This is a genomic window from Buchananella sp. 103232 (assembly GCF_058725725.1).
The window spans coordinates 1-57,671 of sequence record NZ_JBZXJM010000003.1 but is presented as its reverse complement, the minus strand read 5'-3'; the positions used below and the strand labels follow the sequence as shown (position 1 = coordinate 57,671).

General features: G+C 65.8%; 42 protein-coding genes and 2 tRNA genes (1 of these 44 running past the window's edge). 16 read left to right on the top strand and 28 right to left on the bottom strand.

Annotated elements, in window-relative coordinates; genetic code table 11:
* Positions 1-701, bottom strand: partial view of an EamA family transporter gene (locus AC4PWQ_RS00795; protein ID WP_492089492.1) — the 5' portion only. The gene continues 220 nt to the left of window position 1, outside the view; the window shows 701 of its 921 coding nt (coding positions 1-701); its start codon is at positions 699-701; its stop codon lies off the left edge, out of view.
* Positions 702-1,057: 356 nt separating this feature from the next.
* Here AC4PWQ_RS00795 and AC4PWQ_RS00790 point away from each other — a divergent pair, with 356 nt between their 5' ends.
* The 4 genes from AC4PWQ_RS00790 (at position 1,058) to AC4PWQ_RS00775 (ending at position 9,803) form a co-directional block, all read left to right on the top strand.
* The gene (locus AC4PWQ_RS00790) at positions 1,058-1,645 is read left to right on the top strand and encodes a PIN domain-containing protein (RefSeq protein ID WP_492089491.1); all 588 of its coding nucleotides are present in this window, start codon (positions 1,058-1,060) and stop codon (positions 1,643-1,645) included.
* Positions 1,642-3,027: a hypothetical protein gene (locus AC4PWQ_RS00785; protein ID WP_492089490.1), complete on the top strand. Its 1,386-nt coding sequence runs from the start codon at positions 1,642-1,644 to the stop codon at positions 3,025-3,027. The genes AC4PWQ_RS00790 and AC4PWQ_RS00785 overlap by 4 nt, the downstream gene beginning before the upstream one ends.
* 91 nt (positions 3,028-3,118) lie before the next feature.
* Positions 3,119-4,804 carry an AAA family ATPase gene (locus AC4PWQ_RS00780; protein WP_492089489.1) on the top strand — a complete coding sequence of 562 codons (1,686 nt, stop codon included), beginning with the start codon at positions 3,119-3,121 and terminating at the stop codon, positions 4,802-4,804.
* Positions 4,805-4,928: 124 nt separating this feature from the next.
* Positions 4,929-9,803, top strand: a complete 4,875-nt coding sequence (locus AC4PWQ_RS00775; protein ID WP_492089488.1) for a tetratricopeptide repeat protein — start codon at positions 4,929-4,931, stop codon at positions 9,801-9,803.
* 107 nt (positions 9,804-9,910) lie between these two features.
* Here the strand turns inward: AC4PWQ_RS00775 and AC4PWQ_RS00770 are convergent, their stop codons facing one another.
* Positions 9,911-10,345, bottom strand: a complete 435-nt coding sequence (locus tag AC4PWQ_RS00770) for a DUF5663 domain-containing protein (RefSeq protein ID WP_492089487.1) — start codon at positions 10,343-10,345, stop codon at positions 9,911-9,913.
* 287 nt (positions 10,346-10,632) lie between these two features.
* On the opposite strand from AC4PWQ_RS00770, the gene AC4PWQ_RS00765 reads away from it, so the two are divergent.
* Entirely contained in the window at positions 10,633-12,432 is a 1,800-nt protein-coding gene (locus AC4PWQ_RS00765; RefSeq protein ID WP_492089486.1) for a tetratricopeptide repeat protein, read from the top strand.
* A gap of 33 nt (positions 12,433-12,465) precedes the next feature.
* On the opposite strand, the gene AC4PWQ_RS00760 is transcribed toward AC4PWQ_RS00765, so the two are convergent.
* The 3 genes from AC4PWQ_RS00760 to AC4PWQ_RS00750 form a co-directional block, all read right to left on the bottom strand.
* Complete coding sequence (locus AC4PWQ_RS00760) at positions 12,466-14,889, bottom strand: type IV secretory system conjugative DNA transfer family protein (RefSeq protein WP_492089485.1); 2,424 nt, start codon at positions 14,887-14,889, stop codon at positions 12,466-12,468.
* A 428-nt stretch (positions 14,890-15,317) separates the two neighbouring features.
* Positions 15,318-16,505 carry a hypothetical protein gene (locus AC4PWQ_RS00755; RefSeq protein ID WP_492089484.1) on the bottom strand — a complete coding sequence of 396 codons (1,188 nt, stop codon included), beginning with the start codon at positions 16,503-16,505 and terminating at the stop codon, positions 15,318-15,320.
* 26 nt (positions 16,506-16,531) lie between these two features.
* Positions 16,532-17,227: a hypothetical protein gene (locus AC4PWQ_RS00750; RefSeq protein ID WP_492089483.1), complete on the bottom strand. Its 696-nt coding sequence runs from the start codon at positions 17,225-17,227 to the stop codon at positions 16,532-16,534.
* Between the two features lie 149 nt (positions 17,228-17,376).
* Between AC4PWQ_RS00750 and AC4PWQ_RS00745 the strand changes: the two genes are divergently transcribed.
* Positions 17,377-18,555 (top strand): OmpA family protein, encoded by a 1,179-nt coding sequence (locus tag AC4PWQ_RS00745; RefSeq protein ID WP_492089482.1) that lies wholly within the window; start codon positions 17,377-17,379, stop codon positions 18,553-18,555.
* Positions 18,556-18,634: 79 nt separating this feature from the next.
* On the opposite strand, the gene AC4PWQ_RS00740 is transcribed toward AC4PWQ_RS00745, so the two are convergent.
* From AC4PWQ_RS00740 to dnaA, 15 genes are all read right to left on the bottom strand, one after another.
* Positions 18,635-20,482, bottom strand: coding sequence for a tetratricopeptide repeat protein (locus AC4PWQ_RS00740; protein WP_492089481.1), 1,848 nt, complete (start codon positions 20,480-20,482; stop codon positions 18,635-18,637).
* A 631-nt stretch (positions 20,483-21,113) separates the two neighbouring features.
* Positions 21,114-22,664, bottom strand: a complete 1,551-nt coding sequence (locus tag AC4PWQ_RS00735; RefSeq protein WP_492089480.1) for a hypothetical protein — start codon at positions 22,662-22,664, stop codon at positions 21,114-21,116.
* An 85-nt stretch (positions 22,665-22,749) separates the two neighbouring features.
* Positions 22,750-24,486, bottom strand: a complete 1,737-nt coding sequence (locus tag AC4PWQ_RS00730) for a tetratricopeptide repeat protein (RefSeq protein WP_492089479.1) — start codon at positions 24,484-24,486, stop codon at positions 22,750-22,752.
* A 6-nt stretch (positions 24,487-24,492) separates the two neighbouring features.
* A complete protein-coding gene (locus AC4PWQ_RS00725; RefSeq protein ID WP_492089478.1) occupies positions 24,493-26,127 on the bottom strand; it encodes a hypothetical protein in 1,635 nt (544 codons plus the stop codon).
* A 430-nt stretch (positions 26,128-26,557) separates the two neighbouring features.
* Positions 26,558-26,821 (bottom strand): hypothetical protein, encoded by a 264-nt coding sequence (locus AC4PWQ_RS00720; protein WP_492089477.1) that lies wholly within the window; start codon positions 26,819-26,821, stop codon positions 26,558-26,560.
* Between the two features lie 411 nt (positions 26,822-27,232).
* The gene (locus AC4PWQ_RS00715; protein ID WP_371151173.1) at positions 27,233-27,649 is read right to left on the bottom strand and encodes a hypothetical protein; all 417 of its coding nucleotides are present in this window, start codon (positions 27,647-27,649) and stop codon (positions 27,233-27,235) included.
* A 653-nt stretch (positions 27,650-28,302) separates the two neighbouring features.
* Positions 28,303-28,375 (bottom strand) — tRNA-Ala (locus AC4PWQ_RS00710).
* 35 nt (positions 28,376-28,410) lie between these two features.
* A tRNA-Ile gene (locus AC4PWQ_RS00705) sits at positions 28,411-28,484 on the bottom strand.
* 84 nt (positions 28,485-28,568) lie between these two features.
* Positions 28,569-28,961, bottom strand: coding sequence for a DUF3566 domain-containing protein (locus tag AC4PWQ_RS00700; protein ID WP_371164025.1), 393 nt, complete (start codon positions 28,959-28,961; stop codon positions 28,569-28,571).
* Between the two features lie 22 nt (positions 28,962-28,983).
* Complete coding sequence (gyrA, locus tag AC4PWQ_RS00695; RefSeq protein ID WP_492089476.1) at positions 28,984-31,617, bottom strand: DNA gyrase subunit A; 2,634 nt, start codon at positions 31,615-31,617, stop codon at positions 28,984-28,986.
* A 15-nt stretch (positions 31,618-31,632) separates the two neighbouring features.
* A complete protein-coding gene (gyrB, locus tag AC4PWQ_RS00690) occupies positions 31,633-33,642 on the bottom strand; it encodes a DNA topoisomerase (ATP-hydrolyzing) subunit B (protein WP_371151177.1) in 2,010 nt (669 codons plus the stop codon).
* Positions 33,643-33,815: 173 nt separating this feature from the next.
* The gene (locus tag AC4PWQ_RS00685) at positions 33,816-34,475 is read right to left on the bottom strand and encodes a DciA family protein (protein WP_492089475.1); all 660 of its coding nucleotides are present in this window, start codon (positions 34,473-34,475) and stop codon (positions 33,816-33,818) included.
* Entirely contained in the window at positions 34,472-35,767 is a 1,296-nt protein-coding gene (recF, locus tag AC4PWQ_RS00680) for a DNA replication/repair protein RecF (RefSeq protein WP_492089474.1), read from the bottom strand. The genes AC4PWQ_RS00685 and recF overlap by 4 nt, the downstream gene beginning before the upstream one ends.
* A gap of 3 nt (positions 35,768-35,770) precedes the next feature.
* Positions 35,771-36,910 carry a DNA polymerase III subunit beta gene (gene dnaN, locus AC4PWQ_RS00675; protein ID WP_371164029.1) on the bottom strand — a complete coding sequence of 380 codons (1,140 nt, stop codon included), beginning with the start codon at positions 36,908-36,910 and terminating at the stop codon, positions 35,771-35,773.
* Positions 36,911-37,522: 612 nt separating this feature from the next.
* Positions 37,523-38,950, bottom strand: a complete 1,428-nt coding sequence (gene dnaA / locus AC4PWQ_RS00670) for a chromosomal replication initiator protein DnaA (protein WP_371151185.1) — start codon at positions 38,948-38,950, stop codon at positions 37,523-37,525.
* 449 nt (positions 38,951-39,399) lie between these two features.
* Here dnaA and rpmH point away from each other — a divergent pair, with 449 nt between their 5' ends.
* From rpmH to AC4PWQ_RS00630, 8 genes are all read left to right on the top strand, one after another.
* On the top strand, positions 39,400-39,537 hold the full coding sequence (gene rpmH / locus AC4PWQ_RS00665) for a 50S ribosomal protein L34 (RefSeq protein ID WP_371151187.1): 138 nt from the start codon (positions 39,400-39,402) through the stop codon (positions 39,535-39,537).
* Position 39,538: 1 nt separating this feature from the next.
* Positions 39,539-39,976, top strand: coding sequence for a ribonuclease P protein component (gene rnpA, locus AC4PWQ_RS00660; protein WP_371174668.1), 438 nt, complete (start codon positions 39,539-39,541; stop codon positions 39,974-39,976).
* Positions 39,973-40,251 (top strand): membrane protein insertion efficiency factor YidD, encoded by a 279-nt coding sequence (gene yidD / locus AC4PWQ_RS00655; protein ID WP_371164031.1) that lies wholly within the window; start codon positions 39,973-39,975, stop codon positions 40,249-40,251. The genes rnpA and yidD overlap by 4 nt, the downstream gene beginning before the upstream one ends.
* A 102-nt stretch (positions 40,252-40,353) precedes the next feature.
* A complete protein-coding gene (gene yidC / locus AC4PWQ_RS00650; RefSeq protein ID WP_371177335.1) occupies positions 40,354-41,475 on the top strand; it encodes a membrane protein insertase YidC in 1,122 nt (373 codons plus the stop codon).
* Positions 41,476-41,523: 48 nt separating this feature from the next.
* Positions 41,524-42,066, top strand: coding sequence for a Jag family protein (locus tag AC4PWQ_RS00645; protein WP_371177334.1), 543 nt, complete (start codon positions 41,524-41,526; stop codon positions 42,064-42,066).
* On the top strand, positions 42,063-42,716 hold the full coding sequence (gene rsmG / locus AC4PWQ_RS00640; protein ID WP_492089473.1) for a 16S rRNA (guanine(527)-N(7))-methyltransferase RsmG: 654 nt from the start codon (positions 42,063-42,065) through the stop codon (positions 42,714-42,716). Before AC4PWQ_RS00645 ends, rsmG begins: the two co-directional genes overlap by 4 nt.
* A 33-nt stretch (positions 42,717-42,749) precedes the next feature.
* The gene (locus AC4PWQ_RS00635; RefSeq protein ID WP_371151199.1) at positions 42,750-43,679 is read left to right on the top strand and encodes a ParA family protein; all 930 of its coding nucleotides are present in this window, start codon (positions 42,750-42,752) and stop codon (positions 43,677-43,679) included.
* Positions 43,672-45,201 (top strand): ParB/RepB/Spo0J family partition protein, encoded by a 1,530-nt coding sequence (locus AC4PWQ_RS00630; RefSeq protein ID WP_492089472.1) that lies wholly within the window; start codon positions 43,672-43,674, stop codon positions 45,199-45,201. The genes AC4PWQ_RS00635 and AC4PWQ_RS00630 overlap by 8 nt, the downstream gene beginning before the upstream one ends.
* Before the next feature lie 410 nt (positions 45,202-45,611).
* Here AC4PWQ_RS00630 and AC4PWQ_RS00625 read toward each other — a convergent pair whose 3' ends face one another.
* The 5 genes from AC4PWQ_RS00625 to AC4PWQ_RS00605 all read right to left on the bottom strand — a co-directional run bounded on the left by AC4PWQ_RS00625 (position 45,612) and on the right by AC4PWQ_RS00605 (position 52,551).
* On the bottom strand, positions 45,612-47,366 hold the full coding sequence (locus AC4PWQ_RS00625; protein WP_492089471.1) for a cation:proton antiporter: 1,755 nt from the start codon (positions 47,364-47,366) through the stop codon (positions 45,612-45,614).
* Positions 47,367-47,533: 167 nt separating this feature from the next.
* A complete protein-coding gene (locus AC4PWQ_RS00620) occupies positions 47,534-48,085 on the bottom strand; it encodes a CYTH domain-containing protein (RefSeq protein WP_371164036.1) in 552 nt (183 codons plus the stop codon).
* A 41-nt stretch (positions 48,086-48,126) separates the two neighbouring features.
* Entirely contained in the window at positions 48,127-49,110 is a 984-nt protein-coding gene (locus tag AC4PWQ_RS00615) for a D-alanine--D-alanine ligase family protein (protein ID WP_371174662.1), read from the bottom strand.
* Between the two features lie 36 nt (positions 49,111-49,146).
* Entirely contained in the window at positions 49,147-50,505 is a 1,359-nt protein-coding gene (locus AC4PWQ_RS00610) for an aminotransferase-like domain-containing protein (protein WP_492089470.1), read from the bottom strand.
* 99 nt (positions 50,506-50,604) lie between these two features.
* Positions 50,605-52,551 carry a D-glucuronyl C5-epimerase family protein gene (locus tag AC4PWQ_RS00605; protein ID WP_492089469.1) on the bottom strand — a complete coding sequence of 649 codons (1,947 nt, stop codon included), beginning with the start codon at positions 52,549-52,551 and terminating at the stop codon, positions 50,605-50,607.
* Positions 52,552-53,824: 1,273 nt separating this feature from the next.
* On the opposite strand from AC4PWQ_RS00605, the gene AC4PWQ_RS00600 reads away from it, so the two are divergent.
* A complete protein-coding gene (locus AC4PWQ_RS00600; RefSeq protein ID WP_371177328.1) occupies positions 53,825-54,364 on the top strand; it encodes a hypothetical protein in 540 nt (179 codons plus the stop codon).
* A 633-nt stretch (positions 54,365-54,997) separates the two neighbouring features.
* Here AC4PWQ_RS00600 and trxA read toward each other — a convergent pair.
* The 3 genes from trxA to AC4PWQ_RS00585 are packed head-to-tail and all read right to left on the bottom strand — an operon-like array spanning position 54,998 to position 56,900.
* A complete protein-coding gene (trxA, locus tag AC4PWQ_RS00595; RefSeq protein ID WP_492089468.1) occupies positions 54,998-55,327 on the bottom strand; it encodes a thioredoxin in 330 nt (109 codons plus the stop codon).
* 3 nt (positions 55,328-55,330) lie between these two features.
* Complete coding sequence (gene trxB, locus AC4PWQ_RS00590) at positions 55,331-56,272, bottom strand: thioredoxin-disulfide reductase (protein WP_371174703.1); 942 nt, start codon at positions 56,270-56,272, stop codon at positions 55,331-55,333.
* Between the two features lie 52 nt (positions 56,273-56,324).
* Positions 56,325-56,900, bottom strand: a complete 576-nt coding sequence (locus AC4PWQ_RS00585; protein WP_492089467.1) for a hypothetical protein — start codon at positions 56,898-56,900, stop codon at positions 56,325-56,327.
* On the opposite strand from AC4PWQ_RS00585, the gene AC4PWQ_RS00580 reads away from it, so the two are divergent.
* Positions 56,863-57,671: protein kinase family protein (locus AC4PWQ_RS00580; protein WP_492089466.1), on the top strand; the 809-nt coding region annotated here is incomplete at its 3' end. The two genes, AC4PWQ_RS00585 and AC4PWQ_RS00580, sit on opposite strands and share 38 nt — an antisense overlap.

Genomic DNA, 57,671 nt, shown 5'->3' with positions numbered 1-57,671 from the left:
GCGATCCCTAGGCTCTGCCACACCACGGTCCAGGTTAGGCCCGGCAGTGCCTGGCCCACGCCCGGCACGGCCGCCACCGCCGCTGCGATGGGCACGGTCAGGGCCAGGCCGGACAGGCCCGCGTAGCGGTCCCCCACGCGCTGGGTCAGCACAATGTATCCGGCCCACCCGGCGGCGGCCGCCAGGGCGAGCAGGACGCCCAGGGCGTCCACGCTGGCCCGCCACGGCTCCTGCAGCAGCATCACCCCCGCCAGGGCCAGGGCGGGCCACATTAGGGCCCTCACGCCCACGCCACGGATCGCCCGCCAGGCGGCCACCCCCAGCGGGCCCAGGAACTCGATCGCCACCGCCGTGCCCAGGGGCAGGCGGGCAGCTGCGGCCAGGAAGCAGGTGGTCATCAGGCCGGTGGACAGGCCCAGCCCCAGCAGGAGGGGCAGGTCGGCGCGGCGCAGGGAGCGCAGCTTGGGCGGGGAGAGCAGCACGAAGAACAGAGCGCCGGCGCTCAGGCGCAGCCAGGCGGCCCCCGCCGGCCCCACCTCGTCGATCAGCGTGACCGTGAGGGCCGAGCCCATCTGCACCGAGAAGATCGCCCCCAGCACCAGCAGCCAGGCCGGCACGCGCCGGCCCGGGGCGGCGCGGCCGAGCGATGGGCGGTGCGGGGGCGGAACGTCGGCGAAAGAACCGGTGGGGCGGGCGGGCATCAGGCCATTTTGCCACCCCGGTGGCCGGACCACTTGGCGGACCGGACCACTTGGCGGGCCGGGCCACTTGGCGGGCCGGGCGTGGCCGGTGGGGTTGGGCGAGGCCGGTGGGGTTGGGCCAGAGCGAGGCGGGCGGCGCCTACCCCGGCCCGCGATAGACACCTAGGTACTTGGGGCCAACAGGCATGTTCAACGTGGCTGCCCCATGGCCAGGGCTACTGGTTTCAGCCTTGCTCTGTTGGAGGCACCCCACTTCTAGGTAGCCCCTCCAACACCCTCAGTTGGGAAGAGTCGTTTTAGCACCGCTCCCACAGGACGAACGGGAATAAGCCCGGACGTGCTGAAGGAGGCCACTCATGGAGTCGTTGACAAGGACTGGTGGAGCCCGTCGGGGGCGGGCGATCCACCTTTTGGACCCGGAGAACCTGGTTGGTGGTGGAGAGGCGGTCCCCGAGGACTTCCTCCGGATGGTGAATACGTATATCGACAACGTCGGGGTCGAGCAGGACGATCTGGTTGTTCTGGGGATGTCGCCTTGGTTCGGCTCCAGGCTGCTGGGAGTGCTCGCGGCGCTGCCGTGGACGCTGCGGTTCCGCTCTGGCAAGAACGGCGGGGAAATGGCGGCCATCGATGCGGTGGACATCGACTATCTGGCCAAGCACTTCCAGTACCTCGTCATTGGCTCGGGCGATCACGCTTTTGCCGCGCTGGCGTCGCGCGCCTGCGCCTTGGGAATGACCGTGTGGCAGGTCAGCGGGCGCGGAACGACGAGCAGGCGGCTTCGGGAGGTGACGAGCGTGCACACCCAGCTCGAGCTCGGAGCTCGCCGGGTCGGCGCCGCAGCCGGTCTTGCCGTCCGAGACGGCTGGGACAGGAAAGAGATTAAGCACCACTCCCACCGGGTACGCGGGTTTCCGCTCCTCACCGAAAGGAACTGGTCATGACCACCTCATCGAAGATCCACACCCACCTTCACCTCAGTGAAGACCGCTCCTCGACCGCCGGCAAGCGTCAAGCATACACCGATCAGGACTCAGCCGATGCCATGCAGAGGTGCTATGACTCTATCACGGGAAGGGTGTACCACACTGTTGGTTGGGACGCGTCCGGCCTGGCAGGTGCCACGGTCGTCCCCTTGAGCAAGGACAGCTATGTCCAGGAGGTCATCCTCCACTTAGCACGCATCGCCCATTCGTGCACCGAGGTGAATCGAAGCTGTCTGCGCCACCACACTGCTGAGCGTCCGCTCACCAAGGCCTGCATGCCGCAGGGAACCAGCGCCCTGGGAGCATGGAGTCCGGAGACGTCACCGGAGGCGATGCTGCCGACGGATCATGACGCTTCCGCAGACGAGGATGCGGAGCTCGTCGCGCAATTGTCGGCGCTGTACTGCGCCGAGTGCATCTCGATCGTCTGGGATGTCTTGTTTGGGTTTGAGGACGGTGGGCGTTACGTCAAGGGTGTAATCCCTGTCCTCAACCGCCTCGGTGAGAAGAGCCCGGGCAAGTGCCAGTCGCTGGCTGAGCTGAGGGCCACGATCAACAACGTGGCCATCGACCAGCACCGTGCTCGCCTCGTCTCTGCCGGGCTGCCGGCCAAGCCTGCGGCCGCCGTCTCCAGTCTCCACCTGTCCGACCCCGTCATCGAGAGGATCGTGACGGACTACTTCACGGCCCGGTTGGCCTCAGGCTGCTCTCACCAGGAGGGCATCGACAGCGCGGCGCAGGAACTGCTTGCCCGCACCCCTGAGAGCACTGCCGAGGGCGCGCACAGGGCGATCACGGCCGCGATCGCCCGGGCCAAGAACGAGGTCGGCGAGCAGCGTTGGCACAGCACAATCACGGACGCCATCATCACCCGGGCTGCGGCCAACCCCGTCCACCTGGACTACAGCCCCGTCACGAGTGATGACGACGACGCAACCTCGGGGTATGACCTTGTGGACTCCCAGGCTGCCTGCCTCATCGGCGCAGAGCCAGTCAAGGACCCGACGGTCAACCCCAGGCGACAGAACAGCTCGCATGCTACTGACAGGCAGGAGCTGGCCATCTTCACCCAGGAGTTGGACCAGGCCCTGGCCAACCCAGCCAACAGCGGCCTGAGCCGTATTCAGGTCGCGATCGATGTCCTCGTGGCCCTCGCCCAGGAGGACTCCATCACCGACCTGATGAGCGCGCCCTTCCAGGACCTCGACGAGGGCGAGAGCACCGGTGAGCGTGTACGTCAACTTCTTCGGACCAGCCCGCAGGCCCTCGATACCCTTCACACGCTGCTCCAGGAACGCGACCGCCAGGCAAACACCAAGCGCAACTCACATCAGTGCTGAGACGAGCGGGCCACCCACCCCATCGGCGCCGTAGAACGCGCACGTTCACCGCCCCCGGGGAGGGCAACTGCTCGCGTCCGTCAATACAGTTGTGAACGCGCACGCTACGACTAGTGTGCTGCCCTCCGCCCAGAAGGCGGAGGGCAGCACACCCCAGGATCAGCCCCTACCGACATGGACCAGGGAGGTCCTCTCGCACCTGCTGGCTAAGGACCCGCTCCCGGTCTACGTCATCGCCCCGGCCCAGGACATCGCCGACGTCTCAACCCCACTTACCGCTGCCCTACGCAGGTACACGCCCCGCTGGCGGCATGCACCCACCCGGGTGCGAGTGGTGGTCGAACCCACACGGCTCAAAGAGCTGCTGCGCGAGCCCCTGGCCTCGCAGCAACCAGCCCACAAAGAGGTTCTGATGGTCCTGGACCGCCACCCCGATCCTGCGCTGTCGGAAGTGCAGGGACTGGCTCAGCGCGCTGCGAACTGTCTGCAAGCACCTTTGGTGGTCGTTGTACCTTCCCCCGCCTGGGCACAGATCGAGGAAAATGAGCGCCCGGCGGCGCTACTGCCGGGTGCGGTCCTGGTTGACGCCCGTCCTCAGCCAGGCAGTCCCGAGCTCGTGTCCGCACTTAGTGAGGAAGCCCGAAGCCTGTCTGCCTTCCACTCGGTGACCATCCCGGAGTCCACGGTCCTGGCTGCGGCCTTGGCGCCACCGGAGGAGGAGGGATGCTCACAGCCGCTGTTGGGCAGGCGCCTGCTGGACCGGTGGGCCACGTGGACAGTTCTCGACGGCGACGACTGCGTCCGTCCTCGAGTCGCCAGCCAGCCCTCGCGCGCTCATTCGATATGCCCCATTGACGAGCAGGTCATGACGAGCCTACTGCGTTCGGAGGTGGTCGGGCAGGATGAGCCCTGCGCGGCCCTTGCCCGGCACGTGGTGCTGGGGCGCTCAGGGATGCGCCTGGAGTCGCAGCGGCCACGCTCAGCCGTGATGTTGGCCGGTTCGACTGGTACCGGCAAGACGTTGCTGGCACAGACGTTGGTCAACGCTCTGCGTAAGCACGGCCAGTATGAGACCCACCTGATCCGCGTGGACATGGGGTCACTAACCTCGGGACACCTGTCCTCCTCTTTGCTCGGCGCACCGCCGGGATATGTGGGCTCAGACAACCGGGAGCAATGGCTGACGTCACGCATCGCACGCACGCCGTCGGCCGTGCTGCTGCTCGACGAGGTGGACAAGGCCGATCCCGTACTGCGCGATGCCCTGTTGCTCGAGCTGCTCGGCAACGGCACGCTCACCGACTACTCGGGCAGAACAGTCGATGCCACGAGCCTGGACGTCATCCTGACCGCGAACACAGGCGCGCAAGCACTTACCCGCGTACACACGGGCTTTGGTGAGGGGGAAGATCGCACAGGTGCTGCTCACGCCGAGGTTCGCCGCATGCTGCCCCCAGAGGTGTTCAACCGCCTCGACGAGGTCATCATCATGCACCCCTTCGACCGGGCTCGGATGACAACGCTGCTCCACCGGATGCTCGAACGCTTCGAAGAAGTCAGCCAAGCAGCCGGCTACCACGTAAGCGTTCAGGAGGACGTAGTCCGTTGGCTGGTGACCAGGGCATTGGCACATCCCGACGGCGCGCGCAGGCTCCAGCGGGAGGTCGAGCGACACCTGGTGGTGCCGCTACTGGGCTGGGAACCCGGGTGTTACCGTGCGGCAATGACTGCGGGAACACTCCAGATCCTTCCCGAGGCTGCCGGCACACTGAATTAAGAGTCGCAGCCCCCTGAGCTCGTCGTGCACGGGGAGCCCGGTATCATCACGACTGGTATCCTCCTCCCCCGCAGGCCGACGTCGGCTCCCCCAGCCTCCCGGCCGTTACAGACAGGAGCCGGTTATGGCCGACGACCTCGCCCCAGTCTCCGACGATACGGCCCGAGCCACTGCGCAGGCATTGTTCCGAGAGGCCATTGACGCGCTCCAGCAAGGTAACAACGCTACCGCGCTCGACCACTTCGAGGCCGCACAGGCCGTCTACGCCGCCCTACCTAACACCCAGCGCCAACAGGCCAACTGCCTGTATTTCTCAGGCAACGCGCTGCGCAACTTGGGCCAGTACACCGGCGCTCTCGAGCGATTCGAGGCCGCCCTTGCCCTCTACACCACCATCCCTAACACCCAACTCGAACAAGCCATCTGTCTCTACGACGCAGGCATCGCGCTGCGCAACCTGGGCCAGTACCCCGGCGCTCTCGAGCGATTCGACGCCGCCCACACCCTCTACACCACCGTCGACAACACCCAACGCGACCAAGCCAACTGCCTGTACCTCTCAGGCAACACGCTGCGCAACTTGGGCCAGCACACCGAAGCCGTCGAGCGCTACGACGCCGCCCTTGCCCTCTGCACCCCCCTCCCTAACACCCAACGCCAACAAGCCATCTGCCTCTACGGTGCAGGCCTCGCGCTGCGCAACTTGGGCCAGCACACCGGCGCTCTCAAGCGATTCGACGCCGCCTTTGCCCTCTACACCACCCTCGACAACACCCAACGCCACCAAGCCAACTGCCTGTTCAACGCAGGCAACGCGCTGCGCAACTTGGGCCAGTACACCGAAGCCGTCGAGCGCTACGACGCCGCCCACACCCTCTACACCACCCTCCCCAACACCCAACTCGACCAAGCTGACTGCCTCTACGGTGCAGGCAACGCGCTGCACAACTTGGGCCAGCACACCGAAGCCGTCGAGCGCTACGACGCCGCCCACACCCTCTACACCACCATCCCTAACACCCAACGCGACCAAGCCAACTGCCTATACCTCTCAGGCAACACGCTCTACACCTTGGGCCAGCACACCGAAGCCGTCGAGCGCTACGACGCCGCCCACACCCTCTACACCACCCTCCCCAACACCCAACGCGACCAAGCCAACTGCCTATACCTCTCAGGCAACACGCTCTACACCTTGGGCCAGCACACCGAAGCCGTCGAGCGCTACGACGCCGCCCACACCCTCTACACCACCATCCCTAACACCCAACGCCAACAAGCCAAATGCCTGCTCAACGCAGGCCTCGCGCTAGCAGACTTGGACCAGCACGCCACTGCACTCGAGCGATTCGACGCCGCCCACACCCTCTACACCACCCTCCCCAACACCCAACACGACCAAGCCAACTGCCTATACCTCTCAGGCAACACGCTCTACACCTTGGGCCAGCACGCCACTGCACTCGAGCGCTACGACGCCGCCCACACCCTCTACACCACCATCCCTAACACCCAACGCCAACAAGCCATCTGCCTCTACGACGCAGGCATCGCACTACGCAAATTGGGCCAACACACCGAAGCTCTCAAGCGCTACGACGCCGCCCACACCCTCTACACCACCATCCCTAACACCCAACGCGACCAAGCCAACTGCCTCTACGACGCAGGCAACGCGCTGCGCGAATTGGGCCAGTACACCACTGCACTCGAGCGCTACGACGCCGCCCTTGCCCTCTACACCACCCTCCCCAACACCCAACGCCAACAAGCCAACTGCCTGCTCAACGCAGGCCTCGCACTAGCAGACTTGGACCAGCACGCCACTGCACTCGAGCGATTCGACGCCGCCCTTGCCCTCTACACCACCATCCCTAACACCCAACGCGACCAAGCCATCTGCCTCTACGACGCAGGCATCGCGCTGCGCGAATTGGGCCAGTACACCGGCGCTCTCGAGCGCTACGACGCCGCCCTTGCCCTCTACACCACCCTCCCCAACACCCAACTCGCCCAAGCCATCTGTCTCTACGACGCAGGCATCGCGCTGCGCGAATTGGGCCAGTACACCGGCGCTCTCGAGCGCTACGACGCCGCCCTTGCCCTCTACACCACCCTCCCCAACACCCAACGCCAACAAGCCGACTGCATCTACGGTGCAGGCCGCGCACTGCGCGAATTGGGCCAGTACACCGGCGCTCTCGAGCGCTACGACGCCGCCCTTGCCCTCTACACCACCCTCCCCAACACCCAACACGACCAAGCTGACTGCCTCTACGGTGCAGGCAACGCGCTGTACAAATTGGGCCAACACACCGAAGCCGTCGAGCGATTCGACGCCGCCCTTGCCCTCTACACCACCCTCGATAACACCCAACGCCAACAAGCCAACTGCCTGCTCAGCGCGGGCGTCACACTAGCAGGCTTGGGTCAACACCCCGAAGCTCTCGACCACTTCGAGGCCGCCCTAACCCTCTACACCACCCTCGACAACACCCAACACGACCAAGCCAACTGCCTGTATCTCTCAGGCGTCGCACTAGCAGACTTGGGTCAACACCCCGAAGCCGTCGAGCGCTACGACGCCGCCCTAACCCTCTACACCACCCTCGACAACACCCAACGCGAACAGGCCATCTGCCTGTATTTCTCAGGCGTCGCACTAGCAGACTTGGGGCAGCACACCGAAGCTCTCGACCACTTCGAGGCCGCCCTAACCCTCTACACCGCCCTCGACAACACCCAACACGACCAAGCCAACTGCCTGTATCTCTCAGGCATCACACTAGAGAACTTGGGCCAACACACCGAAGCAGTCAAGCGCTACGACGCCGCCCACACCCTCTACACCACCATCCCTAACACCCAACGCGAACAGGCCATCTGCCTGTATCTCTCAGGCGTCGCACTAGCAGACTTGGGCCAACACACCGAAGCAGTCAAGCGCTACGACGCCGCCCTTGCCCTCTACACCACCCTCGATAACACCCAACGCCAACAAGCCAACTGCCTCTACGGTGCAGGCATCGCACTGCGCAACTTGGGCCAGCACACCGAAGCACTCGAACGCTACGACGCCGCCATCGCTATCTACACCACCCTCGACAACACCCAACGCCAACAAGCTGACTGCCTGTTCAACACAGGCAACGCACTGCGCAACCTGAGCCAACACACCGAAGCCGTCGAGCGCTACGACGCCGCCCACACCCTCTACACCACCCTCCCCAACACCCAACGCCAACAAGCCAACTGCCAGTTCAACACAGGCAACGCACTGCGCAACCTGGGCCAACACACCGAAGCCGTCGAGCGCTACGACGCCGCCCACACCCTCTACACCACCCTCGACAACACCCAACGCGACCAAGCCAACTGCCAGTTCAACGCGGGCCTCGCACTAGCGGACATGGGCCAACACACCGAAGCCGTCGAGCGCTACGACGCCGCCCACACCCTCTACACCACCCTCGACAACACCCAACACGACCAAGCCAACTGCCAGTTCAACGCAGGCAACGCACTACGCAACCTGGGCCAACACACCGAAGCCGTCGAGCGCTACGACGCCGCCCACACCCTCTACACCACCCTCGACAACACCCAACACGACCAAGCTGACTGCCTCTACGGTGCAGGCCACGCACTACGCAACCTGGGCCAACACACCGAAGCCGTCGAGCGCTACGACGCCGCCCACACCCTCTACACCACCCTCGACAACACCCAACACGACCAAGCCAACTGCCAGTTCAACGCAGGCATCGCACTACGCAACTTGGGCCAGTACCCCGGCGCTCTCAAGCGCTACGACGCCGCCCACACCCTCTACACCACCCTCGACAACACCCAACTCCAACAAGCCAACTGCCTGCTCGACACAGGCATTGTGCTGGCTGGCTTAGGCCAGCACACCGAAGCTCTCAAGCACTACGACGCCGCCCTAGCCATCTACACCACCCTCGACAACACCCAACTCGACCAAGCCAACTGCCAGTTCAACGCAGGCATCGCACTCTACAACCTGGGCCAGCACACAGAAGCTCTCAAGCACTACGACGCTGCATTGGCCCTCTACACCACCCTCCCCAACACCCAACTCGACCAAGCCAATTGCCTCTACGCCCGCAGCCTCTCTGCGGCAGCCAACGACACAGAACAGACCGACATAGGTGCATTGATCCGCAGTTATCAAGATGCGTTGGACACCCTCCAAAATGAGCCCGGAACCGAAGCCATGCAGGCATCCTTGATGCTTAAGCTCAGCAGTCTGTACTTGGGTAAAGACGTACCAGAGGAGGCACTTTCCTTCGCAAGCCAAGCCGATAAATTAGCCCGCAACATCGGAAACGAAGATCTCGTCACCAATACCACTTTTTTGTGCGCATTGGTGTTAACCGAGATCGCTGCCTCTCGTGAGGATGAACAGGAAAAGACGGAGCTTCTTGAGCAGAGCCTGGCTCTGGCCTTAAAGGCGGCACTGTGGATGGACCAGGCCAGGTTCCGCCTCGCTAAACCCAGCCAACGCGAAGCCTGGATCCACAACAAAGCTGAGAACGTGATGGACCTGGCCATCAAGCTGGCGGGAGATCTTGGCCGCGCCGAACTGGTCTCCGACCTCATCGCCTCCTGGCGCACCGTCGGCGTCCTCGACCTCAAAATCAACACCCACACCCCCAGCCCCAAAGACCTCAAGGCCAACGCACTCCTTGGCCCGCAATTGCCACTCTTAGCCGACATAGCACCCACCCCATGGCCAGACGCCACCCTGCCGACACACTCCAACACCCCACAAACCGATACTCACGCTGACTCTCCCGCCCTAGCTGCAGCACCACCCATCGGCTCACAGACAGCCATGTCAGGCACCGACCTACCCCGCAGACCTGGCCCACGCCTAGTCATGCCCCACCACCGCACCGCCCTCAACTCCCACAACACCAGCCTGCCCACCACCCCCAACCCTGCCCCCACACCCATCCACGCGAACTACCGCTAAGAACATCCTCGGACCTGGCTCCTGACACGTGAGAGTGCCAAGCACAGAACCACTCGCCGCCATGACAACGAAACGTGCCCCTCTAGGACACCACCGACCCAAAAGCATCACGAGTCGGGTCTAATTGGGGGATGTGTGACCCCTACCCGAGCGGCTACCACCTCAGCATGCAGTACAGCGGCGACTGCCTGCCCGGTCTCCTCGACCACCTCAGCCATTGTCTCCATGACGATCTGCGGGTAGTTCGGGCAGTGCTTGGCCACCCAAATGGCTGAGTCGACCTCCCCTTTCTCCGGGTCGTTGAGGATGTTCTCGAACTCTTCTATCTCTGCGTCGGCCAGTGGAGCGGACAAACGCTTGCCCACCCGTAGCTCCATCTCGCTGTAGACCTGCGCCGTCAGGACGCGCATTTCATCCTCGCTGAGCCGCATGATCTCCCGAGGCGTCAGCCTCTTCGCCAGTTCCCTGCGCAGAAACTCGAGGAGGTTCTCCGGATTCGCCTGCATGATGTTGCCTCGTTTCTCGCTCTTGCCCCACCCCATGCCGGACTGCTGCGGGCACGCTTGTTATGACGGACGGCTCCACCACTTGCCTTCGTCATCGGAGGATTTCCTAACCGTCCTCTGCGCTCGGGTGTGGCTCTTCATCCAGGCGTCAACGAAGAACCTGTCGACCACGGTAGACGACAACGCGAGCGCAACAGCCTTGCTCAGCGGCGCCCCGGCTCCCTTCAAACCGGAGCCCGGTATCATCACGACTGGTATCCTCCGCCCCCGCAGGCCGACGTCGACTCCCCCAGCCTCCCGGCCGTTACAGACAGGAGCCGGTTATGGCCGACGACGTCTCCCAAGCCTCCGAAGACATGGCCCTCGTCATTGCGCAGGCATTGTTCCAAGAGGCCATTAGCGCGCTCCAGCAAGGTGACAACGCCACCGCGCTCAACCACTTCAATACCGCACAGGCCCTATACAGCAACATTGAAGGCACCGGACGCCAACAGGGCCTCTGCCTGTACCTCTCGGGCGTCACACTGGGCAACTTGGGCCAATACCTCGAAGCGGTCGAGCGTTTCGAGTCCGCCCTAGCCCTCTACACCACCATCCCTAACACCCAGCACCAACAGGCCAACTGCCTTTATCTCTCAGGCAACGCGCTGGGCAACTTGGGCCAACACGGCGAAGCTCTCGAGCAATTCGACGCCGCCCACACCCTCTACACCGCCCTCGACAACACCCAACGCGACCAAGCCAACTGCCAGTTCAACGCAGGCAACGCACTAGCGGACATGGGCCAACACACCGAAGCCGTCGAGCGCTACGACGCCGCCCACACCCTCTACACCACCCTCGACAACACCCAACACGACCAAGCCAACTGCCAGTTCAACGCAGGCATCGCACTACGCAACTTGGGCCAGTACACCGAAGCACTCAAGCGCTACGACGCCGCCCACACCCTCTACACCACCCTCGACAACACCAAACGCGACCAAGCTGACTGCCTCTACGACGCAGGCATCGCACTACGCAACTTGGGCCAACACGGCGAAGCTCTCGAGCAATTCGACGCCGCCCACACCCTCTACACCACCCTCGACAACACCCAACGCCAACAAGCCAACTGCCTGCTCAACACAGGCCTCGCACTCTACTACCTGGGCCAACACGGCGAAGCTCTCAAGCGCTACGACGCTGCATTGGCCCTCTACACCACCATCCCTAACACCCAGCTCGACCAAGCCAATTGCCTCTACGCCCGCAGCCTCTCTGCGGCAGCCAGCGACACAGAACAGACCGACATAGGTGCATTGATCCGCAGTTATCAGGATGCGTTCGACGCCCTCCAAGATGAACCCGGAACCGAAGCCATGCAGGCATCCTTGATGCTTAAGCTCAGCAGTCTGTACTCGAGCAAAGACTCACCAGAGGAGGCACTTTCCTTCGCAAGCCAAGCCGATAAATTAGCCCGCAACAGCGAAAACGAAGAGCTCGTCACCTATATCACTTATTTGCGCGCATTGGCATTATCCTGGGCGGCTGCCTCTCGTGAGGATGAACGGAAAGCGGTCGAGCTTCTTGAGGAGAGCCTGGCTCTGGCCTTAAAGGCGGCACTGTGGATGGACCAGGCCAGGTTCCGCCTCGCTAAACCCAGCCAACGCGAAGCCTGGATCCACAACCGGGCTGAGGACGTGATGGACCTGGCCATCATGCTGGCGGGATATCTTGGCCGCGCCGAACTGGTCTCCGACCTCATCGCCTCCTGGCGCACCGTCGGCGTCCTCGACCTCAAAATCAACACCCACACCCCCAGCCCCAAAGACCTCAAGGCCAACGCACTCCTTGGCCCGCAATTGCCACTCTTAGCCGACATAGCACCCACCCCATGGCCAGACGCCACCCTGCCGACACACTCCAACACCCCACAAACCGATACTCACGCTGACTCTCCCGCCCTAGCTGCAGCACCACCCATCGGCTCACAGACAGCCATGTCAGGCACCGACCTACCCCGCAGACCTGGCCCACGCCTAGTCATGCCCCACCACCGCACCGCCCTCAACTCCCACAACACCAGCCTGCCCACCACCCCCAACCCTGCCCCCACACCCATCCACGCAAACTACCGCTAAGAGCGCACCCTGAGAACCCGGATGCCGGACACGTCACTTGGGTTCCTCCGCTGGGTACTTCCCGGCCTCCTGCCCCACCGGCGCCTTGCCCGCCTGGGCTGACTGCTCTGTAAGGGCGCGCTCTCTACGCCAGGCGTCGATCACGTCGATTGTCTGCTGTGTCAAGGCGCGCCGTTCCTGCAAGTCGTGGCCCGCCGGATTCGTCTGCTGCGCCCGGGCGCGCACTTCGAGCCAGTTTTCGAGGAAGGACGTGCCGGTCGCACTGGTCGACGGGGTGATGTTGCTTCTGCGGATGACGGTTTCCAGGTCCTCACCGGTGAGGGGGCGCACCTTCCCCAAGGCGCCCAGGCGCCTCCGGAAGCTGGCCTCGGCCTGCTGCGCTCGGACGTCAGCGGCCCCCGGGTTGTCCCGCTCGGCAGCGCTCACGCGCTCGTTGTGGTCAACCCGCAGGGTGAAAGCTTGGGTCTGCCCGGCCGGAGTTGCCAGCGTCGTGGCTGCGCGCATGTTGGGCAGGCGGCTGAGCGAGCCGCCTGCCCAGGTGCCGATCCGCTCTGCCACCCGCGGCGCGTCCTGCAGGGAAGAGCGCAACGCCACGACGCTGGATGCGTTGGCCTCGAGGGCCGCCGCCAGCCCCGGGCTGAGTTGGCCCATGTGCTGGTGGGCCAGCAGCAGGCTTATGCCGAACTTACGTCCCTCAGCGAGCATTTCGGGCAGCCCGCCGGCGGAGAACAGCTGCACTTCGTCCACAGCAACGAGGTGCGGCAGCTCCCAGTCATGCCGCTCTCCCATTGCCATCGCGTGCTCCAGCAGCCAGGTCATCCCGATGAACTGGGCTTGCGCAGCCCCAATCCGGGGCGCCGCCAGGTCGATCAGCAGCACGTCACCACGACGCATCACCTCGGCGACGTCGATCATCTCCATTCCCGAGCCCATGACGTTTCGCATGAGACGCGAACGGATGAGCTGGTCGAACTTGGAGGTCACCCATGCCAGCACGTCGTTGAACTCGGCGGATTTGTTCTCCACCAGCTCTGACGTCAGCGCCCGGGCCAGGTTGTGGTCCTTGGCGTTGACCGCGCGAGCCACCGAACGCACCCGCTCCCGGTCGAGCAGGACCTCGGGGACCAGGCTGATGGTGGCGCGGTCGCCCAGGAGCAGATGGAGAGCGTCCATGACCTGGCGGAATAGCCGTTCGAAGCGCGGCCCTATGATGCCCTGGCGCTGCGGGTCGTAGATGGCGTATAGCATCTCAAGGACCTCTGCCGTGACGAGGTCGTGGTCTCGCCCTGAGAAGGGATTGATGGGAACTGGGTGGTCCAGATCCCCGACCCGCACCACGTGCAACTGGCGCCCCTCGGGCAGAACCAGCTCACGCAGCAGCCGGTCAACCTGGGGGCCGTGCGGGTCGATCACTGTGACGCCCATGCCCTTCCGCACGCACTCGCCGATGACGGCCGCAGTGAGGGTCGTCTTGCCGGATCCCGAGGCTCCCATGACGTGCATGTGCTGAGTGGTCTGGGTCACGCTGATCGTGACATCGACCTCTCGCCCGGTTGAGTCCAGTCCCGTCCCCAGGCGGATCCCGTCTTCGGGCAGTGCTTCGGCAAGCGGGACGTCGGCAATCGTGGAGGTGGCGCATGGCATACCGATCACCTCGGCCACCTCGCCCGCCACCGGCACGCGCACCAGCCCCTGGGCCATTCCGCGCGGTACTGCGTGTCCCTGGAGGAATCCGTCTTCTCCGAGCCAGAGCCGACGGCGATTATACGGCCCGTCCACCGGCACAAGTGTGAGGTCACTGGCCAATCCGTCCAAGATGGCGGCGAGCCGAGCTGGGAGGGAGTTGCCGTCGTGGACACCCACCAGCACCCGCATGCGTACTGGCACGCCCAGGTAACGCATGGTGGCCTCGAGGGAGGCACGTCCCTCCGTGCGCAGGAGCGTGTCCTCTAACATGAGCCGCTCGACCTCGCTGGCCGGCCCCATGTGCACCCGCATGCTGCCACCCGTTGATCGCAGCACCCGCACCAGCGGAATCCCAGAGGTCACCATCTGGTTGGGCCAGGTAGTCAGGGCCCGTCCCGCCACTGAGTCGCTGTTTCCGACGGCGTTGTCGAGTACCAGCAGCGGTGCTCCGTCCGATCCCTCCGGGCCCGGCAACGGGGAGGGCATAAAGCGGGGCCGGATGGCCGCCTCCGCCACCACTTCGCACATCACCGCCGGTACCTGAAACGACGGCTTAGCCCCCGTCGTGTCCTCCTTCCAGGAGTGGGCTGTCTCAGAACACCACTGCAGGTCCTCACCGAAGGTCGGTCCAGCACCATTGACCTCGACACTCACCGTCACCTCGCCATCGCGTTCAGCCTCGAGTGTCAAGGTGACCACCGCCTGTGGCGGCTGCTCGGCAACAACTGCAAGCAGCCGCGCGGTCACCATGTCGGCAACACGTTCGGGCATCGCCTGACGGGTGAGTCCTTCAAGGACAAACGTCCTCCGCAACTGCCTTTCCGGGCCGGGCCCACTCACTTCGTGCGAGTTCATGTTCTCCTCCTTGGGGGTCAGGCTGGTCCTTCCACCCACACAGAGCGGTGCTAATCCAGCCCTGCCCGTTGCCTTGTTGGTGGTTGCCAGTTGAAGGAGTGCCGGTAGGCGGGCCGATGCCCGGGCAGGAGGTGAAGCACCCGCCCGGGCATCGCCGCCGGTTCTACACCAGCCAGAAGGCCCGGTGCTCGGGACACACGAGGCCGACACCACAGTGGGGGCAGCCGACGCGCCAGTCGCCTCGGCACGACGGGCACCGGACGAGGGTGTTCTCACAGTAGCGGCACTGCCCGGCAGGCTTGCCTCCCCCCGTGGCCCACTGCCAGAACGTCACCCACCACATCTCAGCGCTCCGCCTGAGAAGCGCGCCGCTCAGTGGCATCGAGGCGAATGTCCATGGCAGTCGTCAATTCTGGTGAACCAGACGCCTGCAGGTAGGTGCACACGTAGGTGTCCTGGGCGTCCTCAACCACTCGATCGATGAGATCTCTTTCGAGCTCAGGGCGCTCTTGAGCGCTCCTTGCGCGCATACGAGCAACCTCCATCCTCTCGGGCAGGTCGGGGTGCTTGCTCTCGAGGAGCTGCTCTTTACGCTTGGCCTTGGCAAGCCTGCGAAGGGCCTGGTGGTAGGCCTTGGCCTCTGGCGAGTCAAGGAGCTCGATGAGGGCGATGGTCAGGGGGAAGGCGATCTGCATCGCCGTGAGCCCAACAAAGGAGGATACTCGCAGCAAAGTGGGCCCCGACGGCGAGGCAGCACCCGACGGCCCGAGCCCCGAGACGTCAGTCGTACTCAAGGTCACTGCGGCTTCGCGCAGGACGGTGAGCATGATTGCAACCGACACCAGCACACTAAGGAAGCCCACCAACGCCACCCACTTAGCCGGGTTACGGTCCTGGAAAGCGTGCACAACCTGACCCGCACCAGCGAAGAGTATGATGGCCACAGCCACAGCAATCACGTAGGTCTCCAGAGCCGACAGGGCGAAGAAGCTAAGACCTAAGTAGTTGAGCTGGATCTCACCAGCAAAAGCCAGAGCGACAAGGCCCATGACCACGTAGCGCCGGAAGGCGTAGCCCCCCTGCTCCACCCTGGCGGTCGCGGACGCACCAACGCCAGCAACACACACTGCCTTCGCCTCCTGGGCCTCAGCCTCCGCCTGGGCAGTGCGCTCCTGCGCCCGGCGCTGCTGACGGGAGCACGCCTCGATCGCGCCGATAATGCTTTGCTGGTTGAGGTAATCGTCATTCGCACGGATCGTGGCCTCGGAGGCCTTGACCTTCCCCCAGCTGTCGAGCCGACTGAGATACGCCAACTCTCGCGAGCCCGTACTCAACGAGTCGGCGTCATGGACCGGGCGGGAGGCGTCAGCAATCGCCTGCTGCTCGGCGACCGCCACAAAGTCAGCGTGGTTGACCGGCGAAGTAGGCGCCTGGGCCGTCAGGGTGGTTGCGTCGTCGAGGTGAAGTGTCATGTCATCGTCATTGGGCGTGGGGCGGGTCTTCCCTGCCGGGGAACGCCAGAATGGTTTCATGTTTTCCTCCTTCAATATGGGCGCATTCACTGGCCACTAGCTGGGTCCAGGGCAGGATCGCGAAAGGCCATCCACGACCACGAGAGCACTTCGACGTCGTCGGTAATGCGCGGGTGCAGGAAGGGCAGGTCGTCCCGGAACCAGGCGACCGACGGCTCACAGACGGGCACTGGGGCGCTGATCGCTGGCCGCCGTCCAAGAAAGATCCGCGACCACCACGGGCCCCGCTCCATACCGCGACGGTAGGCGGCGATGCGCGAGGTACCGATCGCGGCGAGCTCCCGGACCAGATCCCTGGCCTGGTCATGGAGGAAACGCCGGGTCTCCAGGGAGGAGGACAGGCGGTCGCGAGCTGCCCGCAGCTCGGCGGCGTCCGCCTCGGCCCTGGCCGCCGCAGCACGCTGGGACCGCAGGAAGCGATAGGCCTCCAGCGAGGTTCCACCACCATCCGACGACATCGGTCCATCCGACGACGGTGCGGGTGGCGCGCCCCGCGAACGGATGCGCTCGGCATCAACAGCGATAGACGCGTCGATTCCGGCGACATTGTCAGCCAGCTCCTGAGAGACGACCTGGATGGCCGCCGCAGTACGGTTGGTCTCCGAAATAATCCACGGAGTGGTTCCGTCATCGCGGACCAGCATCCGGTAGTCCCGCCGGCCCTGGCGCTCCGCCTGCGCAAGGTTGGGCGCACCCCTGAAGCGGTCACTGGGAGCGCTCATGCCCAGCCGGGTGCGCTGCTGGGTCGTGACGCTTGAGACATGTGCGTTGATCATGTGCTTTCAGACGGATGGACACGAACCAACCTGACCAACCAGCGGCCAACCAACACCCTGCGGCGGACCTGCCGCCCCCATCCGTCAAAAGCCGCATGACACACAACAAGGGCGCACGACGCCTCAGCACATACTGGTCCACTCTCCTTGCTCTCGCCCTGGGCAGCGCCACGCTGGCTGCCTGCGACAACGGCTCCACGATGGCCTTCAACCCCGACCAGCGAACCGCATTCGTCTACTCAACCCGAGCCAACCAGCCCGCCTTGGACGTCTGGCAGCCCTCCGTGCTGGACAACGAGATCCTCAACGTCGTTGAGACCAACGGCACGGTGACCTTCCACTCCACCGACGGCGAGCCCACCACCGTCAAAATGCTGTCACTGAAAACCCGCACGTCCAACTCCACGGTCAACAAGCAGGACCGCATCGCTCACGCCACGAGCATCCGCGAGAACCTAGCCGCCTCGATAGCTGACTCTCCCGAGACTGATGTGCTCGCCGCCCTCGCGGACGCCGCCGACCAGGTGCGCGGCAGCGCCAACCCCACCATCGTCGTCATCGACAGTGGCTTGTCGACCATCGGCTCTGTGTCACTACTCCAAACTGATCTGCTGGCCACCAACGCCGACGTCCCCGCCTCCGTGGAGACCATGGCTACCGCACACCTGCTACCCGACCTGACCGGAATCCACGTCCGTTGGTACGGCATGGGCAACACGACCTCCCCCCAAGAGCGCCTGGACGAGGCCGCCCAGTACCGTCTTTCCCAGATCTGGCATACAGTGATCGACCGCGCAGGCGGGACCCTTGAGCTCGTCACTCAGGCCCTGCCGACAACCACCTCAACTACCCTCACTCTGCCCAAGGTGACCCCCATCGACCCCTCGCCGACATCTATCGGCGGCCTCACGGTCAGCCTGCCCGAGTCTGTGCTTCCTTTCATCGCCGATGAGGCAACATTTCTAGACCCCCAGGCCGCCGAAGTCACGGTAGCCTCCATCGCGCAACAGATCACCGCCTCGGCCGCCACCAGCACCATCGTCACCGGGTGCACAGCGAACGCTGGCACCCCCGAGGGGCGCGCCGCCCTCAGCATCAGCCGCGCTCAAGCGGTTGCAGACCTGCTCATTGCCAACGGCGTGCCCTCCGACACGATCACCGTTGAAGGCAAGGGGGCCCAATGCCCTGGACGCGTCAACGACATCGACGACACCGGCTCCCTCATCGAGGCAGCGGCCCGTGCCAACAGGGTGGTCACCATCAAGGCGCACTGACCCAATAGATCACAGCCCTCAACCACAGTGGCGCCCGGTGGGACAATCCACCGGGCGCCACCACTTTCCCTCACCCACATCACCGGTAGCGGCTGACTACGGGGAAGGCATGCAGATGAGTGCCTGTATCGTCTTCGTAGTATCGGTAGTCACCTAGTGCTAGACGGCTGCGGAAGGGAAGTAACAGGTGCGGCCCGGCTGAGCGCCGCAGCCACGCTGTTGAACCAGTCGGTCTGCCTGATCCGGCAGCCAGGCTCGTCGGCAGCATCGTCGCTCCGGCCTCGGACACTAGGAGGGCCCAGGCACCGTAGGGCCACGGGTGGGCATTCGACGTGGGGTTGGATACTTCCTGCAAGCCGGACACTGTGCCGGCCATGCGCCAGGTCGCAACGAGCTCGCCGATGAGTGCGGCGTCGCCGACCTCAGACGCAATCAGCAACGCCAAGTCCATGGAAGGTTGAGCCACACGAGTGATCCACAGCATCCTGCTTTCCTCGTCCGGAAACTGAAAACGGCGACGCTCCGCGTCCCTTGCTGCACCCACCGAGAGAGCCAGAGCACGCCGCAGTAGATTCACACCTTCAGGGGCTTTGCCTGCATCGTGGGCCAAGCGGAGATTTGCCTTTGCCTCCTCGTAGTCGACGATCCCGGTCTCGAACCGCATCCCCAGTTCCTCGAACCGTCTGCGGGCCTGTGTGAATAGTGCTGTGGCTTCGGAATACCTCCCCTGGTCCGCAACGGTGACAGCCAGGTTCAACACCGTTAGCGCCCAATTGTCGATGCCAACCTCAGAGCTTTCGAACTCCTGGAGGGCTCGGCGATACCCTGTCTCTGCATCGGCGAGCCGATCCTGATCCTTCAATGCGTTAGCCAGGTTGAGCCAGATCACTCCAGCCAAAAGCTGCTGAGTCTCGTCCTCATCAATAAGAGCCAGAGCCTCGCGACATAGGTCCTCGGCTCGTGAAGGACAATCCTGATAACGTTGAATCGAAGCGAGATTCATCATCGTCCGCGCACGCTCCACGGCAGGAATCCCTAGATTCGCATAGTCGTGAAGCACCTGCGTGAATAGTTCCTCAGATTCCTCCCAGCGCCCTTGCTCCATGGTTGTCAGGGCTAGATTCTGCAGAGTGTAGGCTCGGTTGAAGCCTGAGCCCTCGACCTGCTCAAAAATCCGCAGCGCGTGGCGGTGGGATAGTTCCGAGTCTGAGAGCCTGCCAATCTTTCGATACGCGTTCCCAAGGTTCCCCAGTGCGCAGGCACGGCTGTACTCTGCCCCCTCAACGCCCCCCAAGTGGTTCAGCGCACATAGTAACGAGTCAACGGAGACACCGAGGTCTCCTTTCTCCATCTCAATGACACCAAGACTCGTGAACGCTCGCCCAAGATCTTCCTCGCAACCATCGGTGTGAGCTAAGGTGTCCAAACTCTCCCGGCAGTAGTGCTCCGCTTCGTCAAGACGCCTCTGTTCCGCGAGAGCATCGGCGAGGCGCAACGCAGTACGGGCGCGCTCAAGATCGCTTCCAGGAAGCTCCTTAAGAACATCAATAGCATCTCGAAGAACTGATTCCGCCTGAAGCACACATTCCTCATCGAGAAGAATGCCGGCAAGATTCGTCAGGATTCCCACTCGGTCCCGCAGGCAACGTGCACGATCGCCGGGATGGCGGCTCTCGTAGCTGGCTAGGGCATCAAGTGCCCTTTCGTAGCGGTCCCTGGCCTCGTCGTGTTTATCGAGCACGGCGAGGCTCAGGGCATGATTGGCCAGGCATTGGGCGTACTCGATGGGCACATGAGCACGGTCGACCTGCGTGAACGCCTCCAAGGCCCGCCGGTATGAGTCGACGGCCTCCGAGTACCTCATAGAGTCGACGTTCTCGTTGCCCTGCTCGAACAGCTGCATCGCGCGAGCGAGCGTCTCGCTCACAGGAGGTGAGAGTGCCATAACGTCGTCCTTAGCGTCCTGTCGGCATGCGTGTATTGCGGAGGGACGCCGACGATGGCGATCCGCAAACGATTGTCCCACCGACCCGTCACACAAGCAGGTTCCGTGCTCGGCACATTCTCGTGTCAGGAGTCAGGCTCAGGTACGCAGCCCGTCGTCAGACCCGCTCCGCCGCCGCTGGCATACGCGCCTCGACAGTCTCCATCCGTCAATAGAAGTGTCAGAGGAAATCAGAGGTTAGCGGAGGGAGGGCTCACGATGGCTACCTGCAAATGCATATGCGCATGGTGCAACGAGGCGAGAGCAAACAAGTACTCGACTCACAGCTGCATGCAGAACCCTAAGTGTTCTAAGACCAAGTGACTGAGGAAGGAGGATCGCGATGAACCGGATGTTGGCCGCCGCAATGTACATCTGCCGGGGTTGCGGCGCAGAGATCGCCTACCCGCAGCGCTTCGTGCGCTGCCCTGTGTGTGGAATCAAGTACAACTGACCAGGACGGTGGTGGGGCCGGGCGACAAGCCTGGTCCCACCACTTGTTGGTGGTACGGAAGCTGTACAGACGGAAGGCCAGCGGGAACCGCCGTCGTCCCTCGTAACGTACCGACTCGGGTCAGCGAGTCTGCTCGTCGACGTCGTCGAAAGTAGCGGCACCCGAATCCTGCACGGAACGGTCAGGTGCGCGGAACGCAGTCAGGCCCGCCCAGGTCAACGGCGAGTCGGCCTCGGTCGGTTGCTTGCGCCATTGGCGCAGGCGCTCGCGCTTCCACTCATTCATCGCTCGCACCGGGTCCTCAGCCTGCAGGCACTCGTCCACCACGACCGACAAGTCGAAGAACGGCCGGACGTTCGGGTCCTGGCTAACCCGCTGGAAGAACAGGTCCGTGAGCATCGTCCAGCGGGTGGCCATGACGAGCTCGGCACCCGCCTCCAGAATCGCGGTCACCATCCCGAAAGGTTCGAGCTGGCGAGACTCAGTGCCGGACTGGCAGGCCACCAGACCAACGCGCGGCGGCATGGGCCACAAGATCAGACCGTGCTTCTCCTCCGGGGCGTCAAAGGGGGTGAGGCTGTCCGCCGGACGCGCAACCTCGACGCCGGAAGGCCAACGAGTACCAACATCGATCCCTGCTCCCGTTTCGCGGTGCTGGTACTGCTGGTGCGCCGTGTAGTCCCCCCACTTCCACGTGCCGTGGATGAGGTCGTCGGCGGAGAACCAGCGGCAGCCGACGGCGTCAACGGGGCTCCGGCCGAAGACACGAGCGTCGTCGGCGAGCTGGAGCCTCGAGCTCATGCCGTCTCCGGTCATGTGGCCAACGTACAGCAGGTGAGACAAGCGACGATTATTCCCTTGCTCAGCTTTCTTGTCATCATGCCGTAGCGCTGAGGACAACCAGATGCGGTCGGCGCCCTTACTTCCTTCCGGCGCCAGTCCGCGCGCGCCCCGCTTGCTCACGCGCTCGTCCCACTCTCGAAGCGAGTCTGAACTCAGCACCCCGGGACCGCTGATCTGTGGGTTCCACGGCTGGATGAGGTAAAGCGCAGGGGCATCCTTGACCTTCTCCCAGGAGGGGTGCGCGACAGTGGGGTCGGCGTCACGCGAAAGAATCGCGCCCATTGTGACGATGTCGACTACATCCAAGAGCCGTTCGACGTGCCCGTCGTCGGTCGTCCGTCCCGTCGGCAGCAGCTCCCATGGGACCTGCCCGCACGACGGTGGCGTGTTGAGCACCAAGAGAACCCGTCGGGCGCCGTCGGTGGCGGTGAGCACCGCTGAGACGAACTCCTCGGGCAGCACGGCGGCAGCGACATCTTCCATGAGCTCAAGCTCGGCGTCAGGCTTAAGAAACGGACCTTGCGCTACGCGCAGGAAACGGTTCGTGTCCTCGTCACTGAGGCCGGCTTCCAAAGGCCTGTCATCCTCGACAATGACGCGACGGCCGATTGGCGGGTAGACATCATGAAAGCCTCTGTCTGGGGTTTCCTTGCCATCGTCGTCGATGTAGTCGGGCAGCGCTCTGGCTAGCGCCTGGGTCACCTCAATGAGCTGGGACCGGTCCAGGACCGTGAAGCCGGGCGGGCACTGCGCCGATTCCCAGGCCAGGTAGGTGCCGGAAGGGGCATCGACGCCGTGCAGAATGAACTCAAGGGTTTCCACCGTCATAAACTCCTTCGTACGGGGCCTAAGGTTTGCGCAGGGAATCAACCCGCTCTTTAGACTTGACCAACTCGAAGCGCTGGAGCGCAACTCAGTGTGACTCCATTGCCGCAAGTGCCTTGTCTGCGTTGCGCAGGCAGTCGGCCTGCTGAAGCTCCGTGCCCTCGATAGCGGCGTACAGAGCGTGTGCCTCCTGGTAGCGCTCGAGAGCAGCGGTGTACTGGCCCATGTCTGCTAGTACGTTGCCTTCGTTGAACAGACAGTCGGCCTGCTGAACCTCGGTGCCCTCGATAGCGGCGTACAGAGCGTGTGCCTCCTGGTAGCGCTCGAGAGCGGCGGTGTGCTGGCCCATGTCTGCTAGTGCGTTGCCTTCGTTGAACAGACAGTCGGCCTGCTGAAGCTGGGTGTCCTCGCTATTGGTGTCGAGGGCATGTGCCGCCTCGGAGTGCTCGAGCGCAGCGGCTGACTCACCCTCCCCCGCGACAGGTCGGAAGAGCTTGTCAAGCGTTGTCTCCTCTGCCAGCCACGGCTCTCGAGTGACCCGATCCAGGTCTGCGGGGACCGGATTGTCAGGAAGAGCCTCGCCCGGATCACGCTGCCAAGGCGAGTCCAGCACGCTGGACCGCTTCCTCGCCCACGCAGTCGCCTCCTCCTGCTCGCGCACCATTTCTTGGCGCCACTCTCCACGGAGCGCCGGAGCTGGCCGCTCCACCGAAACGATGTCCACGCACTCAATGCCCTCTTGTCCACACCTGCGTGTCCCCACAAAGTGGTGGCCACCGCCGTCAACAGCGAGGTCGACTAGCAGGGGCATGGCGATGCCCTGCCGGTAGACACGTGCGTGGACCTGCGGCAGGGTGTCTTCGGACAGACGGGCCGGACTCAGTCGGACGCTGATGCGCAGCAAGTCGCCGTCGTGTTCCCAGGTGACCGAGTTAGTGTCCGTGTCCAACAGTCCCTGTACGTTAAGTCCCCAGTCCACCGAGTCGTAGCTCGTATCTGGGTTGGCTGGATGCTCTGCTACCTGATGGGGTTGCGGCCCTGCAGCGAGCGCCCACTGGTCCTCCTCACAGCTCCTGAGGTGGCGACCTAGATCCTCACGGAGCTGTGCCAGACGAGCCTGCCGGGAGTCCGCAACGCCGGCTTCCTCACCTTCCAGCACCCAGTTGAGCAGGTCACGCAACACAATTCTGAGGCGGCGGTGAAGGTACGGAGCAGCGGTGCCCTTGATGACGTGCTCCGCCAGGATCTCGACGATGCCGACCGAGTCCCCCAGGACCGAGCTAGTGATACCTCCTAGACCAAAGCAGCCCGGCACCTGCCCACGCAAGGACAGGGAGGCCAGCTCCAGGTCCAGCAGAACATGATCGGGTTGCGGCAGCGGCTGTGCGGTAGGGCTCGGCCAGTAGCGTCGGATCCACATCCCCATGGCCAGACGTACAAGGCAGCGGGTCGTCTCGGTAGGCTCGGAGTGCCACCGTGTCTCGACGACAGCGTTGCCCTGCGACCGGTCGGTCCCGCTCGAGCCCAGCAAAGCACGTGCAGCCTCCACGACTGCATGCCCGTAGACAAGCTCGACCCATAGCGGAACGTCGTCTGAGTCGACAACACCACCCATATATCCGAAGTTAATGTCGTCTCCAGACTGGGTGCGCAGTTCCACGCACAACCAGCCGCCGTCGACAGGTAGGACCGGGCGCAGCAGCGCTTCCTCGGGCAGGATGTTGGCTGGGGCGATGACCAACTCGTCCTGTTCGAGGTAGAGGTGGACCGTGTCCAAGGGGTCGCTGGTGGGCGCGCCCACGGCAGAGGTGTGCATTTTCTTCATGACGGATCACATCCCTCCGATGAAGTCGAGAATGTCGTCGTCGGTGGCCTGCCCGCGAAGTTCTCTCAAAGTATCAGAAGCATCGCAGCACGACTGGATCGTGGAGACGGTCTCGATGGCCAACCTCGCCAGCCTCTCCAGCTCGGCGCGGTTCATCACGTTCGCCCGCGCGCGCGCAGAGGTGCGGCGCTCACCGTGGGTGGACGGCCTCTGTGCGAGATACGCTTCCAGGGCTTGGGCTGCCTTAGCGGCGTGGGGGTCCGCAGCCAGGGGATCCTCATGCAGGTAACCGGACAGGTAGCTCATCAGTAGTTGCGCCGGGCGCGCGACTGGTTTCGCCGGGGCCATGACCGTCCGCCGTTGCTCGGCCCGGCAGGACTCATCGACCCAGCTCGTGATGGTGAACATGGTGTCCGTCAATGTCTTAGTAATCGTAGGCAGGTCGAGGGTTGCCCCGTTTCTGGTGAACTCACGCCGATGGAGCGCGCGCCACAGACGCCGCATGTACTCGCTCTCCATTCCGCAGATGATCTGCGTGTAGATCGTGGATTTCCCACCGGTGATGGCACGTGAGGGAGAGAATTCCATCCTCAGACTGGCGAAGAGGCGGGCGCTATCGGCCACACGTCGGTTCAGCGCGTCCTTCGGCAGCCGCCTGGCAACCGCCCACGAAGACAGAATTGTCCCGACGCCCACGATCACCCGGGAGCCGAGGAGGAGGGTAAGGCGGGCAAAGTCGGAGTCCACCCCAATCCAAGTAGCACAGCGCCGCCCCTCAGCCTCAAGCTGGCCGGGGAGAGAGTCGTGGTCAACACCTACGGGTGAACCGTTGCGGAAGATGGGCCGAAGACGCTGATACAGAGCCTGGTTTAGTGGCGCAGCACTGAGGTAGCCCTGTCTAGCACCATCCTCGGAGTTGATGCTGGGCCGACAGAACAGAGCCGACGTTGCATCCACATCAACAAGACTGTCTCGTGCAAGGCTAACCAGTTGGGCGTCAAACGCGTCCTTGCTCGCACAAGCGGGATGTCCGTCGGTCAGCTCTTCAATGGAAGCGAAGGCATCAGCCTCGGAAGCGACGATGACCTCCCCGACCCATTCGCATAGCTTGTCGCTACCGGTGGCCATGAAACTTTCGGGGACTTGTCGCCATGCCTCCAGAGCGGCGAGAACACGGCGCTGAACCGACGGGTCATCCAGGAGCCGTTTCACCTCAGCGAGTTTGACCTTGTCGTTCAGGCTCGCGGCTATCGCCTCCAGCTGGCCGATGACCACCGTTGAGTCAGCGTTCAAACCAATGGGGTCAGGCAGTACGTCACGTTCGGTCCACACGACTCGCAGGAACACCTCACGCCGACGCTGTCTACCAGACTCCAAGTCAGGGCATTGCGGCTGGGTTTCCTTGTAGCAGTCCTCAAGAAGCTCAACCCACCGCAGGGCCATGCTGAAATTCTCACCGTTAGCAACGATAGCCCCGTGGACTCTCTGAGCCTCGTCTTCGTTTAGGTAGGTGAAGTCGAGTTCCGGCTGGTCCCTGGTCAGGGACTTCAAGTCCACAACGGAACCGACGTTATGCATCTGACCGGTGAGAACGCGCGCCAACACCTCCTTACGGAAGCGGGTCTCCGGAACGCCGCACATTCGGTCGGAAGGCTGACGCCCTGGCCCCCCACGCCCCTGTGTCCACCTAGCAAACAGCTCTGGGTCCTCCGTCGAGACTTCGGCCCAGGCTTCCTTGACCACCTTGGAGGCAGGCATGGAGCGGGACACCTCCACTCGGGGTGCGCGATAGGCGGGACGTGAGTATCCCCAACTTTCAAGGCTTAGGTCAGAATCAGACGCTTCCGGCTCCTCGCCGACACCATCAAGATACGGTTCCCAGTATTCCGCAGAATAATCCCACAGATCATCACCGTACTCGACGGCCGACTCATAAGGAGACATCGCTACCGCTCCTTGCGTTCCGGAAAGCTGACGCTAGGTGGAGAATAACAGGCTCTTCCCAAAGGAAAGTTCATTGGGGGTGTGATGTAGTGGTAACGCGTTGGTGTGTGGCATCGGCTATCCCGCGTCAATTAGTTGGCAGGATTTCTCTTTGTTTAAGGGTGGGGATGGTCGCGTTGTCTAGACCGAGGTGGCCATCCAGGAGGTGGTTGAAAGCGATTGCTTCGTGCGGACGTTGGGTGTTGTACTCAGCTCGGTAGTCCTTGGCTCCTTCAACCAAGGTCAGTGCGTCGCAGATTCTCGTCAAAGAACCTTCCGTACCTTTAACCCGCCAAAGGGCACGCTCACGTTCAATAGCATCGTGTTGGTTCACACTCGGAGAGATGTGCACAAGGGTGTTCGTACTTGGAAAGCCAATCCCGGCATCAGGCAAGGCGCCAAAGTCCAGCTGCTCCGCCTAGCGAGGGCCGGTCGAGTTCTTGGCAAAAGCAGCCTTCCGGTTTTTCCAGCTCCCGGCGCTCAGGCGCAGCCAGGCCGGCACGCGCCGGCCCGGGGCGGCGCGGCCGAGCGATGGGCGGCGCGGGGGCGGAACGTCGGCGAAAGAACCGGTGGGGCGGGCGGGCATCAGGCCATTTTGCCACCCCGGTGGCCGGACCACTTGGCGGGCCGGGCGAGGACGGTGGGATGGGCGGGAGGGGCGTGAGGCGTGGGCGGGAGCGGGCGTGAGGCGTGGGCCGCAGGCTGCAGGCCGGGCGTGGGGCCGGCGGCATGGGCTTGCCCGCAGCACCGGGGACCGGCGCGGTCAGAGGACCAGGCGCTGGCCGTCCGCGTCGGTCTCGTAGATGCCCTTGCGCATCGCGACATTCAGGGTGGAGAAGACCGACCAGATCGAATTCGCGATCAGGAAGTAGCGGGGGTAGTTCACGACCTCCTGCAAGAAGCGCAGGCGGCCAAGCTGCCCACTGCGGTAACCGAACTCTGCCACGTCCTCAGCTGCGTCCACCAAGGCGTAGCCGATGTAAAGCATCAGCGCCACAGAGACCAGCGTTACCAACAGACGCGTGTATCCCTTGCTCTTGAAGCCCAGGTAGAAGTCTCCGAAACCCAGCGGACCGGTAAACAACATCAACATCACCGCGACGGGCATCGAGCGCCGCGTGTCAAAGGAATCCCCATCAACCTCGGACTGGTAAAGCTCGAAACGCGAGTGGTCAGACACGGGCACCTCCTGGGATCGTGGCTTTCACCACACACCCTATGGACCTGTTCGGGTCCCCGGCAAGGAGAAACGGCCCGGCTGGGGATAGGGCTGGGAGGCAGGCAGCTGGGGACGCGACCGGCGGGTGCGTGCCGGCCCGGCCGTCCCTCGATGCGCCGAGACTTGCCCAACCCTCACAAAACTTGTCCTTGGCGGGGTGGCTAATGACAAGGCCCGGCGCGGTTTGACAAGTTTCGGCGGGGAAGCTCGGTGCCACGGCGCCTACGCAGGGTCGGCGGACACCCGAACGGTGGTGTTCGGGCGACCCGGCAGCCCCCGACCGTACAAGAGTGAGCTTGGGGTACATGTGACCGCTCGGGGCCACGGCACCGAGCGGTCACATGTACCCCGATGCAACATTTGCGAGTTCGGGGTTAAAGGCAGCAATGCGTGTACGCCAAGCGCCGGCCAGCACCCGCACCCCGCCCAGTGGTGTTAGGGCAGCTCCGCTGCCCTGCAACAAACCGCAATTGCCTCGGGGGAGCACTGACGTGCTACCCCGAGAGTTTTTGGCTGGCGCCACGCCGTCGCGCGGGACCGCGCACGGCGCGCACCTGCCAAAAACGCCGAGTGGGGAGCAGATAAATCTGCTCCCCACTCGGCGCAATTGTTTGTGGAGCCTAGGGGACTCGAACCCCTAACCCCCTGCTTGCAAAGCAGGTGCGCTACCAATTGCGCCAAGGCCCCGAGTCCTACTCGATCAGGCGATCGAAGGGATTGAGTGGGCCTAGCTGGACTCGAACCAGCGACCTCTTCCTTATCAGGGAAGCGCTCTAACCGACTGAGCTATAGGCCCTCACCGCACCGGAACGTGCTGGATGAGACTACCGCACCTTCCCGGGCACCACCAAATCGATACCCGGGAAAGTGCGGCAGATAACTATTCGTCCGTCAGGGTGACGTGGATGCCACCCACCAGCGCGGCCGACAGGTTGTACAGGAACGCCCCGAGCGTGGCCAGCGCGGTGAACAGGATCGTGTTCAGCACGCCGATCGCGGTAGCGGCCGCCACCACGCGGTTGAACTCCGTGTAGGCCAGCAGGTTCAGCAGCGAGTCGGCGCCCACGGCCGTGACCAGGTCGCGGATCTGCGCGAACACCTGCATGGAGTCCAGCACCTTCCAGATGAAGGCCGCCGCCACCACGCCCATGATCGCGAGCGCGACGCTGAGCAGGAACACCATCTTCATGATCGACCAGGCATCCACCTTGGCGATCACCAGGTTCACGCGGCGCGGCTCGTCAGCTACAACTACTTCTTCGCTCTGGCTCACCGTTGCTCCGTCCTATCTGGGCCTAGTTAGAAGTTACCGCAGACTCGCCGCCCTCACCGGCTACTTCCACAGGCACGACGTCGCCGCCCTGCCCCTGCTCCCCCGCAGCCGACCCCTGGCCGGCGCCCTCGTCGTCCTCGTCCTCGGCGGGCTCCAGGGAGCGGGCCACGGCGATGATGCGGTCGCCGTCGTCGGGACGGGCGAAGGTGACGCCCTGGGTGGTGCGGCCGGTGCGGGAGACCTCGGCAACACGAGAGCGCACGATCTTGCCGCCCTCCATGATCACCAGCACCTCGTCGTCCTCGCCGGTGATGAGCGCGCCGACCAGGCTGCCACGCTCCTCCACCAGGTTGGCCACCTTGATGCCCAGGCCGCCACGGCCCTGCACCCGGTACTGGTCCACCGCGGTGCGCTTGGCGAAACCACCCTCGGTGACCACGAACAGGTCCGCCTCCGGGCGTACCACGTCCATGCTCAGCAGCTCGTCGTCCTCGCGGAAGCGCATGCCGGTCACGCCGGAGGTGGCCCGTCCCGTGGGGCGCAGGCTCTCGTCGGAGGCCGTGAATCGCAGCGACTGCCCGGCGCGGCTGACCAGCAGAACGTCGTCCGTGGCATTGGCCAGCACGGCGGCCACCAGCTGGTCGGACTCGCCCTCGTCGTCGGAGCGCAGGTTGATGGCGATCACGCCGCCGGAGCGGTTGGAGTCGTAGGCGCTCAGGGCGGTCTTCTTCACCAGGCCGCGGCGGGTGGCCAGCAGCAGGTAGTCGCTCTGGTCGTAGTCCTTGATGGCCAGCACCTGGGTGATGGCCTCGTCGGGCTGGAAGGCCAGCAGGTTAGCGACGTGCTGGCCCTTGGCGTCGCGGCCGCCCTCGGGCAGCTCGTAGGCCTTGGCGCGGTAGACGCGGCCGAGGTTGGTGAAGAACAGCAGCCAGTGGTGGGTGGTGGTGACGAAGAAGTGCTCCACCACGTCGTCCTGGCGCAGCGCCGCCCCGCGCACGCCCTTGCCGCCGCGCCGCTGGGAGCGGTAGTTGTCGGTGCGGGTGCGCTTGACGTAACCGGAGCGGGTGATGGTGACCACCACGTCCTCCTCCGGGATCAGGTCCTCCACGGACATGTCACCGTCGTAGGGCAGGATCGTGGTGCGGCGCTCGTCGCCGTACTTCTCCACGATCTCGGCCAGCTCCTCGCTGACCAGGGCGCGCTGGCGGGCGTCGGAGGCCAGGATCTCTCGCATGTCGGCCACCTTGGCCTCCAGCTCGGCGTGCTGGTCCAGGATCTTTTGGCGCTCCAGGGCGGCCAAGCGGCGCAGCTGCAGCTCCAGGATGGCGTTGGCCTGCACCTCGTCCACCTTGAGCAGCTCCATCAGGCCCGTGCGGGCCTCCTCCACGGTGGGGGAGCGGCGGATCAGGGCGATGACCTCGTCCAGCGCGTCCAGGGCCTTGAGGTAGCCCTGCAGGATGTGGAGGCGCTTTTCCGCCTCGCGCAGGCGGAAGCGGGTGCGCCGCTGGATCACGTCGAGCTGGTGCTTGACCCAGTGGTGCACAAAACCGTCCAGGGACAGGGTGCGCGGCACGCCGTCCACCAGGGCCAGCATGTTGGCCGGGAAGGCGGTCTGCAGGGCGGTGCGCTTGTAGAGGTTGTTGAGCACCACCTTGGCCACGGCGTCGCGCTTGAGCACGATCACCAGGCGCTGGCCGGAGCGGCCGGAGGACTCATCGCGCAGGTCGGCGATCCCCTGCAGCGAGCCGTCCTTGATGAACTGGCCGATCTTCTCAGCCAGGTTGTCCGGGTTGACCTGGTAGGGCAGCTCGGTCACCACCAGGCACTGGCGGCCGTGGATCTCCTCCACCTCCACCACGGCGCGCTGCACGATCGAGCCGCGGCCGGTGCGGTAGGCGTCCTCGATGCCCTTGCGCCCCAGGATGGTGGCGGCGGTCGGGAAGTCGGGGCCCTTGATGCGCTCCATGAGCGCCTCCAGCAGCTCCTCGCGGCTGGCCTCCGGGTGGTCCAGGTACCACTGGACGCCTTCGGCCACCTCGCGCAGGTTGTGCGGCGGGATGCGGGTGGCCATGCCCACCGCGATGCCCTCGGAGCCGTTGACCAGCAGGTTCGGGAAGCGCGCCGGCAGCACGGTCGGCTCCAGGGAGCGGCCGTCGTAGTTGGGCGTGAAGTCGACTGTCTCTTCGTCGATGTCGCGCACCATCTCCATGGCCAGGGGGGCCATCTTGCACTCGGTGTAACGCGGCGCGGCCGGGCCCAGGTTGCCGGGGGAGCCGAAGTTGCCCTGTCCGGCCACCAGCGGGGCGCGCATGGACCACGGCTGCACTAGGCGGGCCAGGGCGTCGTAGATCGCACCGTCACCGTGGGGGTGGTATTCACCCATCACGTCGCCGACCACGCGGGCGCACTTGCTGAAGGCTGCGGTGGGTCGGTAGCCGCCGTCGTACATCGCGTACAGGACGCGGCGGTGCACCGGCTTCAGGCCGTCGCGCACCTCCGGTAGGGCGCGGCCCACGATCACGCTCATCGCATAGTCCAGGTAGGACTTTTGCATCTCGCTCTTCAGGTCCACCGCCCGGATGCGGTCTTCGCCGCCGACGTTGCCGCCGTCCGCCCCCAGGACCGTGGTGGTTTCCTCGTTTAGCTGCTCGCTCATGTTCTTGGCTTTTCCTTAGATGTCGAGGAAGCGGACGTCCTGGGCGTTGCGCTGGATGAAGGCGCGGCGCGATTCCACGTCCTCACCCATCAGCACGCTGAACACCTCGTCCGCGGCGGCGGCCTCGCCCAGGGTGACCTGCTTGAGGATGCGCGCGGCCGGGTTCATGGTGGTGTCCCACAGCTCGTGGTCGTTCATCTCGCCCAGACCCTTGTAGCGCTGGATGGCGCCGTCCTTGGGCAGGCGGTGGCCGGCGGCCTGGCCGGCGGCCAGGCGCTCGTCGCGCTCCTTGTCGGAGTAAACGAACTCGTGGGGCGCGTTGGACCACTTCAGGCGGTAGAGCGGCGGCATGGCCAGGTAGATGTGGCCGTTTTCCACCAGCGGGCGCATGTAGCGGAACACGAGGGTCAGCAGCAGGGTGGCGATGTGCTGGCCGTCCACGTCCGCGTCCGCCATCAAGATGATCTTGTGGTAGCGCAGCTTGGCTAGGTCGAATTCCTCGCCCACGCCGGTACCGAAGGCGGTGATGAGGTTCTGAATCGTCTCGCTGGACAGGGCCTTGTCGATGCGGGCCTTTTCCACGTTCAGGATCTTGCCTCGGATCGGCAAGATGGCCTGCACCTCGGGGTCGCGCCCACCGACGGCGGAGCCGCCTGCGGAGTCGCCCTCGACGATGAAGAGCTCGCACTTGGAGGCGTCGCGGGAGGAGCAGTCGCGCAGCTTGCCGGGCATGGAGGCGGAGTCCAGGCCGGTCTTGCGGCGGGTGGCCTCGCGGGCCTTGCGGGCGGCAATGCGGGCTGCAGCGGCGGCCTGGGCCTTGCCGATGATGTTCTTGGCCTCGGCCGGGTGGGAGTCGAAGTAGTCAGCCAGCTGGGAGTTGAGCTGCTTTTGCACAAAGGTTCGGGCGATCGCGTTGCCGAGCTTGGTCTTGGTCTGGCCCTCGAACTGCGGTTCGCCCAGCTTGATGGAGATGACGGCGGTCAGGCCCTCCCGGATGTCGTCACCCGTGAGGTTGTCGTCCTTCTCCTTCAGTAGGCCCTTCTCCCGGGCGTAGGTGTTGACCACGTAGGTCAGGGCCGCGCGGAAGCCCTCCTCGTGGCTACCGCCCTCGGAGGTGTTGATCGTGTTGGCGTATGAGTGGATGGACTCGCTGTAGGCGGTGGTCCACTGCAGCGCGATCTCCAGGCTCATCACGGCCTCGGTGTCCTCGGCCTCGACCGCGATGATCTCCGGGTTGATGATCTCGGCGCGCTTGGTGTTGTTCAGGTGCTCGACGTAGTCGCGCAGGCCGTTTTCGTACATGTAGGTCACCTCGCGGTGCCCACGGGCGGGGTCTGGCACGTCATCGCCGGTGACCTCGTCGCCGGCGTCGATGGCGTCCTCGCGCTCGTCCACCAGCTTGATGGACAGGCCCTTGTTGAGGAAGGCCATCTGCTGGAAGCGCGAGCGCAGGGTCTCGAAGTCGAAGTCCACCGTGTCGAAGATGGTGGGGTCCGGGTAGAAGGTCTGGGTGGTGCCGGTCTCCTCGGTGGCCTCGCCCTTGCGCAGGGTGCCCACCGGGTGGCCACCGTTGGCAAAGGACTGGTGCCACACGTGGCCTTGGCGGCGCACCTCGGTCTCCACGCGGGTGGACAGGGCGTTGACCACGGAGATGCCCACGCCGTGCAGACCACCGGAGACGGCGTAGCCGCCGCCGCCGAACTTGCCGCCCGCGTGCAGGATCGTCATGACGACCTCGACGGTGGGCTTGCCCTCGGTGGGGTGGATGTCCACCGGGATGCCACGCCCATTGTCGCTCACGCGCACGCCGCCGTCCGCCTGCAAGACCACCTCGATGTGGGTGCAGTAGCCGGCCAGGGCCTCGTCGACGGAGTTGTCTACGACCTCGTACACCAGGTGGTGCAGGCCGCGCTCACCGGTGGAGCCGATGTACATGCCGGGGCGCTTGCGCACCGCCTCCAGGCCTTCCAGCACGGTGATGTTGCTGGCGCCGTACTCTGCCGGACGCTGCGAATCCTCGCTCACGGGTCTCCTCTATTCGGGGCAAGAACCGGCCCCAAAATAGGACCTCGTCGATTCTACCCGCTTTTGCGGCCCTGAACCACCGTGGGGCTAGGTGGGTGGCACCGGCGGGGTCCAGGGCCTTCTAGGGGCCGCCACGGCCCTGCCTGGCTTCGCCGGCCCGCCTCCCGCTCGGCTCAGCCGTAGGTGTCCCTGGGGCCGCGCCCGCGCACGCTGCGCGGCCCGTGCTTCCAGGAGGGCGCGGCCGGGCCCAGGATCTGCAGGTTGGTCACCACGCCCTCCCCCGCGATCTGCGCGATGTTGCGCAGCAGCTGCGGGGTGAGCATGCGCAGCTGGGTGGCCCAGGCGGTGGAGTCCACGCGGATCACCAGCATGGAGTTCTCGAAGGTCTCCACCCTGGTGTGGGCGGCGATCTGCTCACCCACGATCGCGTCCCATTGGGAGGCCACGCGCGCCAGCGCCACCGCCCCGCTCAGGCCCAGGCGCTCCAGCAGGCGGTCGCTCATCGCCCCGAGCTTCTTGGGGGTGCGCCGGGACTTGCCCGGCCCGCTGCCCCAGAACTTCACCCCGGGCGGGGGCTGGTAGCCGCCCTCGTTTTCGATCTGCTCGCCCTCCTCGAGGGCGGCGAGCCCGGCGGTGCGCTTGCGCAGGCTGGTGCGCTTGTCTCCGCGCTCGAAGGCGGCGGCGCGGAACCTATCCAGGCTGCGCAGCGCCAGCCCGGCCACGTCCGCCTCGGTCGGTTCCCATGCCTGGCGCGGCAGGCCACCGGTGGCCGACGCTCCACCCGCCTGCCCCCGTACCTCGGCCTGTCCCCGACCGTCCTGCTCGCCGTTCACTGCGGCCCGCCCGGCGGGGATTCCTCGGTTTGCTCACCGGTGCCCTCTCCCCCCGCACTACCCACGCTGCCCCGGCCGTCGAGGCTGGTGACCTGCGAGCCGTCCACCGCGAACCTGGCCGCATCCAGCTCCGCTGGCACGTCCTCCCCCACGGCGGCGGTGATGAAGACCTGCTCCACCCCGGCCACCACGCCCACCAGGGCGGCGCGGCGCTTGGCGTCCAGCTCGGCAAAGACGTCGTCCAGGATCAACACCGGGTCGCCGTCCAGGCCGCGCAGCAACTCGAAGGAGGCCAGGCGCAGCGCCAGCGCGCAGCTCCAGGACTCGCCGTGGCTGGCGTAGCCCTTGGCGGGCAGTCCGTTGAGGCTGATCGTAAGGTCGTCGCGCTGCGGGCCCACCAGGTTGACTCCCCGGCGCAGCTCGTCGGCGCGCCTGGCGGCGATGGCCGCGCGCAGCACCCGGCGCAGTTCGTCCAGCTCCGCCGCGCCGGCCCCCGCGGCCTCTGGCGGGGCGTAACCGCCCCGGGCGGCGTGCTCCCGGGCGCTGACCACCAGCTCCAGGCGCAGCAGGTCCTGGCTGTCAGCCACCTCGCGGTAGTAGCGCTCGGCCAGCGGGACCAGTTTTTCCACCAGCTCCAGGCGGGCAGCCAGGAGCTGGGCGCCCAGCTCCACCAGCTGCTCGTCCCACACGGCCAGCAGCGATTCCTCCGCCGCGCCGTACCCGGCATCGGGCCCGGTCCCGTAGCCGCCGCGAGGGCCACGACCGGTCCCGGCCAGTTGCTTGAGCAGGGCGCCGCGCTGGCGCAGCACCTTGTCCAGGTCCGCCTTCACGCCCGCCAGGCGGGGGGTGTGCTGGATCAGCAGGGCGTCCAGGAAGTCGCGCCTGCCGGCCGGGTCTCCCTTGACCAGGGAGAGGTCCTCGGGGGCAAACAGCACGGTGCGCAGCCGTCCCAGCAGCTCGCGCGGGCGGCAGGTGCCCCGGTTCAGGCGGGCCCGGTTGGCCCGCCCGGCCACGATCTCCAGCTCCAGCACCTCGGCGCGCTCGCCGCGCCGCACCTTGGCCCGCACCATCGCCCCGCCGGGCTGGGGGCCGCCGTCTAGGGCGCGGCGTACCAGGGCAGCGTCGGCCGCCACCCGGTGGGAGGAGAAGGTGGACAGGTAGACCAGGGACTCGACGATGTTCGTCTTGCCCTGCCCGTTGCGGCCGATGAAGGCCACCACCCCGGGCGGGAACTCCAGGACCAGGCGCCGGTAGGAGCGAAAGTCGTCCAGCGCCAGGTTGGAGACGTACACGCGCTAGTTGCCGAAGCGGATCGGCATGAGCAGGTAGCGGAAGTCCGGCAGGGACTCGCCCTCCTCCTCGTTCTGCCCGGTCAGCACGGCCGGCTTGGAGGGGTGGGAGAAGGACAGGCGCACGTACTCGGTGCCCACCGCGCTCAGGCCGTCCAGCAGGTAGTGCGGGTTGTAGGCGGTGACCAGTTCCTCGCCGGAGAGCAGCACGCCGATCTCCTCGGCCGCGTGGGCGTCCTCGCCCTGCCCGGCCTCCAGGGTCAGGCCCTCGGAGGTGAAGGACAGGCGGATGGAGGTATTGCGCTCGGCCACCAGGCTGACGCGCTTAACCGCACCGATCAGGTCCTCGGTGCGCACCACGGCGTAGACGGGGGTCTCGGTGGGGAAGAGCCGCATCACGGGCGGGTAGTCGCCCTCGGTAAGCAGCGAGGTGGTGGTGCGCCCGCCGGCGGCGAAACCCACCAGGGAGGGCATGCCCGGCTCGGACTGGGTGGACAGCGCCAGCTCCACCGCGCCACCGCTAGACAGCGACTTCGAGACGTCAGAGAGGGTCTTGGCCTTGATGAGGGCCTGCACCTCCAGCCCGGTGGCGGAGGGGTGCCACAGCAGCTCGCGCACCGCCAGGCGGTAGCGGTCGGTCGCCATCAGGCGCATGCGCTCGCCGTCGATCTCCACGCGTACGCCGCCCAGCAGGGGCAGGGTCTCGTCGCGGGAGGCGGCCAGGGAGACCTGGGCCACGGCCTGCTGCAGCAGGTGGGCGTCCACGTTGCCGAGCACGGGCGGCAGGGCCGGCAGCTCGGGGTAGTCGTCCAACGGCATGGTCATGAGGGTGAAGCGGGAGGAGCCGGAGCGCACCTCCACCTTGGCGCCCTCCAGGGCGAGGGTGACGGGGCGGTTAGGCAGCGCCTTGACGATGTCGGCCAGCAGGCGGCCCAGCACCAGTACGGTACCCGCCTCCTCGACGTTGGCCTCGATCACGCTGCGGGCACTGACCTCGTAGTCGAACGTGGAGATCGCCACCTCTCCGCTGGACTGCGCGGCCAGACGCACGCCCGCGAGCACGGGGACGGCGGGGCGGGCGGGCAGTGTGCGCGCGGTCCAAGAGACGGCTTCTGCCAGAACGTCGCGCTCCACAGTGAACTTCATCGATCCTCCTTGGCTTTGCCGCCATTATTCCGCAACTCGGTCAAAGTTTGCCGTCGCGGACAAACCCCTGATCAAGGCTAGAGCAACTCGGCGCGCCGAGAGAAGCCCAAGCTGCCACCCCCAGCCTGGGCGTCAGCAGCCTTGCGTTGGTGTTCCACAGATTTCCCCTCCCCTACTTGGTTAGTCCTAGTAGTAAGCCCTGTGGAAACTGGGGAAAATCCCGCTTTGGCTTGTAATTACAAGAATCTGGCCTGTGTGATCGCCGGTGGGTAGGCGGTGGGAGAAGCCCGGCCGGCTGTGGATTCCAAAACCGGCCCGCCCCGCCCTCCACAGCAGATCTTGTAATTACACACAAGAGAAGCCCGCTTGCCCACATCCTGCCCACACCCCCTGTGAATCACGCGGTTTTCGTTGCAATAACGCCGCTTGGCCGGGGCGGTAGGGCAAAAGGGTGCGGTCAGTGGTCGACGTCGGCCGCCGCCAAGCACAGCGCACGCCGCCTCTAGGGGGCGGCCGGCAGCACAGCGGCGCGGTGGTGCAGGGAAGGCACGTAAGTTCCCGCGAGGGGGACGACGCTGCCGCCCCACCGCCCGGTTCCAGCGGGCCGCAGCGCTAACGGGCGCGGGCCTGCTGCTTGATCCGGTTGGTCAGCTCGGTGACCTGCGTGTACGTCTCGCGCTTGGTCTTCATCTGCTCGGTGATCTTGCGGTAGGCGTGCATGACCGTGGTGTGGTCGCGCCCGCCGAACTGCTGACCGATCTTGGGCAGCGAGAGGTCGGTGAGCTCGCGGCACAGGTACATGGCGATCTGGCGGGCGTTGACCAGCACGCGCGAGCGGTCGGTGGAGCGCAGCGCCTCGATCGTGATCTGGAAGTACTCCGCCGACTGCGCGATGATCGAGGAGGCCGTGATCACCTCATCCTCGGTGGAGATCAGGTCCTTCAAGACCAGCTCCGCCAGCGCCAGGTCCACCGGCTGCTTGTTCAGGTTCGCGAACGCCGAGACGCGAATCAGCGCACCCTCCAGCTCCCGGATGTTGGAGGTGATGCGGGAGGCGATGTACTCCAGCACCTCGGGGCTGACCTCGAGGCCGGTGGCCACCGCCTTCTTGGACAGGATGGCGATGCGGGTCTCCAGGTCCGGCGGCTGCACGTCCGTCATCAGGCCCCACTCGAAGCGCGAACGCAGGCGGTCCTCGAAACCATCGAGCTGCTTGGGCGGCACGTCGGAGGTGATCACCACCTGCTTCTCGCCGTTGTGCAGCGCGTTGAAGGTGTGGAAGAACTCCTCCATCGTCTGTTCCTTGCCCTGCAGGAACTGGATGTCGTCGATCAGCAGCACGTCCACCTCGCGGTAGCGGCGCTGGAAGGCCTCGGCGCGGTCGTCGCGGATGGAGTTGATGAAGTCGTTGGTGAACTCCTCGGAGTTGACGTACTTGACCTTCAGGTGCGGGTAGAGGTTGCGGGCGTAGTGGCCGATCGCGTGCAGCAGGTGGGTCTTGCCCAGCCCGGAGCCACCCCAGATGAACAGGGGGTTGTAGGCGCGCGCCGGCAGCTCTGCCACCGCCGTGGCGGCGGCGTGTGCGAAGCGGTTGGAGGAACCCGGCACGAAGGTCTCGAACGTGTAGGAGGGGTTGAGGCGGGAGTTGTCCGCCTCCACCGGCGCCGGCGACTCGCCGCGCTCGGTCTCCCGCGCCGCGATCCGGGAGGAAAGGGCCAGGTCCTCCTCCGGCTCCACCGGCAGCATCGTCACCTCCTCGCGCTCCTCCCCGCTGGCCAGCGAGGGATCCACGGTCACCGCGATGCGCATGGGCCGGCCCAGCACCTGGGTGAGCGCGTCGGTGATGATGCTGCGCGCCCGCACCTCCACGTACTCCTTGGAGAAGTTAGAGGGCACCGCCAGCAGCAGGGTGCCGTCCACGTCACCCAGGATCTTGGCGCGCCGAATCAGACCCATCTGGCCGCTGGAGATCTTGTCTCCCTCCTGCAGCAGACGCAGGACGTCGGGCCAGCTTTCGGTAATTGGCTGCGGTGCGGACACGTGGGGCTCCTTTCGGCGCCCCCAAACTACCCTGCCCGCTGCCTTGCGTCCACACAGTTTTCCACAATTGGGGATGGGGGGAGGCCCCGCCCAAAGAGCCCCGAAATCACGGAAATACGGGCTTTGCGGGCTGCCGGTTCGCTCCCCCACTTTCCACAAGGTGGTAGCTACCACTACTCACACAGTGTGGGTAGGCTAGGCAGCGCACCGCGCGCGGCCGCCTACGGGATAGCGCCGGCGGGCAGGAGGGCCGGCAGGGCCCGGGCGAGCGGGCGGCCGCCGGGCGGGAGCAATTGGCGGCCCGAAACGGGCGAAGTGTGATCGGTGACGCGCCCGTATTTCTTGACCGGCGGCGCTTTTGCTCCCTAGCATTGAAGGCCGTTGTGCCTATCTGGGCGCTAAAGGACCAATACCGGCGATAGACGCCCTAACTGCAAGGAGGAGTGACCGTGAGCAAGCGGACCTTCCAGCCCAACAACCGCCGCCGCGCCAAGGTGCACGGCTTCCGTCTGCGCATGTCGACCCGCGCCGGCCGCGCCATCCTGGCCATGCGCCGCCGCAAGGGCCGCGCCAAGCTGTCCGCCTGACGTGCTGCCGGGCCGCCACCGGATGGTGCGGCCGGAGGACTTCCGCGCCGCCGCCCGTGCTGGCGTGACCGTGCGGAGCGCGGACCTCATCATTCACTTGGCCGATGCAGGCAGCGATGCTGCCCGCATCGGCCTCGTTGTACCCAAAAAGCAAATCCCCCTGTCCAGTCACCGCGCCCGCGTCAAGCGGCGGCTGCGCCACCTGTGCCGCGAGCTCCTGGCGGAGCTGGGCCCCGCCGCGCTCCTAGTGCTGCGGGTCCAGTCCGGTGCCGACGGGCTCACTAGCGCCCAACTGGGCGAGCAGCTGCGCACCGGCGTCAAGCGCGCCAAGCGGAAACTGGCGGCCCGGCAGGGCGAGGGGGAGGCCGGTGGGACGTCGGCCACCCAGACCGCCACCGCCAACCAGCCCACCACCCCGGGCGGCCAGGAGGAGCAATGAAACGCATCCTGTTGGGGATGATCGCCTTCTATCAGGACAAGATCAGCGCCGGGCGACCGCGCACCTGCCGCTACTACCCCACCTGTTCGGCCTACGCCGCCGGCGCGGTCAAGCAGCACGGAGTGGGCAAGGGAATCCTGCTCACCACCTGGCGCCTGCTGCGCTGCTGGCCCTGGAGCCCCGGCGGCGTGGACATGGTCCCACTACCCGGACGGTGGCGCTCAACCGATGAGCAGAACCGGACCCTGCCTGACGGCACAAAGATTGACCTCTAAAGCGCTGTGACCAGGCCCCCTCGGCTGCGCAAGCAGGCCGGCGGGGGCGCACGGTAGATTTAGGACGTTGCGGGCACTGACGTGCCATTCCCAGAGGAGCCTGTGTTGGACACCATTCTGAAGCCCATCATGTACGTGGTCGCCTGGATCATGGTGAAGCTGCATGACCTTTTCGCCATCGTCCTCGGGGACGCCTCCTCGTGGGCGTGGGTGCTGGCCATCGTCGGCCTCACCGTGGTGGTGCGCATCGCCCTCATCCCGCTGTTCTTCCGCCAAATCAAGGCCTCGCGCGGCATGCAGATCATGCAGCCGGAGCTGAAGAAGCTGCAGGAGAAGTACAAGGGCCGCAAGGACCCCGCCTCCAAGCAGGCCATGCAGCAGGAGATGATGGCCCTCTACAAGAAGCACGGCACCAACCCGTTCTCCTCCTGCATGCCCCTGCTGCTGCAGATGCCGATCTTCTTCGCGCTCTTCCGCGTGCTGAACAACGCCGGCGCGATCGCGGCCGGCACCGCGAACCCGATCGGACCGCTCACCCGCGAGGTCGCCGCCAAGGTGCAGGACGCCACCCTGTTCGGGGCGCGCCTTTCTGAGACCTTCCTGTCCTCCTCCGACTCCCAGGTCAAGATCATCACCGTCGTGCTGATCGTGGCCATGAGCGCATCACAGTTCCTCACCATGCGTCAGCTGACCATGAAGAACATGCCGTCCTCCGCCACCTCCGGCGAGAACCCGATGATGCGCCAGCAGAAGATCATGATGTACCTGTTCCCGCTGCTGTTCGCGGTCACGGGCATCAACTTCCAGATCGGTGTGCTCATCTACTGGCTCACCTCCAACGTGTGGACCGGTGGCCAGCAGTGGTACGCCATCCGCCGCATGCCGGCCCCGGGTTCCGAGGCCGAGCGCGCCATGAAGGAGCGCATCCGCGCCAAGCGCATCGCCAAGGGCCTGCCGCCGGAGACCGACGAGGAGCTGGCGGAGAAGGAGGCGGCCGCGGCCGCTGCGGCGGCCCGCCAGGGGCAGCGCGTGCAGCCGGTGCGCAAGTCCCGCCAGAAGCACTCCGGTCCCGTGGCCTCCAGCGTCGATGAGCTGCTGGAGGGCCAGCAGGAGGCCGAGGCGAGCCAGGACGCGCGGGACGCGGGTGGCCTTACCGCCGCCGAGCGCGAGATGAAGCGCTACCAGGCCCGCATGGCGCGGCGCCGCCAGGGCAAGAAGAAGTAACCAGGATTTTGTTCCGGGGGTTTCCCCGATCCCGTGTAAAGGATGCACATGACTGAGATCAAGGTAGATGTCTCCCAGCTAGAGGCTGAGGGCGAGCACGCGGCCGACTACCTGGAGGAGCTGCTGGACATTGCCGACCTGGACGGCGACATCGACATCGACGTAGATGGCGACCGCGCCTCCGTGGCAATCGTGGTGGAGGAGTCCAGCCGGCAGCTGGAGCGCCTGGTGGGCCGCGACGGTGAGGTGCTGGACGCCCTGCAGGAGCTGACCCGCCTGGCGGTGCAGAACCAGACCGGCGAGCGCTCCCGCCTGATGCTGGACGTGGCCGGCTACCGCGCCGAGCGCCGCGCGGAGCTGACCGCCCTGACCGAGGCCGCGATCGCGCGGGTCAAGGAGAGCGGCGAGCCGGTGGAGCTGGAGCCGATGAACCCCTTCGAGCGCAAGGTTTGCCACGACGTGGTTGCCGCGGCCGGCCTGTTCAGCGATTCGGCGGGCGTGGCGCCCAAGCGCTACGTGGTGGTCTACGCCAGTGCGCCGGTGGAGGCGGACGACGCTGCCGCAGAGGCCGACGGAGCCGAGCAGGCGTGAGCGAGCTAGAGCAGTTGTCGGGTCCGGCCCGCGCCTTCATGGGGGCGCGGGCCGTGCCCATGGAGGCGCTGGCGGAGTTGCTGGCGCGTGAGGGCGAGAAACGGGGCCTGATCGGGCCCAGGGAGCTGCCGCGCCTGTGGAGCCGCCACCTGCTCAATTCGGCCGCCGTGGCCCGCGTTTTTCCCTCCGGGGCACTGGTTGCCGACGTGGGTTCCGGGGCGGGCTTTCCCGGCCTGGTGCTGGCTGTGCTGCGGCCGGACGTGGACGTGGTGCTGATTGAACCGATGCAGCGGCGGGTGGACTGGCTGGGCTACGCCGCAGACGAGCTGGGCTTGGACAACGTGTCGGTCGCCCGGGCCAGGGCCCAGGAGCTGCACGGCGAGCTTCTGGCGGACGCCGTGACGTGCAGGGCCGTGGCCTCCTTCGGTGAGCTGATCGCCTGGGTGGCGCCGCTGCTGGTGGACGGTGGCGAGTTCGTGGCGCTCAAGGGCGCTAAGGCCCAGTCGGAGCTGGACGAGGCCGTTAGCGCCGGTCTACTGAACCGGTTTAGGTTGGGTGGGGCGCGCGTGGAGGAAGTCGATCCGGTGGTGGACGGTGAGCACATCTTCGAGGTGCCGGCCAGGCTGATCCGGGCCAGGCGGTTAGCATAGGTTTGGCCGAATCCGGCAGAGAAAGGAACGCAGGTGACTGATTCCCTAGAGCGCTTTGCTGCGGGCGGCAGGCAGGACAGCCCGGTGGGCGCCCAGCTGGCGGCGGACATGCGGCTGCGGGCCAAGCTGGCCGGCGTCTCCTTCACTCCCCCGGCCGAGCCGCGCATCTTCACCGTCGTCAACCAGAAGGGTGGCGTGGGTAAGACAACGAGCGCCGTGAACCTGGCAGCGGCGTTCGCTGCGGGCGGGCTGAAGGTGCTGGCGATCGACTTCGACCCGCAGGGCAACGCCTCCACCGCCCTGGGCATCGAGCACCGGGTGGGGACGCCGTCAATGTACGACGTGCTGGTAGAGGAACGGACGCTGCGCGAAGTGGTGCAGCCGAGCCCGGAGGTCGAGGGTCTGTGGTGTGCTCCGGCCACGATCGACCTGACCGGCGCGGAGCTGGAGCTGGTGGCGGCGATGAGCCGCGAGCACCGGCTGCGCGCGGCCCTGAACGAGTTCTTCCGGGCCGAGGCGGAGGCCGGCGAGCGGCGCACGGACGTGGTGGTGATCGACTGCCCGCCGAGCCTGGGCCTGCTCACGCTGAACGCGCTGGTGGCCGCGCGCGAGGTATTGATTCCGATCCAGTGCGAGTACTACGCGCTGGAGGGAGTCAGCCTGCTGAGTCGGAACATCGCGCGGATCCAGAAGCACCTGAACCCGGAGCTGCGGATCTCGACGATCCTGCTGACTATGTTCGACGGTCGCACGCGGCTTAGCTCGGAGGTGGCGGCGGAGGTGCGAGCGCACTTCGCAGAGGAAACGTTGGAGGTGACGATTCCGCGGTCGGTGCGGATCGCCGAGGCCCCTAGTTACCAGCAAACGGTGCTGCAGTACGATCCGAAGTCGACGGGCGCGTTGGCCTACCGTGAGGCCGCGCGGGAGATCATGGCCAAGGAAGGCTGCGTGAAGAATGGCTGAGCGGCGGGGGCTTGGGCGCGGATTGGGTGCGCTGATCCGGGACGACGAAGAGGCAATGCGAGCAAATGCGGAGCTCGGCAATGCACAGTCCGGCGGGACGGGCGGTGGGGAACGCACGAGCCGGCCGGTTGACCTCTACTTCGGTGGCGGCGACGTGCAGCGGCGCAGCGAGATATCCGCGCTGCTCTCTCCCCCGCTGAAGCGCGGCAAGAAGGACGTCGACTCTGTTTCACGTGAAACGGAGGAGAGTGGCAGGGGCGGCAAGCGAGCGACGAAGGCGCGCGCGTCGCAGGCGAAGCCGGCGGCAGCCGGTGAGACCGTTTCACGTGAAACGGGCGCTGCGGGTGCTGTGGCCGCGTCAAGCGAGGTGCTGGAGGCCCAGCGTGCCACCGCCAAGAAGAAGGTCGCATCGCCCTGCGTGCTTGAACGCGCGGGAGTAGGGCCAACGGCGGCCTCCCCCGTTTCACGTGAAACGGTTCAGGACGGTCGTGGAGAGGTCGCGAAGGCTAGCGATTCGGCGGTCGGCGCGGTTGCCGGTCCGGCGAGCGGGGAACCGGACGTTTCACGTGAAACGGAAGAGCCGGAGCTGGTGGCGGTGCCGGGCGTGTTCCTGGCGATGCTGAGCCCGGACGTGATCGTGCCCAATGCGAAGCAGCCGCGCCAGGTATTTGTGGAATCGGAAGTGGAGGAACTTGCGGCGTCGATCCGCGAGGTGGGACTGCTTCAGCCCGTCGTGGTCCGCCCGCTGGCCGCTGACGACGAGCGGCGGCACAGCGGTCGCCGAGCGGGTGCGCCGGAGGACTCTGACGAGGTCATCGCCGGTGAGTACGAGCTCATCATGGGCGAGCGCCGGCTGCGGGCCTCCCAGCTGGCCGGCCTGGCAGAGGTGCCTGCGATCGTTCGCTCGACGGCGGATGAGGACATGCTGCGCGACGCGCTGCTGGAGAACCTGCATCGCGCTCAACTTAACGCGCTGGAAGAGGCGGCCGCCTACGAGCAGTTGCTGCGGGAGTTCGGTTGCTCCCAAGAGGAACTGGCGCGCCGGATCGCGCGGTCGCGGCCGCACATCTCCAACACGATGCGTTTGCTGAAGCTGCCCGGCACGGTGCAGCGGCGCGTCGCCGAGTCCCGCATTTCCGCCGGCCACGCCCGGGCGCTGCTGGGCCTGCCCGACGCGGAGGCGATGGAGGCGCTGGCCGAGCGCATCGAGGCAGAGGGCCTTTCCGTCCGGGCAATCGAGGAGCTGGTGGCTCAGGGCGACGAGCCCGCGGAGGAGCGGCGCGAGTACCGTCCGCGCCGGGGCGGCGGGGAGGGCGCGTTCACCGCGCTCAACTACCAGCTCGCCTCGCGCTTCGCCACGCGGGTCAAGGTGACGATGGGCGCCCGCAAGGGCAAGATCGCCATCGACTTCCGGGACGCTGAGGACCTGGAGCGCATCCTGGCGGTGCTATCGCCGGAGATCGGCTACAAGGCGCCGGCGCCGGCGGGAGAGGTTTCCTGGCAGGACGCGCCGGGCGCCTAGGAGCAGGCAGGGGAGCGGCCGTTCGTGGCGGCGCCGGACCAACGGTTTCACGTGAAACGGGGGTGGATGCGCGGGCATCCACCCCCGCAGTCTTTCCCCGTGCCGAATAATCCACAGGTTTACCCACCGAAGTGGAAAACGTGAGAATCCTTTCCACAGGGATTGCACAGGGCCGAGCCCGCAGGAAGCGGGCCACGGGCCGGAGTGAGCGGGGCTCAGCGGTCGGGACGACCGACCCTTCCGCAACGACCAGGCCCAGCGCCAAACAGCCAGTCCAAAATAGCCGGCGGTCCCAACGTTATGTCAGGTAAGGGTCTAGAGTGGGAGCGGTCCGGGCCGCCCGCGCGGGCCGGGCCCGCCGAGCAGCGAGGAAACGGCCCTAGAAGCGCCCAGAATCCCTCCGGGTGGGCCTAGTCATCAACCAGGCCCTCCATGCCCGCCCTGGCGGCTTCCAGGTGCATCTCGTGGCGCACCTGGTCGGCGTCGAGCAGGCCCAGCGTGTAGCTGAACAAGCCCGCGTCCAACTTGCCGGCGTCGCGCTGCTCGATGATGGCCAGGCGCTCGGCACGGATGCGCGCCAGGGCCCACTCGATGGCCTCCACCTTGAGCTCGTCACGTTCCTCTGCGGCGGCCACCACGTCGATCCGGTGGCACAGGTCCGCAGCGCTCGGCGCGGGCGCCCCGGCACGCCACCGCTTGCCCAGCCACTCGCGCAGGTGCTCGGGGGGTTCCACCTGCCGGCCGGCGGCGTGCACCAGGTAGCGCACCTCCTCGCGCTCCTCGTGGCTGGTCACCCGCGCGGAGGTGGGGCGCAGCAGACGCACCACCAGGTTGAGGCTGCCGCCCTGCACGATGAGCGAGAACGCCGCCACCGCGAAGGCCGCGAACAGCAGCAGGGCGCGGTCCTGTGTGCCCGTGGGCAGCGTCTGCGCGGCGGCCAGGGTGACGCCACCGCGCATGCCGGCCCACCACATCATGGCGCCGTCGCGGGCGCCCAGGTGGGCGTCCTGGTAGTACTGGGCGTCCGAGACGCGCCTGGCCAGGCGGAAGCGGATGCGCTCGAGCCGCCGCTGGTCGATCTTGCGGGCGCCCGGGCCGGTGATCACGCCCTCCTCCATCGCGTCCAGCATCGCCGTGACCGTCTCCGCCCGGGAGGCGCGAGCCTGGCGGCGCACGGCGTTGCGGCGCATGGCACCGATCAGCGGGAAGACCACCAGCGCGCGCACGGCCAGCGCCACGGCGAGCGTGACGCCCGCCAACACCGCTGCGTTACCCAGGCCCTGCCCGGCGCCCCACAGCTCGTGCAGCAACGTCGAGGCCTGCAAACCCATCACCAGGAAGACGGCGGACTCCAGGATCAGACCGATCGTCTGCCACGTCTGCTTGGCGTTGAGCCGGTGGGCGGGCGGCACGCAGCGCGCCACCTCCTTGCTGGTCACCAGCCCGGCCACCACGGCGGCCACCAGGCCGGAGGCACGCAGCTGCTCGGCCGGGACCGCCGCCAGGAAGGGGACCGTCAGGGAGATCACCGTGGAGGTGGAGGGCTCCTTGGCCTGGGAGCGCAGCCAGATCGTCACCCGGCCCACCACCCAGCCCACCAGAATCGCGCCCACCACCGCCCACAGGAAGTCCGCCCCGGCCTGCCAGATGGAGACGGCCCCGGCGGCCGCAGCCAGCGCGGAGCGCAGGATCACCAGCGCCGAGGCGTCGTTGATGAGCCCCTCGCCCTCCATGATGGTCACCAGGCGTTCGGCCACCCCCTGCTTGCGCACCACGATGGTGGCCACCGTGTCGGTGGGGCTCATGATGGCGCCCACCGCGATCCCGAGGGCGAGCGGCATGCCGGTCATAGCGCTGATGATCGCCCCCAGCAGCACGGCGGTGACCACCACCAGCAGCACAGACAGCACCGAGATCGCGCCCAGGTTGCGCCGAAAATCCTGCACGGGCATGGCCACGGCGGTGGAGAAGACGAGCGGTGGCAGGATCACGTGCAGCACCAGGTCCGGTTCCACGTGCAGCTCGGGCATGCCGGGCACGAAGCTCACCGCAGCCCCCGCCAGCAGCAGCACCACCGGCGCGACGATGCCCACCCTCTCCCCGAGCGGTTCGGAGAACGCGATCACGAGGAGGGCGGCAACGGTAACGACGATGGCGACTGTCATGGCCCAATTTTCCCAGGCGGGCACGGTTAGCTCCACCTCCGCGCCGCGCCGCCTCGCACCGGCCCGCAGCGGGCGTCCGGCCGGCACCTGGGGGTGGTGGGTGGCCGACGTCGTCCACCTGCCGCCCCCTCACGGCGGCCGCGCCCCACCGGGCGCCATACGAGGGATCAGCCGGCCAGCGGCGGATTGAAGGCCAGGGACTCGTTGGAGAAGGCGGCGTCCTCGGTGATCTCGCGGCCGCAGAAGGCCGGCGGCTGCACCCGCTCCACGCCGCTGGCCCGCTCGCACTCGGCGATCACCAGGGGATGGTTGGCGCCGTGGAAGACGTCGATCTCCCACAGGTCCTCCCCCTCCACCAGCGAGTAGCGGGTCTTCAGCACGAAGGCCGAGCCCTGGCGGGCCAGCTCCACGCCCACGCTGGCGGGCAGCTCCATCTCCCGCTCGAAGCGCACCCCGCCCACGCCCGGGCCCTTGACCGCCAGCCAGGCAGCGGTGCACGCCGGAGCGCAGGACTCCACCAGCTCGGCCAGGCTCGCGGGTCCCTCCAGCTGGGCCGGGGTGAGGACGGAGTCGGCCACCTCCAGGCGCACCCGCACCGAGAAACCGTCCCGAGCCGTCAGGTAGACCTGCAGCAGCAGCGTGCCCCCGCGCAATTCCGGCAGGGCGCCGGCGGGCACCAGGAAGCGCCGCTCGAACTCGAAGAACTCCTCTAGCTCCACCGGATGCCTCCTAGGTGTATCGCCGGGCGGTGCGGGGAAAATCAGGCCGGCGGGGCGTCGTCCATGCCGGTGGGGGCCGGAGCGATCACCGAACCGCCCCGGGCGGCGGCGCGCTCCACCAGGAAGGCCACCATCTCGTCAAAGCCGCGCTCGGCCTGCGCCGCCAGCGGGAACAGGGAGGTGTCCGTCATGCCGGGCGAGGTGTTGCAGTCGATGAACTGGGCGCGGCCCTCGGCGTCGACGATCAGGTCGGTGCGAGAGTAGTCGCGCAAGCCCAAAGCCACGTGCGCGCCCACGGCCGCAGCCTCAGCGGAGCGCAGCTCCTCCTCGCTCAGCCGGGCCGGCACAAAGTACTCGGAGCGGCCGGCGTTGTAGCGGGCGTCGTAGTCGTAGGCGCCCTCCGTGACGATCTCCACCGGGGGCAGGGCGACGGGGCCCTCGTCCGTGCAGATCACGGAGACCGCCACCTCCTTGCCCGCCACGTAGCCCTCGATCATCGCCGTCTCCCCGTAAGAGAAGGCGTTGACCAGGCCGATGCGCAGCTCGTCCTGGTTCTTCGCCACCGTCACCCCCAGCGAGGAACCGCCCTGGGCCGGCTTGATCACCATCGGGAAGCTGAAACGCTCCATCAGGGCCGCCACCACGCCGCCGGCACCCAACTGCTGGAACAGCACGCGCGGCAGCGAGACCGCCGGCGGCGTGTGGATGCCGGCGCGGCGCACCAGCTCCTTCGCGCTCGGCTTGTAGATGGTCAGCATCGCCCCGGCCGCGCCCGTGCCCACGTAGGGCAGGCCCATCAGGTCCAGCACGGCCTGCAGCGAGCCGTCCTCGCCCACGCTGCCGTGCACCAGCGGCCACACCACGTCCGGTTGGCTTTGCTCCAGCTGCGCGATCAGCTCGGAGGTCACGTCCAGCACCGCCACGTCGTGACCCAAGTGCCGCAGGGATTCGGCCACCCGGCGCCCGGAGCGCAGGGAGACATCGCGTTCGTGAGTAAGACCGCCGCAGATGATCGTGACCTTCATTGCTCTCTCCTGTCTGCTTCGCCGGTGGGCTAACGCTTAAACCTGGTCCGGGGACGGGGCCTTGCCCTGCGGGGCCGTGGAGGCGTAACGCTCCGCAGCGGCCCGGATCGAATTGACGTCGTCCGGGCCGTCCTCGCGCACGTTCGTGCCGAACAGACGCACCAGCTCGTATTCGGCCTTGATCACGCCGGAAAGGCGGCGCACGCCCTCGCGGATCGTGGCCTCGTTCGGGTAGCAGTAGGACAGGCGAATGTGGTCGCTGCCCTGCCCGTCGCTGTAGAACGCGGTACCGCTGACGTAGGCCACCAGGGAGGTGATGGCGCGCGGCAGCATGGCGCGCGCGTCCAGGCCCTCCGGCAGCTTGACCCAGGAGTAGAAGCCGCCGGCCGGGACCGTCCACTTCGCCTCCGGCAGGTACTCCTCCAGCGCCCCCAGCAGGGCGTCGCGGCGCGAGCGGTACATGTCGCGGTACTCCACGATCTGCCCAAACCAGTCGAAGTCACGCAGGTAGGCCGCGATCGTCATCTGCCCAAAGTTGCCCGGGCACAAGATGGCCGCCTCGGAGGCCAGGATCAACTTGTCGCGCACCGCCGGGGGAGCGGCCGCCCAGCCCACCCGGAACCCGGGGGCGAACATCTTAGAAAACGAGCCCAGGTAGACGACGTCGTCCGGGGCCATTGACTTCATGGCCGTTTGCGTCTTGCCGTCAAAACCCAGCAGGCCGTAAGGGTTGTCCTCCAGGATGAGGATGCGGTGGCGCTGGCAGATCTCCACGATCTGCGGGCGGCGCTCCTCAGAGAGCGTCACGCCGGCCGGGTTGTGGTAATTCGGGATCGTGTAGAGGAACTTGATGCGCCGACCGGACTTCTTCACGTCCTTGATGGTTTCCTCTAGGGCGGCCGGGATCAGGCCCTCGTCGTCCATGGGGACGTGGACGACGTCGGCCTGGTAGGCGCGAAACACGCCCAGCGCGCCCACGTAGGACGGCGCCTCTGCCAGGATCACGTCGCCCGGATCGATGAAGATCTCGGTGACCAGGTCCAGGGCCTGCTGGCTACCGGTGGTGACCACGACGTCGTCCGGGTCCTCCCGGATCGCCTCGTGCTTCATCACCTCCACGATGCCCTCGCGCAGCAGCGGGTCGCCCTGGCCGGAGCCGTACTGCAGGGCGGTGGTACCGCGCTCGTAGGTCAGCTTGGCGATCGTGTCAGCCAGCGCCTCCATCGGCAGGCCGGCGATGTTGGGCATGCCACCGGCCAGGGAGACCACCTCGGGGCGGGAGGCGACGGCGAAGAGGGCTCGGATCTCGGAGGAGCGCAGGCCACCAGCCCGCTGCGCATACGAATCGATCCAGGGGTCCAGCCGCGTTCCGCGCCGCGTGGTGCTGTCAGTCATAGCCAAGCCTTTCCGTACCCGCCGCGTCCGGCAAGGCGGCGCGACGGTCCCGCCGGTAGCGGGCACCTGCCCAATGTTACGCCCAGGGCTGCCGGGGCCCTACTCTTCCCATGCGTCCTGCTTAAGCGTGTCCGCCAGCTCGGTGAAGCGGGTTTGGCCGGTCAGGCGGGTGAGGTCGCGCAGTTGATTGGAGACGATCTTGTGGTAGTCCATCGGCCTGAACTGTTGCGCCCAACAGAACAGCCCCGCACAGTAGGCAGAAGGATTGCCGGGCACCCGGAAATCGTTGAAGCCCGCCTCCACTGCGGTGATCGCCCCGTCGGCCAACAGGTTGACCTCCTCGTTGTGGGTGTGGAGCCAGTAGTAGCTCAGTCCGTCAACGGAGAAAAGGTGGCCGTTGATGACCTTGGTTTGGAAGGTGGAGCCGGGGTACTCCTCCAGCCACAGGTAGCCGTCGGGGTCGACCTGGGCGAACCAGTAGGGGTCTCCCGGGCGGGCGTAGTAGCCGGCCAGCACCTGATCGGCAGCTGCGCGCCACTTCCAGTCCCCGGTGACCTGCTCCAGGCGCACGAAAGCGGCCAGGGCGTATCCCTGCGCCATAGAGGAAAACCACGGGTTGGGCAACGTGTTCTCCGAGTGGTGCATGGCCTCGTAGTCGAACGAGTAGGGGAACCACAGTTCGTCCTCATGCACGATTGCCTTGGAGAGCATGAGCTCGCCGGTGGCGACGGCGCGGCGCACATACTCCTTCCTGCGCTCATCATCGAAGGTGGAGATGGAATTCTCGCAGTTGCCTAACACGAACCGAGCGTGCGCCAGGGGGTGGAAAATCGGCTTGCCGCCTTCCAGGCCCTCCACCTTGATTATCGGAGTGCCGTCCGGGTTGACTTCGTGCCCCAGGTCTTTCTCCCGGTGAGAGTAGGCGTAGTTGAACTCCGCCAGGAACCGCGCACCGCTCAGGTTGTAGCCAAGGGAGGTGTCAAAGTCTCCGCCCGTTGGGATGTGTCCGCTCTGTGTGTTGGACCGCCGCCAAACGACATCAGTGGAGTCCTGCGTCCACAGAATGTTCTCGTTCGGGCCGGCCATGGGAATGAGACTCTTGGTGCTTTCCCATCCGTCGCTCACGAACACCGGCTCGGAAAAACCTGCGCCTTCCCCGGGATACAGCATCAGCCGACCATCATCGGTGAGCGCGAGCAGATCAGCGGTGCCGTCGTGGTTCCAGTCGTCCTGGCCGTAGATTGCGCGCACACCTATGTCCAGGGTCCCCACTTCCTGCGCGGCAGCGAACTCGGTGTTTGGCTGGACCTGGCGGGCGAATACCCGCCCGTCGTCGCCTGCGAAGAGTACCCGCGCCGTCTTGCGGGGAGCCCCTTCCCCCTCTAGCGGGGCGGGGTCCGGGCCGACGGTGAAAAGCTTGGCTGTGCCCCATTCCCCCGCCAAGGGCGCGGGCTTTGTTGCCAATCCGCCGGCGCCGTCACCAGCGGCAAACAGCAACGAGCCGTTTTCTTGCAGCGCCAGCACGTCCGGGTGGTCATCTCCGGTCAGGTCAACGCCACCGGCCAAAATCCGGGTACCTTGCCAACCACCCTCCAACTCCCTGGCTGGCCACTGGAGCCGAGACTCGCCGACGGTCAAGTAGGCGACGAGCACCCCCTTAGGAGTTATTCGAAGAATGTCCTTAGACCCATTGGAGTCGAAGTCTCCACCCGGCGACATCGGGCCCGTCCACCCCTCGCCCATCTTGCGGTCGGGTCCCCAGCTGAATGAGTTTCTGGCGCTCGCGCTGGCATCGACGTGCGTCCGTGCGCGGAGCACCCACGACGTGGCGCCTGAAACGCAGTAGGTGTTCTTGTCCGTGCTCACTGCAGAAACAACCAGGCGGCGGCGTTCCTTTTCCGTCTGCAGCGGATGAAAACCGGCGTTCTTCGGGTGGCCGTTGACTAGCCACTGCACACCCCTGGCCGACGGCAAGGAGTAACCGTCAGACTCCAGACTCGGTGCCGGCGCAGTGACGTCTTCGCGGGCACCGAACCGAGCACACATGCCCTGATCGGAGATAGACGGCGGTGCAGTTCCATTCGGGACGCTCGCGCCACCGCAGGAACTCAGTGCCAGGGACAGCCCTACTCCCAACATGGCGGCGCTTACAAGCTTTTTGAACAAGCTCAATAGTCCTCCAGGACTGTGAGTGCGGACGTGAACGAGCGAGCAGCCGACGCGTTAGACTTTGACACGTAGGCGAATGACATTATCTAAATGGTGAACAAAAAGAGAGCAAGGACTTTGGTTTCCGTGTTGGTGCACGGCCGGTTTGAATCAAATGTGTCGGCGTGGAATACAGTAAAAATCTGCGATTGGCGTAGATATTGACAATCTACGCCAATCGTAGAAAGTGGGACACAAATTGGGTTGTGAGCACAATGTAGGTTATGCCGCATTTGGAAGAACCAGTAAGCGCGCATAGATGTTATCCAGCTTGCAGTGGTCGGCATGATTTCGATCACGGCGAATTGCGACGATACGCGCCTGCGGCAACGATGGTGCTGCCAATGGGTCAGTTAACCCAGATATTTGGAGCCCAAGCTCGGACGCCAGCAAGCTCAACTGCATGGTAGATGCAGTTAGTTTGAGGAGATGTACCGTTATAAGTGCGTCCACGATGGATGCCATAAGCGATAACGCCTCCGTTTCCGTCCGCGTAGTAGTAGGTGCCACCGGAGTCTCCCCCCGCTGTTGCGCCGCAAACGTAGGATCCGTTTCGGTCCGGATCGTATCGAACGCGAGTGGTGTACGCTGAGCGGTGAGTGCCTAGTGTCTGAATCTGTCGTGTATCCAAAACAACCAGTCGACAGTGTGAACCCGTTGTTCCCCCCGATTTACACAACTCGGCTCCCTCCGCGCGCGGCGCCCAAGTTCCGCCTGAGATTGGAAGCGAGGCAGAAGACTGCATCCCGGCGCTAAAGACTCGCATTGCATAATTTCGGCCACGCAATAACTTCCAATCTCCAAAGCGGTGAGTGTTTGAGAGTGCAGGGTTTGGGTTATATGCGGTCGTATATACGGAACCAACGAAGTTGCCGTTTGGGTTCTTCCAGCTTGGTGCGGTGCAGTGACCGGCGGTCAACACCATAAATGTGCCATTGAGAGTCATTGGGACACCGAGCGAGCATGCCGTTTGTGCACCATTTACCGGGACGATCCGGCCTCCCATGTAGAACGGGGACGAATCGTTGGTTCTTGTCGCCTCTGTTGTCCCGACAGGTAGGTCGGCGTATTTAACGATCGGGATTATCGGAGTTGCGGCGCGTTCTTGTAGATGGGAAAGCGTATCCTGAATGTCCGATGCAATGACATTGAGGTCGGCGTCCTCGACCATCTTTGGGTCAAGCTCGACTCGGATCGTATTATCGACGGCCGAGATGCCAAGGTTAAGGATTTCAGGTCGATTAACGGACGTCAGCGCCATTTCCTCGATTGCGGTCTGAAGTTCAGCGAGCGAATGGTTGACCTCAATTATTCTGACCTGATCACCTGCGTGAGAGGCCTGAATTATATCGTTCAACTGGCTGTCGGTTGTATTCTCTCCATGTTTCCGATAAACTTCAAGTCCGGAATAGTCGGCAAGGAACGCGGATCCGGCGTACGTGGTTTCGTGTTCCGCGATCCACTCAGAGATTTCGTCGGACAGCCTGGCAAGCTCGGGACTTGGCTCGCCGTGATAGGCGCGGAATCCATACTGGTCGACTGCGTGAACGCTGTCAATTTCCGAGTTCTTGTCAGCTTCAACGTTTTCTCGTGGTGGCTCCTCAGGCGAGAGCGTGGGCGGTTTGGCGAAAGCTGTGTTCGCACCCAATAAAAGTAGTGATATCACCGCAAGGGGGGCGACTCTTCGAAGAGCCCTCATGGCGTGCTCCCATCCATGTAGCGAACGTGATGTAAGCCACGCTAGCGCTAGGTGAAGCGCTTGTCAAGCGGTCAAGGGTCTATTAGACTGTATTGGTTGTAATACTTGGGGTTTGTTTGCGCCATGATAGTGTCGTGTCCCCATAAAAGTCTGTGAATCTGCTAAGGCAGAACGCCTATTGAGACTCGCTCGCATCGTGGTTGAGGAGCTGCGTTTGTGGGCGAGATGCAAATGAGCGGTCCTTTCCAATTGTGGGTGTAAACGCGGCGCGTCAATGGGCGACCTGGGTGGGACCTGGACTCGGGATAGCGCCGGGGGCGGCGTCGACTCCAATTGCCGCGAACCCGGGTGTGCCCGGGCGGTCCCCAAGCTCGCAAATGTTGCACCGGGGTACATACGACCGCTTGGTGCCATGGCACCGGTCGGTCGGATGTACCCCGACCGCACGCTTGTACGCTCGGGGGCACCCGCCGCCACCCCGCCGCCACCGCCTGCCGCCTTTAGGGCGTGTCACGTGCGCCCCTCCCGGCGGCTTGTTTTGGACGCGGGCGCGGCTACCTGTCCGCGCACCTGGCCTGCAAGTCTCTACGCGCCCACGCGCTCCAGCGCCTTGACCAGCTCCGGCTTCGGGCGCGCCCCCACCAGCGTGGAGACCAGCTCGCCCTGCCAGAACACCCCAAAGGTGGGGATAGAGCGGATGCCGTACTTGCTGGCAGTGCGCGCGGCGTCGTCCACGTTCACCTTCACCACGCGGGCGCGGCCCTCAAACTGGCCGGCCAGCTCGTCCACGATCGGGCCCATCTGGCGGCACGGCGCGCACCACTTGGCACAGAAGTCCACCAGCACCGGCACCGGGGAGTCCAGCACCACCTTCTTGAAGGTGGCGTCGTCCACGTGAATGGCTCCGCTCGCCACCGCTCAGCCCTCCAGCGCGGCCAGGTAACGCTCGGCATCCAGGGCGGCGCGGCAGCCCGTGCCGGCCGCCGTGATCGCCTGGCGGTAGGAGTGGTCCACCACGTCACCGCACGCGAACACGCCGGCCAGGTTGGTGCGGGTGGAGGGGTCGGCCACCTTGATGTAGCCCTCGCCGTCCAGCTCCACCTGGCCGGCAACCAGCTCCACGCGCGGGTCATGGCCGATCGCCACGAACATCGCGCCGGCCGCCAGCTCGCGCTGCTCGCCGGTGCGAACGTCGTTCAACACCAGGCCGGTCATGGAGCCGCCGGCTTCGCCGCGCACCTCCGCCACCGTGGAGTGCCACGCGAATTCGATCTTCTCGTTCGCCAGGGCGCGCTCCTGCATGATCTTGGAGGCGCGCAGCTCGCCGCGGCGGTGCACCAGCGTCACCTTGGAGGCGAAACGGGTGAGGAACATGGCCTCCTCCAGGGCGGAGTCGCCGCCGCCCACCACCACGATGTGCTGGTCGCGGAAGAAGAAGCCATCGCAGGTGGCGCAGTAGCTCACGCCGCGACCGGAGAACTCCTCCTCACCGGGCACGCCTAGCTTGCGGTGGGCAGAGCCGGTGGCCAGGATGACCGCGCGCGCCTGCAGGCTCTCGCCGCCCTCGCTGACTACGGTCTTTACCGGGCCATCCAGCTGCACCCCGGTGACGTCCTCGTAGCGGATGTCCGCCCCGAACTTCTCCGCCTGCTCCCGCATGGCCTCCATCAGGTCCGGGCCGTCGATGCCGGCCGGGAAGCCCGGGTAGTTCTCCACCTCGGTGGTGTTCATCAGGGCACCACCGGCGGCCAGGGAGCCGGCGAAAACGATCGGCTTCAGGCCGGCGCGGGCCGTGTAAATGGCGGCGGTGTAGCCGGCCGGGCCGGAGCCCACGATGACAACGTCGTGCACAGTCACAATTTCTTCCTTTCCTCGCCCCTACTAACGCAGGAGCGCTCCAGCCTGTTCCCGCCTAGCGGATCACGATTTCGCTGATCTCGGCGCGCAGCTTGCCGTCCGCCAACGACGTGGGCAGCTCGCTGATCCAGATCACCACCGACGACGCCTCCGTGGGCTCGAACGTGAAGTCCATCTTCTGCTTCATCGGCCCCTGCGCCAGCTGCTTGGCATCCGCCGGGGTCTGGCCGCCCACCAGCACCTGCACCAGGCCGCCCTCGCTATTGCACGTAGCGGAAACGGCGGAGATCTTGCGCGGCTCGGCCAGCTTCAGCTCGATACCAAAGCCCTGCTTCAGGCCACCGAACTGGGAGGTTTGGTAGAAGCGCGAATACCATTCGCTCTTCTCGTCGCCGTCGAACAGGTTGGCCACCAGCTCGGGGTGCTCGTCCCCGTCCCCGCCCGGGTCCACGATCGCCGCAGAAACCACCTGGGCCGGACCGGCCGGTGCCGGCGCGGCGCTCGCCTCAGACTGCCCGGGGGAGGCCGTTGCCACGGTGGCCGGGTTCTGGAACAGCCCGGAGGGGTCGCCCTGGATCAGCGTGGGCGGGGCCGTGATCGACTTATACGCCCACACCGTCGCCGCACGCACAGACGCGATCGTGGCGGCAGCAACGCGCGCCACCGCGCTGACCGGCCCGTCGTTCCTGCGCGTCTACGAGGCGGACGCCGCCGAGGGCTTCCTGGTCACCGAACCGGCCCTGTCTCCGTCCCTGGCCCGCACGCTCGCCACGCAGACGTTGGCGCCGCAGGAGGTGCGCGAACTGGTGATCAAGGCGGCGGGCGCGATGCACCAGGCGGCCGAGGTGGGCGTCGGCCACGGCACCCTCTCTCCGCGCGATATCTACGTTTCTGAGGGCGAGTTGCGGATCGGCGGGATGGAGGTGCGCGCCGCCGCGACGGGCGTGGAGTTCGACGACGCCGCCGCCAGGCAGGCAGCCGACGTGCGCGCCCTGGCCGAGGTGGCCTACCTGTGCCTGACCAGGCGTTGGCCGGGCACCGGGCAGGGATTTGTGCGTGCGCCGCGCGCAGGTGGCCTCTACACCGCGCCGAGCACGCTGGTGGACGACGTGCCCGCCGACCTGGACGAGGTGGTTACCGCCCTGGTCAACGGCGCCGGCCCGCGCTCCTTCGCGGCGCTGCTGGAGTGGTTTGGCGAGAGCGCACCGCCGGCGCAGGCGGCCCCCGAGGACCTGGGGGGCGCCGAGGGCCCGGGCGGCGCGGGCGGTGACGCAGCCGCGCAGGCGGCCACGGCCGGTGCTGCGGCTGAAGCGGCGCACGAAAAACGTCTATGGGTCCCAAGAGACTCGTTGTCACGGGCGACTTGCCAATATCGGCTTCAACGTCGAAGTAGGTTACACAT

What these genes read in the sequence shown, in the direction of transcription:
- AC4PWQ_RS00790 (WP_492089491.1), top strand. Translation starts at nt 1,058, where the DNA reads ATGGAGTCGTTGACAAGGACTGGTGGAGCCCGTCGGGGGCGGGCGATC.
- AC4PWQ_RS00785 (WP_492089490.1), top strand. Translation starts at nt 1,642, where the DNA reads ATGACCACCTCATCGAAGATCCACACCCACCTTCACCTCAGTGAAGAC.
- AC4PWQ_RS00775 (WP_492089488.1), top strand. Translation starts at nt 4,929, where the DNA reads ATGGCCGACGACCTCGCCCCAGTCTCCGACGATACGGCCCGAGCCACT.
- AC4PWQ_RS00770 (WP_492089487.1), bottom strand. Translation starts at nt 10,345, where the DNA reads ATGGGGTGGGGCAAGAGCGAGAAACGAGGCAACATCATGCAGGCGAAT.
- AC4PWQ_RS00765 (WP_492089486.1), top strand. Translation starts at nt 10,633, where the DNA reads ATGGCCGACGACGTCTCCCAAGCCTCCGAAGACATGGCCCTCGTCATT.
- AC4PWQ_RS00760 (WP_492089485.1), bottom strand. Translation starts at nt 14,889, where the DNA reads ATGCCCGAACGTGTTGCCGACATGGTGACCGCGCGGCTGCTTGCAGTT.
- AC4PWQ_RS00755 (WP_492089484.1), bottom strand. Translation starts at nt 16,505, where the DNA reads ATGAAACCATTCTGGCGTTCCCCGGCAGGGAAGACCCGCCCCACGCCC.
- AC4PWQ_RS00750 (WP_492089483.1), bottom strand. Translation starts at nt 17,227, where the DNA reads ATGAGCGCTCCCAGTGACCGCTTCAGGGGTGCGCCCAACCTTGCGCAG.
- AC4PWQ_RS00745 (WP_492089482.1), top strand. Translation starts at nt 17,377, where the DNA reads ATGACACACAACAAGGGCGCACGACGCCTCAGCACATACTGGTCCACT.
- AC4PWQ_RS00735 (WP_492089480.1), bottom strand. Translation starts at nt 22,664, where the DNA reads ATGACGGTGGAAACCCTTGAGTTCATTCTGCACGGCGTCGATGCCCCT.
- AC4PWQ_RS00730 (WP_492089479.1), bottom strand. Translation starts at nt 24,486, where the DNA reads ATGAAGAAAATGCACACCTCTGCCGTGGGCGCGCCCACCAGCGACCCC.
- AC4PWQ_RS00725 (WP_492089478.1), bottom strand. Translation starts at nt 26,127, where the DNA reads ATGTGCGGCGTTCCGGAGACCCGCTTCCGTAAGGAGGTGTTGGCGCGC.
- gyrA (WP_492089476.1), bottom strand. Translation starts at nt 31,617, where the DNA reads ATGAGCGAGCAGCTAAACGAGGAAACCACCACGGTCCTGGGGGCGGAC.
- dnaN (WP_371164029.1), bottom strand. Translation starts at nt 36,910, where the DNA reads ATGAAGTTCACTGTGGAGCGCGACGTTCTGGCAGAAGCCGTCTCTTGG.
- yidD (WP_371164031.1), top strand. Translation starts at nt 39,973, where the DNA reads ATGAAACGCATCCTGTTGGGGATGATCGCCTTCTATCAGGACAAGATC.
- AC4PWQ_RS00645 (WP_371177334.1), top strand. Translation starts at nt 41,524, where the DNA reads ATGACTGAGATCAAGGTAGATGTCTCCCAGCTAGAGGCTGAGGGCGAG.
- AC4PWQ_RS00630 (WP_492089472.1), top strand. Translation starts at nt 43,672, where the DNA reads ATGGCTGAGCGGCGGGGGCTTGGGCGCGGATTGGGTGCGCTGATCCGG.
- AC4PWQ_RS00625 (WP_492089471.1), bottom strand. Translation starts at nt 47,366, where the DNA reads ATGACAGTCGCCATCGTCGTTACCGTTGCCGCCCTCCTCGTGATCGCG.
- AC4PWQ_RS00615 (WP_371174662.1), bottom strand. Translation starts at nt 49,110, where the DNA reads ATGAAGGTCACGATCATCTGCGGCGGTCTTACTCACGAACGCGATGTC.
- AC4PWQ_RS00610 (WP_492089470.1), bottom strand. Translation starts at nt 50,505, where the DNA reads ATGACTGACAGCACCACGCGGCGCGGAACGCGGCTGGACCCCTGGATC.
- AC4PWQ_RS00605 (WP_492089469.1), bottom strand. Translation starts at nt 52,551, where the DNA reads ATGTGTGCTCGGTTCGGTGCCCGCGAAGACGTCACTGCGCCGGCACCG.
- AC4PWQ_RS00600 (WP_371177328.1), top strand. Translation starts at nt 53,825, where the DNA reads ATGGGAAAGCGTATCCTGAATGTCCGATGCAATGACATTGAGGTCGGC.